The following is a 57,671-nucleotide window of genomic DNA, read 5'->3' on the forward strand; positions in this document are numbered from 1 at the left end:
TGTGTCGCGCTGAAAAGATATCTGAAAAACAGAATAAAGGACTTCACATATGAAAAGCACTTTGGCGGTGTTGTGTACCTTTACCTTAGGGGCATGAAAGAAAATAGCACTGACAATGGTGTATTTTTTGAAAAAGTGGACGAAACCATTCTTAACCGTTTAGATGAGCTGACAAGTGCCTCGGTTGTGCTTGATAAAGGTGTTCTATGAGTCTTTTTAGTGAAAGTGAAACACCGATATATACTAGCGCTAAGGGGTGTCTTGAGGCTCTAGAAGGCATTGAAGCAATAGACTATTTTTTAGCCAAGCAACTTTTCTTTCATTATGTACAAAATATAGATAAACCCAGCATTCTTTTATCTCAACATGACAAAAGTCAACTTTTTCATGTGTTTTTGGCCTTAGCGTATGCTCAACGAAAAGGAAATGTCTGTCTTTGGGTCGAAGGCTTAAATCAAACGCGACTATGGAACGAAGGACATGAGTACAATGCAAATTATAAACGTGGCTTTCAGTTTGACTCATTTAACAAACTAAATGAGTTGATATCAGTTTGTATAAATGCGTCTTGTGACCTGAAGTTTTTATGCTTTGAAAATGGCTTGTTGTACAGCAGGCGATATCACACATACGAAACAAACTTATGTTCATTTATTCAAGCTAAGATTCAGCCCAATGTATTGAGTCGCAATGCATCATTAATTAGTGCAAAACTATCAAAGTTAAAGCAGTTTGCTTTGACACTGTTTCCTACATTAAATGAGGTCAGTAAACATGACGATGACCAACTGATAGCAGCTATTAATATTTTATTTGATGATTTTAGTATTTTGACTGGCGGCGCGGGAACAGGCAAAACATATACAATTACTCGCATAATTCTTTTGTCTGCGTTTGTGTTTGATTTGACACCTAATGATATTGCGTTGTTCGCACCCACGGGAAAGGCAGCTAATAGAATGCAAACATCCTTTCAAAAAGAGTTAGTCTCAATAATGACGCACACAACAGACGGTTTTCTTCAATCTTTTTGTCAGGGCTTTACCTCCCTTGAAGCAAGGACACTGCATAGTGGATTGAATATAAACCCTAAGACTCACGAAAATATTGCTGACCGTGGCCAAAACGTGTCGGCAAGCTTGGTGATTATTGATGAGTCATCAATGATTGATATCAGTATGATGAGTAACTTAATAAAGTCTTTGATGATAAACGCAAAGTTACTGCTAGTAGGGGATGCTAATCAATTACCATCAGTAGAAAGCGGCAGTGTGCTGGCTGACTTGGTCGATTTAGAAAACAACGAAAGGTCAAAACTTAAGCGCCGACGTATATTGGAACTCATGGCGCAGGATGATGAAGAAAAGGAACAAAAAACGACTGCAGATATCAATGAACCAAAAGAGAGGGTACATTTACATTCTATAGCAAATAGCGTGTCCATTTATCGTTTATCTAAGTCAATTAGAAGCCAAGATCACATCAAGGTTCTTGCGCAAGCGGTATTGCAAGAGAGTCTTGATACGTGCGATCGAGCATTTATTAACCCTAATGTTAGCTTAATCAATCAGTTTCCAAATGCGAAAAATGAGTCGATTCATTTTTGGCAAGCAATTGAACAAAATATCGATTATTTTGGTGGTTTTGAACTTGCAAAGTCTCCTGAGGAGGCGTTTGCTCAGCTTCAATGCTTTTCAATATTAACGCCTTTGCGGCAAGGTGAATTTGGCAGCGACAGCGTTAATAACCATATCTATCATCAAATAAAGCGTAAAAGACAAGCAAATCCACAAAGTGCTTTTGCCACGCCGATTATGATTTTAGAGAATGATTACCAGCAAAAACTATTCAATGGTGACATGGGAATACTTTGGTATAAAAACCTTGGAGATAGCTCACCAGTTGCTTATTTTCATCATCAAACTGAACAAAACTTGCGCATGATCCCATTTTTTGCCTTACCAAGAATGACTTACGCCTATGCAATGACGGTGCATAAAACACAGGGAAGCGAATTTGACGAACTTTCATTTATTATCTCGCCAAGTGCATCAAAATTTGTCACCAAAGCACTACTTTATACTGGGATTACGCGAGCCAAGAAAGGCTTGAGCATATATGCGCGAAAGCAAGATTTCGTTAATGCAATTAATACAAAAACTAAACGTATTAGCGGAATAAAACACGCTTTTTGATATTAACTGTGTTTACCCTTGTTTAGGTATGGATTGGGCTAAACATTCGCTAAAGATAAATAACTCTTTAGATTGATTCATGTCATCGCAGACACTTTTGATGACAATAGGCGTGTTGACAACGATTTGATTTTGATAAGTTGAAATAAATGAACTTGCTTCTAAATAATGATTCTTAGCCGTAATACAAGCAAATTTGTGAACATCGATAAAATTTACCCATCCCAAGATATAACCAAGGTAGTAATGTATTTCCTATTTCTTCTAGCACCTCATCTTTAATAGTAACGGATGAACCAAAAATTGGCCTATCACTAAGGCCAATTGTGCTCTTATCGTCAACGACAAGTTTTAGCTCATCACTAACTTTTGGTTTTAGCCTGATGACATTGCTATGAGAAGTGGGCATATATTGAGCTCGCATTAGTAAGCATAGTGCTTAAAAGCGCTATTTTGATATTAATATGCCTAATAGTAGTAGAGTTTCAAATTATTGACCTGACTTAGATCAAGCTTTTTGGATTCATTTATGTTCGTTTATCTGTGAATCTACGAAGTGTTTTAGTATGCTTGAAACAATCACTTTTTATGGAAACAAAAATGACCAATGTAAATAAGCGCATATTTTACCAATTTGTTGTATTTTTTATGGTAGTGAGTGTCTCTAAATTTGGCTGGGCTAAGGTTGACGATGATCAAATTTTTGAAGGCTTTATTAGTTTTAAATACAGCCAAGAGGAAGATGCAATCTATTTGGAATTAGATGACTCACAGTTTGATTCCCCCTTTATTTTTCAAACGAGTTTACCTCAAGGCATTGGTTCAAATGACATCGGTTTAGATAGAGGTCAGCTTGGTGATACACGCTTGGTACAATTTGAACGTTTTGGCAATAAAGTATTACTTCGAGAGCTAAATACAAAATTCAGAGCCAATACATTAAACACTGCTGAACGAAAAAGTATTGACGAAGCATTTGCCGATTCAATTATTGCTGGATTTACAATAAGTGATGAGAAGCAGGGGAAGGTCACGTTTGACTATACGCACTTTTTACAAACAGATGTGCATGGGATAGCTCAAAGACTCGATAGAACAGGGCAAGGTTCATATACACTTGATAATACTAGAAGTGGTATTTATCTTCCAAGAAGCAAAGCATTCGAAAATAATACCGAGCTAGAGACACTAGTTACATTTTCTGGTCAACCTACCGGCGCCTATATAAATGATGTGTCGCCTGACGCGAAAAGCGTGACGGTACATTTACATCATTCATTTATTCGCTTACCAGACGATAATTATGAGCCACGTGCGTTTCATCCGTATTCTGGATTTTGGAAGCATAGTTATTTTGACTATTCGGTGCCAATCGATCAAAACATGGAGCAAAAATACATACCTAGACATCGATTGCATAAAAAAGACCCAAATGCGGCACAAAGCGAAGCACTTAAACCCATTGTGTATTACTTAGACCCAGGTATTCCTGAGCCTGTCTTAAGTGCCTTAAGAGATGGTGCCATGTGGTGGAATCAGGCATTTGAAGCAGCAGGGTATCTTAATGCTTTTCAAGTGAAAGTATTACCTGAAGATGCCGATCCAATGGATGTGAATTATAATGTAATTCAATGGGTTCATCGAGCGACAAGAGGTTGGTCATATGGTACTTCTGTTGTTGACCCTAGAACAGGCGAAATCATAAAGGGTCACGTTACTTTGGGCAGTTTGCGTGTGCGACAAGATTTCTTAATTGCTAATGCTTTTACTTCCCCGTTTGATTCACAAACAAACGATACAAGCGAAGAACTGCAACTTGCCTTAAATCGAATTAAACAGCTATCTGCACATGAAGTTGGCCATACACTTGGAATTGCACATAATTTTGCTGCCAGTGAAAATGATCGCGCTTCTGTCATGGATTACCCACACCCTTTTATCCAATTGAAAAATGGAAAGATAGATTTAAGTGAAGCTTATGATGACAAAATCGGAATATGGGACAAATACGTTGTTGAATATGGTTATCAAGACTTTCCCGATGATGTAAATGAAACTGAGGCTTTGTTGAGCCTTGTGAATCAAACGAAAACCAGTGGTTTGTTATACAAATCAGATCCTGACGCAAGAGTTGCCAGCAGAGCGTCTGCTGACGGGCATTTATGGGATAACGGAAGTGACCCGGTTGCCGAGTTTGAACGCATGAGTCAAGTACGGGCGTTCTCTTTAGCTAGGTTTGGTAGAGCGAGTCTGCCAGAAGGTGAGTATTACTCTGATTTGGAGCGTCGTCTTGTGCCGCTTTATTATTCACATCGTTACCAACTTGATGCGCTTGTAAAACAGATTTCGGGGGTGACATACCGTTATGCGGTAGAAAGTGATTTAGAATTGGCTGAAGTTGGGATGGTCTCACCATCACAACAGCAAAGAGCTTTAGAGTTAATGATTCAAAGTGCGTCGAGTGAGTATTTGCGAATCCCATCAGAAATTCTATCTTTAATTCCACCCAAGGCATATGGTAGCTCGCGCACCAGAGAAAGCATGCCAACAAGAACTGGGATAGCGTTTGACCCAATAACTGCCGCAGAATCTATTTCACATTATAGTCTACGGATTTTACTGACAAGCGAACGTTTAAATCGCCTGCATCAACAACACAGTGATAACCAAGACATACCTTCGGTTAGTCAGGTTGCACAAGACATATTTAAAAACCTAATCCAGATAAATACGACAGATGTGTTAGAACAGCGAATTAAATATGTTGCTTTGTCTGCGTACTTTGACGCTTTAAACGCACCCAATCTAGGTGTGGAGGTGAAAGCAAGTTTGCAGCAGCAGTTGTTGGATTACCAAAAATGGTTAAATAAACATAAAAACAAAGGAAATAACAGTGTCATTTTGCGACATTTATCCCATTACTGGACACACGGTAATTGGCCATTAGAAATGTCAGTTAAACCACTTCCTCCAGGTTCTCCGATATAGAAATAACATAATTGCCGAGTCTACTTGGCTCGGCAATTGTTTTTTATATGACCCTACTATATCTCATTTGGTGAAGTGGGCTTGTAAGATACTGGTCAAAGCTCATGCAGATATTTCTAATCAGTAGCCGTCCCCTAGGAAAAATCTTAATTTTAAAGGGAGTGTCAATCAATAAGTTATCTTCCACAAAAGGAGTTAGTTGCTTCAAAGAGGCACTAAAATACTTGTCAAAATCTATCTGATATTTTGCTGAAAATTGGTGTTTATCCACAAAAAAGTTACACATAAGTTGGTGTATTAATGCCCGATGAATCACATCATCTTTTGATAAACTTACGCCTTTTTCAATAGTCGTTTGATGACTATCGATGGCAGCATAATACTCATTAAGCTTTTTGTAGTTTTGAGAATAAGCGTTTCCAGTATTGCTGATAGATGAGACCCCAAAGCCAAGCAAACAATCTGCCTGATCTGTAGTGTAACCTTGAAAATTTCTGGTGAGTTTTCGGTTTCTTGCTGATTTGCTAAGTTCATCACTATGCTTGGCAAAATGGTCCATGCCAATAAAGTCGTACCCCTTTGATATTAGGTGATTGATGCTATATTGAAATAGCGCAAGTTTGTCTTGCTTACTAGGCATACTATCTAATTTTATTTTACGCTGTGCCGCAAAGAGTTGAGGCATATGTGCATAACTGAATAATGAAATACGGTCGACATCCATCTGTTCAACAGCAGATAAGGTCTCTTCCATAGTTTGTATGGATTGCCCGGGTAAGCCATAAATTAAATCAATATTAATTGACTCAAATCCGACTTGTTTAGCGTCATTGATTAGCTTAATAATAAATTGAGTATCTTGAACTCGATTAATATGAGTCTGTACCGATTGATTGACATCTTGTACTCCAACGCTGAGTCTATTAAAACCCAAGTTTTTAAGTTGCAGAGCATAATCGGGTGGAATTTCCCTAGGGTCAACTTCAATACTTTGTTCTATTTTGTTTGCTAATCTGTAGTGCTGCTTAATAAACAAAAGAATGCTATTAAGTTGTTGATTGCTTAAAAAGCTAGGAGTACCTCCACCAAAGTGAATTTGATTCACCTCAAAGGCAGAAAAATTGGGGGCTTTTTGCGCTATTTCGGTTTTTAGATAGCGAAGATATTTTTCAACTTTGTCCTTGTTACGAGTCACTATTTTATTACAGCCGCAGTAGTAACAAAGTGAGTGGCAAAAAGGAATATGAATGTATAAAGACAGGCTAGACGTTTTGTCTTTTTGCATTTGCGTGATGACATTCTCAACAGATTTTTGAAAATCTTGTTCTGTAAAATTATCGTGGAATGCTACAGCGGTTGGATAAGATGTATAGCGTGGCCCTGCCGAGTTGTATTTTTCTAAAATTCGCTTATCAAAAAATTCACTAGTATGCATGTGAGTTTGCTCATATTTATGTTGAGCGTCATAGTAGATTAAGACTAATGAACGAATATTGATCTATGTTAAGAAAGTGCAAGGTAAGTGAAGAAGCCCTTGCTATATTTAGGACTAATAAGCGTCTATCAAAAGAATCAATTACTCAAAATAACAGAAACCCTTTAACCTTATTTTAACATTAGAACAAAGCCCGATAGGAATTGTAGATGGGACAGTTATACCTAGTGCGTCATGCACAAGCATCATTTGGCGCTGATGATTATGACAAACTGAGCGCTCTTGGACACGAGCAATCAACGATTCTTGGGGATTATTTTAAGAAAAGATCAAAGCACTTTGATTATGTTGTAACAGGTAACATGTTGCGACATAAACAAACCGCTGACGGCTTAGTGTCTTGTTTTGACCCCTCAGAAATAATCAAGGATCGTGGTTGGGATGAGTTTGATTTTGAAGCAATAGTATCAGCTTATATTGCAATGCATCCTGAACAAAAGCCAGAACCCGACTCGCCAAGAAGTGCGTGGTACGTTATTTTGAAAAAAGCAATGCTGGCATGGTCAAGGTCATCGCTTGAGTCTTATAAAGGTGAGTCGTGGTTAGATTTTTGTGCCCGAGTTCAAGCAAGTGCAGATGCGATTAAACAGTCTAATAAATCGAACGTGCTTGTTGTGACCTCTGGAGGGGCTATGGCCGTATTTTTAATGCACGTGTTAAACGTAAGTGTGGAACAAGCAATAGCGTTTAATTTGCAAATACGCAATACAAGCGTCTCTCACTTTTTTCAATCAGCGTGGCTTCCAATTGAGCAGTTTTAATACGATTTCTCACCTTGACCACCCTGAACATATTCAAAAAATTACTTATAGTTAGCCCATTTTACAGGAGATAACATGAACTTTGATCATAGCCCTAAAACACAAGAACTAATGGCAAAACTTACTGCATTTATGGACGCTGAAATATATCCCATTGAGCAAAAATATCATGATCTTGTGATGAACAATGAACACCAATGGCGAACACCTCAGCTAATGGAAGAATTAAAAGCAAAGGCCAAAGCGCAAGGCTTGTGGAATCTATTTTTGCCAAAAGAATACTTACCATATGGTGCTGGTTTAAGTAATCTAGAATACGCGCCCTTATGCGAAATAATGGGGCGGGTTTTATGGAGTTCTGAGGTATTTAATTGCAGTGCACCTGACACTGGTAACATGGAAGTCATTTCAAAATACGGAAATGAACAACACAAAAAAGACTATCTTGAACCTTTGCTTGAGGGGCAAATTCGATCGGCCTTCGCGATGACAGAACCAGAGGTCGCGTCATCGGATGCGACAAACATTGCGACCAAAATTGAAAATAAAGGTGACCATTACGAAATAAACGGTCGTAAATGGTATACAAGTGGCGCAATGAATGAGAATTGTAAAATTATGATTGTCATGGGCAAAACCGACGTGGATGCTCCTAGACATCAGCAACAATCTCAGATTCTTGTACCTTTAGACACACCGGGAGTGACCGTCCTTAGGCCAATGTCTGCAATGGGATATTTAGATGAGCCTATCGGCCATGCAGAAGTGTTGTTTGAAAATGTTAAAGTACCCAAAGAAAATTTAATCTTAGGTGAAGGGCGTGGCTTTGAGATTGCCCAAGGTCGTTTAGGCCCTGGTCGCATACACCACTGCATGAGATTAATAGGGTGTGCACAGCGTGCTCTTGATATGGCGTGTGAAAGAGTTGAGCAACGTATCGCGTTTGGTCAAGCTTTAAGTAAGCAGCAGTCAGTGCGAGAGAGTATTGCTCAAATGTATTGCAAAATTGAACAAGCAAGGTTATTGACGTTAAAAGCGGCAGATAATATGGATAAATATGGTAACAAAGTATCCAAAAATATAATCGCCGCGATAAAAATAGTCGCACCTAAAATGGCTTGTGAAGTCATTGACGAGTCTATTCAGATACATGGCGCGGCTGGAACTTCGCAAGATACTATTTTATCGGCTACTTTAGCATATGCTCGTACCATTAGGCTTGCCGATGGGCCAGACCAAGTGCATATGATGCAATTAGGTAAAAATTTAGTGGTTCAGCATAACGCTACTAAAGGAGCATAATAATGAAAGCTATTGTATGTAATGAATTTGCGCCAGTTGATGCGTTAAGCTTTGAAGATATTGACGACCCTATCGCACAAAAAGGGGAAGTATTAATTGAAGTCGCTGCTGCAGGTGTGAATTTTCCAGATGGTCTTTTAGTGCAAGGCCTCTATCAAATGAAGCCCCAATGCCCGTTTGTTCCTGGAAGCGAAGTAGCAGGCAAGATAATTGAAGTTGGAGAAGGTGTGTCTCACTTAAGCGTTGGGATGACGGTAATAGGTATTTGTCAATTAGGTGCCTATGCACAAAAAGTTGCTGTGCCTGCCATGCAGGTTATGCCAATTCCATCCTCGATACCGTTAGACCAAGCTGCTGCTTTAACAACGGCTCATGCGACAGCGCATCACGCTTTAAAACAGCGAGCTCAAGTAAAAGAAGGTGAAACTTTGTTGGTGACAGGCGCAGCAGGCGGAACGGGGCTTGCCGCGGTTCAAATCGGCAAAATTATGGGTGCTAAGGTAATTGCAGTGTGCTCGACTGATGAAAAGTGTCAAGTAGCTAAAGAAAATGGCGCTGATATTGTTATTAATTACACAAAAGATGATTTAAAAGAAACCGTTAAATCGCTAACAAAAGGAAAAGGCGTTGATGTGGTTTATGAATGCGTCGGTGGTGATACCTTTCATGCTTGTTCAAGAGTGATGGCTTGGGGTGGACGTTTATTGGTGATTGGCTTTGCTGGAGGCGAAATTCCAAAATTCCCAGTCAACCTTTCGTTGGTAAAAGGTTACTCAGTAGTAGGGGTGTTTTGGGGTTCATTTACGCAACACGAACCTAAAGCATTTATTGATAATATGAAAGAATTGGTGACATGGCTTGCGACAGGCAAAGTCAAGGTTGTTATTGATGAAGCATATCCATTAGCTGAGGCTAAAAACGCGATTGAAAAAGTGATGTCAAGGCAAGTAAAGGGTAAGGTTGTTTTATTATCTTAGTGTGAATACCATAAAAAATGACCTCCTAAAAGGAGGTCATCAAATGGCGAAGTGGCCTTCGCCTACCATGTTGAAGTGTTTATCAACTGGTGATAAGTGCTAAATTCTTTCAAATACAGCTTTTGCAACTTCATTGTCGCTTAGACCTTGTTCACTGATCCAAGCTTGAAGTGTCTTGCCGTCTGTCTCCGGCTCTCCCAAACGCTTTTTTGGCATTTTTTTCACCAACAAAGTGCCTGCTTCTACAGAGTTATTTAAGATTGCGACCCGTATAAGGCTATTACCGCCACATGAAATCCCGTTGTAATAATCACGCAATTGCATTGAGAAATTATTTCTAACGTTTTTCATTTTTTTACGTAATTCACTCTTGTCATCTACCTTAACAATTTCACAAATGTTTGCTAACGCATCTTCTACGCTTGCTTGCGCTGTGTTTGCGTGCAAGGTCATTGCACTTAGAGTGGCTACGAATAGTACTTTTTTCAACATGTTACTTCTCCGAAATTTAACCGTGTTTGTTTGACAGGAAGAAGAGTAACGTGAGACCAGAAAATAAAAAATACTGGCCTCAATACATAAGTATTTCTATCAATACGATTACCAAGCGGTTACTCCGCCATCAACGGCAATGTGTTGGCCATTCATATAGGTATTGCCTTGGCGATAGCATTAACACCATGACATTCACAATTTCCTCTATTTTGCTAATACGTTTCATAGGACTGCCAGCGCCAAGCTTTTGCTTTTCTTCGTCGCTTGCATAACCGTCAATATTCATAATGTCTGTTGGGCTAAAGAATGGGCATATTGCGTTGCAACGAACATTATAGCGCCCGTATTCAACCGCAGCGGTTCTTGTTAATCCAATAACGGCGTGTTTAGCAGCGCTATATGCGCCTCCTTTTGGCGCTCCGCCAATACCAGCCAGTGAACTTACATTTAATATATGTCCATATCCTTGTTTTAGCATTGCGGCTGACTGGTATTTCATTCCAAATGCAACGCCTTTAACATTGATATCAAACTGAGTATCAAAGATGTCTTCAGTTAACTTGTGAATAGCATTTTGTTGATGTGCAATGCCAGCATTATTGATAGCAATGTCTAAACGACCAAATTTATCAAACGCCAATTGCACCAAGGTTTTTGAATTTTCTTCAATCTTGACATCACCATGCAGAATTTCTACCCTCGCTGAATTATCAAAGGTCTGATATAAACTATCTAAACTCTGTTGATTAATGTCGCTTAACACTAAATTACAACCTCTTTCATACAAGGCTTTGCTCAAAGCTTTACCAAAACCACTTGCTGCACCTGTAATTAGTGCAGTTTGTCCCGTAAAATCAAGTAATGCATCCATTATTTAATCCCCTTAAAATTATTTATTGCAATGTTAATTAATTCATCTGAACAGTCTTCTTGTAAGAAATGCCCGCCATTTTTCAATATATAATGTGTTTGACCTTGACAACCTGGTACGTATTTTTGGAAAACTTTTTCGCCACCTTTTGTGATAGGGTCACTGTCGCTAAATGCAGTAATAAACGGTTTGGTAAATTGTGATAATTCAATCCATGCAAGCTTATTGTTTGCAGATTCAGGGTCTTCAGTTGAAATAGGGACCAACATTGGAAACTTCCTAACACCTGCTTTATATTCATCACTTGGAAATGGTGCGTTATACGCTGAGATAACTTCTTCACTTAAATCAGTGACAGTTGCCCCCTGCAAAATATTTCCAACGTTAAATTCAACACTTGTTTGCGAATACTGTTGCCATTTTAAAAAAGCGTCACTGGCTTTGTGCTCACCGGTCGGTAGCATTGTGTTTGCCGCTATAACTGCGCTAAATAAATCTGGCGTTTGTGCGACTAACCTTAAGCCTAACAATCCGCCCCAGTCTTGACATATAAGGTGTATATCTTGTAGTCCTAATGTCATTAAAAAGCTGCGCAGCCACTCTAGGTGACGGGCATAAGTATAGTCATCTTGGTTAGCAGGTTTGTCAGATTTTCCAAAGCCAATTAAATCCGGTGCAATTACTCTGAAACCGTTGGCTACTGCCTTTGTTATCATGTTGCGATATAAATATGACCAGCTGGGTTCTCCATGCAACATAAGAATAATAGGGGCATCTTTGTTTCCCTCATCTACATAATGAAGTCTTAGCGCAGGCGCTCCATCTTGGTTAACCATACAAAAGTGTTCAGCAAATGGGTAATCATTGATTGACGTAAAGCAAGCGTCTGGTGTACGAAGTATTTTCATAATATTTGTTTCATTATTGTTAAGCGTACTTCCAGTATAAGGACAACACTCTAGTTTCATTATCATTTACCTGAATATCTGTATATAAACAGAGTAACTGGCATAGGTAGATAAAATCAGGCTTACATCAAAAACGCTTATTCACAAATATAACAGCAATAAATTAGTGTGTGTTGGCGACTTCGATTAACATTTTGTTATCAATCCAATCTAGGAAAAATCAATGAGTGCACAAATGATCAATGACGTTGTTAGCATCGACAAGAAAGACAATATTGCCGTTATTGCAATGGCAAACAAGCCTGTTAATGCATTATCAAAGAGCATAAGGGTAGGATTAATTGACGCAATCAACAAAGCTAAAAGTGATGACGCAATAGACGCTATGGTTATCACAAGTGATTTAGCCTTGTTTAGCGCAGGAGCAGATATTTCTGAGTTCTCAGGTGGGGATTTATCTCCAATGTTGCCTGAAGTGCTTAGCGTAATTGAATCAAGTCAAAAGCCCATTGTTGCAGCAATAAACGGTGGTGCGTTTGGTGGAGGATTAGAGCTTGCGTTAGCATGTCACTATAGAGTGACGGTTCACAAAAACAAAGTCGGTCTTCCAGAAGTGCATTTAGGTATATTACCTGGCGCAGGTGGTACCCAAAGACTGCCTAGGCTAATTGACCCTTCTGTCGCCACTCAAATGATAGTGACTGGGGCACCGACCCCTGTAGAAAAAATTCCTCAACTTTTTGAAGCTATTGTTGCAGCAGACGACTTAATTACTAACGCGGTAGAACTTGCGAAAAAAGTCGTTGGTAAGCCAGTCGTAGGCGCAAATTCTATCGAGTTAAATATGACAGCAGATATTGCTGAAGTATTTAAACAGACAAAAGCCCAAACTGCGGCTAAAACTAGAGGTTTTTTTGCCCCCGTAAAATGTGTAGAAGCCGTGCAAGCAGCATTTGAATTGCCATTTGCGGAAGGTTTAAAGCGCGAAGGTGAATTATTTATGGAATGCATGAATACTTCACAGGCTAGAGCCCAGCAACACTTTTTCTTTGCTGAGCGAGCAGCCGCTGCCTTACCTGATATTCCAAAAGAAACTCAAACCAGAGATATTAGAAAAGTCGGCATTATTGGTGCTGGAACAATGGGCGGCGGAATCGCGATGAATTTTGCTAACGCAGGCATTCCAGTGGTGATGCTAGAGCTTGAACAACAAGCTTTGGATAAAGGTTTGTCGGTCATACGGAAAAATTATGAAAACTCAGCTAAGAAAGGGAAGCTAACACAAGATCAAGTAGAGCAACGAATGGCCTTGCTGCACGGCACTACCTCTTATGATGAGTTAGCAGATGTAGATTTGGTTATTGAAGCGGTATTTGAAAAAATGTCGGTAAAACAGCAAGTCTTTGAAGCCTTGGATAAAGTATGCAAGCCCGGCGCAATATTGGCTAGTAATACCTCTACTTTAGATCTTGATGAAATTGCTAGCTACACCAAGCGACCAGCAGACGTAATTGGTTTGCATTTCTTCTCTCCTGCTAATGTCATGAAATTACTTGAAATAGTAAGAGGCAAGCATACTTCAGATGATGTCATTAAGACGGCTATGAAACTTGCAAAAAGCATCCGTAAAGTAGGGGTGCTAGTTGGTGTTTGCTTTGGGTTTGTGGGTAATCGAATGATAGAGGTATACGGACGTGAAGCTAACCGCTTAATGCTTGAAGGAGCAAGTCCTGAGCAAGTCGATAAAGTAATTTATGATTTTGGTTTGCCAATGGGGCCGTTTACGATGGGAGATATGGCTGGATTAGACATAGGATATTTTGTGCGTCAATCACGAAAAGCCTTTATTGAACATGATCCCTCTTATTGCACAGTAGCAGATGAGCTGGTTGAAGCGGGACGCGTGGGTCTAAAAGCAGGCAAGGGCGTTTATTTATACGACGCTGGCAGTCGCAAACCAATTCCAGACCCTGAGGTAATGGATATTGCAAAAGCAAAAGCGGAAAAGCTTGGTATTGAACAAAGAGAAATAAGCGAGCAAGAAATATTAGAACGTTGTATTTTTCCACTAATCAATGAAGGGGCAGAGATATTAAAAGAGGGAATTGCTCAACGTTCTAGCGACATAGATGTTATCTATGTTTACGGTTATGGGTTCCCAGTACATCGTGGTGGACCAATGCAATACGCAGATGAAATTGGACTAGATAAAATCTTAGCAAGAATGGAGCATTACCAACAAACGCTTGGCGAGTATGGAAAACACTGGTTTACACCTTCTTCACTTTTAAAAGACTTAGTTGCGCAAAATAAAACATTTGCAAGTTATAAGTCGTAGCATTAACAAGGTAAAATATTATGCAAAATTACAAAGCGCCACAACGCGACACATTATTTGTGACTCATGAGTTGTTAAACATGCAAGCGCATTATCAAAAACTAGGCTTTGACGAAGCCAGTGAAGATTTAATAACCGCGATATATGCTGAAGCAGCAAAATTTGCTGAAAATATTTTGGCACCAATAAATGCTATTGGTGATCAAGAGGGATGCACAATAGATGATGGCGTAGTTACTACACCTTCAGGCTTCAAAGAAGCATACGCGCAATATGTAGAAGGTGGGTGGACTTCAATGGCTCATCCAGAAGAATTTGGTGGGCAGGGTTTACCATACTCACTTGCAACCTCGATGGCAGAATGGTTTTCTGGCGCAAATCACTCTTGGGCAATGTATCCCGGTTTGAGTCAAGGGTGCATGGAAACGCTGAAGCATCATGGTACCCAAGAACAGCAAGACTTATTTTTGAATAAACTTATAGAAGGTACATGGACAGGCACAATGTGCTTGACCGAACCTCATTGTGGTTCAGACCTAGGTATGCTTAAGTGTAAAGCAGTTCCTAATGATGATGGCACATATAGTCTAAGCGGAACAAAAATATTTATCTCGGCAGGTGAACACGATATGTCTGAGAATATCGTTCATATTGTATTAGCAAGATTACCAGATGCGCCAGCGGGTACTAAAGGCATATCATTATTTATCGTTCCAAAATTCAATTTAGATGAAAATGGCAACCCTGGGGAACGCAATACTGTTAAATGTGGCTCTATCGAGCATAAGATGGGTATTAAAGGAAGTGCCACGTGTGTTATGAACTTTGATAGTGCGAAAGCTCATTTGATTGGTGCGCCTAACCGCGGTCTTAATTGTATGTTTACGTTTATGAATATTGCTCGCATTGGCACAGGCGTTGAGGGGCTTTCAGCATCTGAAGCTGCATATCAAGGCGCATTGGCCTACGCAAAAGACCGCACTCAATTTCGTTCATTGACCGGCGCTAAAAATCCAGACATGCCAGCAGATCCTATCATTGTGCACCCTGATGTGAGAAGAATGTTACTGACTCAAAAATCACTTGCGGAAGGTAACAGAGCGCTTGCAAACTACTGTATGCAGTTAGTGGATGTATCAACGTACTCTAAAGATGAAGAAGAGAAGAAGTTGGCCGAAGCGAAATTAGCGCTGTTGACCCCTATTGTTAAGGCATTTTTAACTGAAACGGCGCAAGAAGCGACTAGTTATGGAATGCAAGTATACGGTGGACATGGCTATGTTGCAGAGTGGGGTATGGAGCAACTAGCACGAGATACGCGTATTTGTACAATGTACGAAGGAACAACGGGTATTCAGGCAATTGATTTACTTGCGCGTAAAATCATGGGCTCAAATGGTGAATTGTTAAATGTGTTTGCTAATGAAATAAAAACATATTGTAGTGAAGTAAGAAGCACTACACAGTTTGCTGCATGGGTAAATGCCATTGATTCTCATGTTGATGAATGGCTTCAAATTACAAAAGATATTGGTCAATCAGCTGCAAAAAATCCCGATGAATTAGGTGCAGCTGCGGTCGATTACCTAATGTATGCAGGCTATGTTTCAGTTGGGTATTTCTGGCTTAAAATGGCTATTGTTGCACAACAAAAGCTGGATGAAGGAACAAGCGAAACAGCTTTCTATGAAGCAAAAGTGCATACTGCTAAATTTTACTTCGATAGAATGTTGACTCGCACGCGTTCATTAGTCTCAGCAATTCATTCTGGTTCAGATAACCTGATGAATATGGACGTGGAACTTTTTGACGCAAGCTAGGATGTTATTTATAAAAGGGCGAGCGTATGCTCGCCTTTTTTATGTCGTTTAGTAAGCAGTTTCGAGCTTAATTTGGAATAACTAAAGAGTCAATATGCATACCATACAACAACGTTCAATAAGCTTAAGCACTACTCAAATTCAGTATTTAACTAGTGACAAAGCAATTGATCCACAAAAACAATGTCTTGTGTTTTTGCATGGTTTTCCCGAAAATTCTTGGACTTGGGAGTTATATTTAGAAAAATATTCAACAAGCCACAATGTCTTTGCACCAGATTTGCCAAGGCTATAATGGAAGTATTGGTTTTGATGAGCCTACTCAATATACGCTAGAGCGACTTATTGCGACAATGCATGAGTTTATTAGCTGTATCGCAAATGATAAACCGATTATTTTAGTTGCGCATGACTGGGGTGGCGCTATTGCCTTAGCCATTGGCAGCATTCCATGAAGATGCTATCGACAAACTCATTATTATGAATGCAGCTCACCCAAGTACTTTTACACGTGAGATGTTGCACAATCCTGAACAACAAGCTCGTTCGGATTATATTACTGACCTTGTGGGGCCAGACGCTTACGATGTGTTTTCAAAAAATAGTTTTGCGCGTTTAAAACGTTTATATGGTTCACGGTTCAATAAGCTAAGTGCTAGACAACAAGTTAACTTTGAGAATCAATGGGCGAATGAAGAGTCTATGCGAAAGAGTTTTGCGTATTATACCTGTATGCCTAATTTAGTAACTAGTCGAATTGAAGCTAAAAGCCAGGCCAAGATACCAAATATTATGATTAATGTGCCAACCATGTTGCTTTGGGGTATGCGTGATACTGCCTTTGTTCCAGAGGTAATAAATGGTGTAGAGCAATATGTGAGTAACTTAACATTGACCAAGTTTGACAATGCAGACCATTGGCTACACCATCAAAAATTTGATGGTGTATGTCGTTGTATTGACCAATTCTTAGCACTATAAATAGCAACAAAAACGTTATGTTTAACTAGGATTGTAAACGCTCGCGACGTCTAAAATTTGTTCTCTCATCCATTGATGGGCGCCATCATGATCGGCACTAACATGCCAATATAAAAAGTACTCTATTGGTGCTAATTCAAACGGCATTTCATACATCGCTAAATCGTAATGCTTTGCCAAATGATAAGGCATACAACTAATCAGATCAGTCTTTGATATTGCACTTGGTATGGTTAAAAAGTGCTGACTACGCATTGCTACTTTTCGTTTGTGGCCTAATTTATCTAGCACGATGTCGATAGAGCTAGGACCACTACGTTTGTTTGAAACGTTAATTTGTCCAAGCTTTAAAAAGGCTTCTAAGCTAAGTTCGTTTTGAATAGTAGGGTGATTTTTACGTGCTACTACTACAAATCGGTCTGTCGCGATACGCTGTTTTTTTAAATGAATATCCGTGAAACTAGATGCATCAGCAAAAAAATCCAAGTTTCCACTCGCCATTGCAGACACAACTTGCTTACGATTAAGGTCATAACTAGTTGTGCTGATATTTGGTGCAACACTTTGAAGTCTTGCCATTAATCGAGGCATGATGCTGACTTCAAGTAAGTCCCTGCTAGCAAAGTGAAATGTCTTTGTTGATGTCTCGGGTTCAAAAATATGACTTTGTTGCACACTCTTTCTGAGTAAGCCTAAAGCCTCTCGTGCTGGGACAATAATATTTTGTGCTACAGGTGTAGGCGTCATTGAGTGCCCGGTTCGAACAAACAATGGGTCATTTAACATTTCCCTTAAACGAGCAAGTGAATTACTGACTGCTGGTTGGGTAATACACAATACATCTGCTGCTTTGGTTAAGCTGCCTGCGGTATAAATAGCATCAAAAACGGCAAATAAATTTAAGTCAATGCGATGCAGGTTCATTTTTGTCCGATCCCCTTACAAATTTTCAAAGTATTAATATTTAATTAACATTTTAGTAAAGTTAATGTATTAATCAAATGAATAGTATAAATTAATTTTAATCAAAAATACTAATACAGAGAAGATATGAATATAGATGAATTAAAAATAGGTGTTCGGGTACAAAGTGAAAGCTTTACTAAAGTTGAGCAGTCGCAAATACAGCAATTTGCTGATGCAACGGGTGATCATCAGTGGATTCATTTAGATCAACAAAGGTGTATAACTCAAAGCCCTTATGGTCACACTATTGCCCATGGGTTTTTAACACTTTCTTTAATGCCAAAGATGTTTGCAGAGCTTATACAAGTCGACGCTAGTAAAACAACCATGATTAACTATGGCATGGATAGTTTGCGTTTTATTGAAGCTGTGAGAGAAGGGGATGAAATCGCTTATGAATTTACATGTTCAGACATTGAAGTCAAAGAAGTGGGTGCTTTGTATAAGTTCGAAGGAAAAGTGAACATTAAAGGTAGAGACAAACCGGCTTTAGTTGGCACGTTTTTGTCGTTAGTGATACACGGATAAATCACAAGTCAGACCACTATTAATACTTATAATTACACATAAATAACAATTTATTTACAAAATAGGGATCTCAACCTACTATCAATATAGGTTTTATTTTTGACCTATGTGGAATAACTAAAACAACATAATTTACACAGCGCTTTTGATGGCGCCAAGCTTGGGGATAAATATGAAGTTTACTGCAAAAAAACAGTCGTAGCTGCTTTCGTAGCGTCTCAGTTGATGGCCTTGCCATCATATGTCAGTGCACAGGCAGAAGAAGAGAGTGAACAGCAAGTTGAATTAATAATGGTAACAGGTAGCTTTGTGAGGCGAAGTGAAAATTTCGAATCACCTTCTCCTTTAGCCGTTGTCGATAGTATTTCTATCGATGCAATAGGTGCGAAAAATATCGCCGATATTACGCAAACGCTTACCATTAATACAGGTGCTGAAAATAATCCGGACGCGTTCACTCAAAACGCGACTGCAGGGACATCTAATATTAACCTTCGTGGTCTTGGATTAGCCTCTACCTTAGTGCTGCTAAATAACAGAAGACAGGTGGTTAATGCCCAACAGTCTAATGAAGGACTAAACTTTGTAGACACAAGTTCCTTAGTTCCGATGATTGCTATTGATAGAATGGAAGTCATCAAAGATGGCGCGTCTGCATTATATGGGTCAGATGCTGTAGCTGGTGTTGTGAACTTTATTACAAAACGTAATTATGAGGGAGCGAAAGTTACTGTCGATTATCAAGATGGCGCTCATGGCAACAACAAAGAATATATTATGCAAGGCCTTTGGGGTGCAGTAGGCGATAATAGTAGTATCATCGCTGCTATCAGTTACACTAATCGTTCCCCTTTATTTATCAGTGATCGTCGATTATCAAGACCTCAAGACGATAGTAGCTCTTTGGGTAACCCTGGTTCCTTTTTTGGTGTACTCAGGTTTGCCAGCGGGTGCTCCGGTCATCGATCCTACCGGTTGTGAACAGTTTGGCGGCATACGTCAAGTAATTCAACCAGCAGGTCCAATTGACGTTGGTCTATGTCGATATGACTTTGGACCCGGTTATTCTTACGTGCCGGATGAAACCCGAGTCAACGCTTATGTTAAATCAACATTTGAGTTTAGTAATGATTTAGTCTGGAGTAATGAAATCGGCATCGCAAGAAATCGTGCTCAGCGCGGTGGAGCGCCAAGTTTTCCAATTCTAACTGGTCCTGTTGTCCCGGCCACACATCCTGATAACCCTTTTGGTGCACCAGTTGTATTTTTTGGAAGGGCGGAAGGAAATGGCTTTGAGGCTGACCCTGCCAACACAGAATCTGATACTTTCAGATTTAATTCAGTACTTACTGGCGAATTAGACAACGGTTTTTGGGAAGTCAGTTATACCAATGCAACCAACAACTTTTTATTTAGTGTTGAAGACGTTATTAGAACCGAGTTTTCTTTGGCATTAAATGGTCTTGGTGGGCAAGGTTGTGATCCTATATTAGGTACACTCTGGACAAGGGAATTGTGAATATTTTAATCCATTTGCAACTTCGTTTACTACTTCACCTAACTCACAAAATGTGATTGATTCGTTTTCAGGTTTACAAGTCATTGACTCAAAATCTGATTTAGAAGTCATTGAAGGTTTTGCTTCGTTTGATGCATTTGATATGGATGGTGGTGTTGCAGGTCTTGCGGTTGGTCTGCAATATCGTAAAGAGCAATTAGAGCAAGATTACGACGCGCTATCCAATCAAGATTCATTTACCTTTGTTATTGGTAATCCAGATTTTAAAGATGAAATTGATGTATGGGCTGCGTTCGCTGAATTAGCGTTACCTGTTAATGACTATTTAGACATTCAACTCGCGCTACGATACGAAGATTACGGCGGCACTGTAGGCGATACTGTTGACCCTAAAATAGCATTTAACTATCGTGCTACTGACAGTTTTTCTCTAAGAGGTTCTTGGTCGACTTCATTTAGAGCACCTTCGGTGTTTATGCAAAATGGTGGAGCAACGAGTCTGCAACAATTAAGTGATCCTTTGCTGGGTGGGGCTAATGCTTTTGCGGCTGTGCGTACCTCTGGTAACGAGAACCTTACACCAGAGGAGTCTACTGCATATAATGTTGGTTTCTCATTTGAACCTATTGATGATTGGTCTATTGAACTTGACTATTGGAACTTTGATTTTGAAGATTTGATTATACAAGAAAGTGCTCAAGCGATTTTAGCAGCTAACCCACAAGATACTAGTCGTATTATCCGTGCAGGTGATCCGCTTAATGGACCTTTAATACAAGTTAATAATACGTACGTAAATGCAAGTGAATTGTCCACTAGTGGATTTGATATTGTGACAAGCTACAAGTTTGAAACAGGTATTGGTGACTTCACACCAAGTCTTAATGCAACGTTCATCTCTAAGTACGATTTAATCGACCCACAAGCGGGCAATGTGGACGGTGCAGGAAGACGAAACTTCACCAATATCGGTGTCTCGTCGCCAGAATTACGAGCAAACTTAGGGCTTAACTGGTCATCTGAGGCTTACAGTGCGAATATTTTCGCCCGTTATATTAGTGCATACGACGATGATCAAAACTGTGGTGATGGTAATCCGAGCCCAGGTGATTGCGGCGCGTTAGGGCTGCAAGAAATTGATAGTCACGTCACGTTTGATGCTCAGCTTAATGTAGACGTCGGCGCATTGATGGAGACAGAAGCAAATTACATACTGACCTTTGGTGGTATCAATCTAACTGATGAAGAACCGCCGCAAGTATTTACAAATAGTGGCTTTGATTCTAAGGTCCATGACCCTAGAGGCAGGCAGTTATATGTAAGACTAGCGGTTGAATTTTAATCGTAAGATATAAAAGAAATGTTTAAATAGCTCCTATGTGGAGCTATTTTTTTGCACTATTTTTACAAATGCCTTGTATAATCAGTACGATTATCAAGATATCAAAGGAATACACAATGCCAACAAAATTATCATCCGCTCAAGTAGCAGAGTATTTAGCGGTACTCAACGAAATGTCACCTTGGTGATGAATGGCAACTGATTGATGGCAAATTAGTAAAAACATTTACGTTTAAAAGCTTTATAAGAGCATTTGGATGGATGTCGCAAATCGCGATATGGGCTGAAAAGCTTAGGCATCATCCCGAGTGGTTCAATGTTTATAACAAAGTAGAAGTAAAATTAGTTACACATGATGTAGATGGTATTAGTGAATTGGATTTTGAATTAGCTAAGAAAATGGAATTATTCAGATAAATACTCACTTTATAAGCGATATGTGAGTAAAGTTTAGGCGCTTATCCAAATATATTGATTTAGCGGTTGCATAGCCGAAGTTGATATGTATAATACGCCACATCTTGAAGTTCTTAAGTGTTTCAACACAAGTTCAGACGCGGGATGGAGCAGTCTGGTAGCTCGTCGGGCTCATAACCCGAAGGTCGTTGGTTCAAATCCAGCTCCCGCAACCACACATAAATCCGCTTACTAGTTAGTAAGCGGATTTTTTGTTTTTAGCATGTTAATGTTCATAACATAAGTAATGTTCAATTACATGAAAGTGATTTTGATGAAAACTTGCACGTCTAGTTTTGAATTTGCGTTACCATTTGCGTTACTAAAGGTAGGCTTGTATACTACTGCCATTAACGAACTCCCTGCTGTTTTTTAAGCAATCAAAGTAACGTTAGTGTCATTGAACAAGACGGTTTGGCAGTGTGTTATGTAACATGATAATACAAGGTCAATTAGTCATTCTAATTGCATTGTAGTTGATGCATATCTAGTAGCTCCGCTTGTTCGGGGCTTTTTTGTATCTTAAGGCCGTAGTATGGCCATAAATATATGGGCTTTTTGCCCTTTTTTTATATGTGAAATTGGAGTTGGGATTGTCACAACTTGAAAAAAAATTAACTGATTTATTAAACGCACCGGTTGAAGCAACAGGCTATGAGCTATTAGGCTTGGAATTTGTTCGGGCGGGAAAACATTCTACTTTGCGATTGTTTATCGACTCTGAACAAGGGGTTGATGTGGACGATTGTGCGATGGTAAGTCACCAAGTAAGTGCAGTGCTCGATGTTGAAGAGCCAATAAGTACTGAATATAACTTAGAAGTATCATCACCAAGGTATGGATAGACCTCTATTTAAACCGAATCATTATCAACAAGTACTTGGTGAAACTATTACAGTTAAAACGCAGTTGCCACATGATGGCAGAAGAAATTTTAAGGGTATACTAGAAAGCTGCAGTGAGCTTAGCTTTTTGATTAAAGTCGATAATGAGACTTTTGAGCTAGCTTATGACAGCGTGCTTAAAGCTAATCTAGTACCAAATTTTGATTAAATTATTGTGCTCACTTTTTAGAGCAATGAGGCAGAAATGAGTAAAGAGATATTGTTGGTCGCAGAAGCTGTATCAAACGAAAAACAAGTGCCAAGAGAGAAAATCTTTGAAGCATTAGAGTTTGCATTGGCCAGTGCAACGAAAAAGAAAAATGAAGGAACCATAGAAGTGCGTGTTTCAATAGACCGAGAAACAGGCGATTTCGATACGTTTAGACGTTGGTTGGTAGTTGCTGATGATGAGGTGCAAGAAAACCCTTTTGCCGAAATTACGATATCTGCTGCACAAATTGACGAACCAGAAATCCAATTAGGCGAGTTTGTTGAAGAGCAAATAGAGTCTGTCGCTTTTGACCGTATTACGACACAAACAGCTAAACAGGTGATTGTTCAAAAAGTACGCGAAGCAGAGCGCGCACAAATGATTGCCGAATATGAAGATAAAGTAGGTGAGTTAGTTACGGGAACGGTTAAAAAGGTCAATCGTGATAATGTCATCATTGATTTAGGGAACAATGCTGAAGGTGTCATCTTTAGAGAAGATATGCTGCCAAGAGAAACATTCAGACCATAGGTGACCGTGTAAGAGGCTTGTTATATGTCATCAAGCCAGAAGCACGTGGTGCCCAATTATTTATCAGCCGTACGCATCCCGATATGTTAGTTGAGTTATTTAGACTAGAAGTACCAGAAATTGCAGAAGAGACCTTAGAAATCAAGTCTGCAGCGCGTGATCCTGGCGCTCGAGCTAAAATAGCGGTGAAGACTAACGATAAACGTCTAGATCCTGTCGGGGCATGTGTCGGTATGAGAGGTTCAAGAGTTCAAGCGGTATCTAGCGAGTTAGGTGGAGAGAGAGTTGATATTGTCTTGTGGGATGAAAGCCCTGCAAGCTTTGTTGTAAACGCTATGGCTCCAGCTGAAGTGGCGTCAATTGTAGTTGACGAAGACGCTCATTCTATGGACGTTGCTGTAGAGAGTGACAATCTTGCACAAGCAATTGGCAGAAATGGTCAAAATATCCGATTAGCAAGTCAACTTACTCAATGGGAACTTAACGTTATGACCGTTGAGGACTTATCTAGTAAGCACGAAGAAGAGAACAAAAAAGTATTGTCAGTATTTACCGAAGGATTGGACATCGATGAAGATTTCGCGTTGGTGCTTGTAGATGAAGGCTTTACCAGTTTAGAAGAAATTGCCTATGTACCTGTCAATGAGTTGCTTGATATTGAAGGACTAGACGAAGATATGGTGGAAGAGTTGCGTAACAGAGCTAAAGCAACACTTACCACAAGAGCGCTTGCAGACGAAGAATCACTAGAGTCTGCACAACCTCAACAAGAATTGCTAGATCTTGAAGGAATGGAGCGACATGTTGCTTTTGTTCTTGCAAGTAGAGGAATAACAAACCTTGAGCTTTTAGCCGAGCAGGGCACTGATGAAATCAGTGACATTGAAGAACTAAGTGAAGAAAAAGCAGGTGAGCTAATTATGGCTGCTAGAAACCTTGTTTGGTTTAACGAAGAATAGGTCAATAAGGAGAATTTAACGATATGGCAGATGTTTCCATAGAAAAGTTAGCAAGTGATATAAGCACAACTGTTGACCGATTACTAAAACAATTTAAAGATGCAGGCATTGAGAAAAAAGCTGACGATACTGTTACCGAACAAGAAAAGCAGACATTGCTTGATTTTCTGAGTAAACAGCATGGTGGGGCTGGTGCACAAGCACCTAAAAAGATGACGCTGCAACGCAAAACGACCAGCACGATTTCGTTGGGTAAATCCAAGGCTGTGAAGGTTGAGGTACGTAAAAAGAGAACTTACGTAAAACGGTCTGATCTTGAAATTCAAAAGATGGCTGAAGAAGAAGCAAAGCGTAAAGCTCAAGAAGAGGAAGAACGTTTAGAAGCTGAGAAAAAAGCGGCTGAGCTAGCTAAAGCGGCTGCAGAAGAGAAAGCGAAAAAAGCGGCAGAAGCGCGTAAAAAGCAAGAGGCTGAAAGAGCAGCGCGCGCGGAAAAAGCGAAGAAAGAAGCTGAAGAGCGCAAAGCTAGCGATTCTAAACTGACAGATGAGGAGCGTAAGGCGCAAGAGGACGCGAGACTTGAAGCTGAACGTATCAAGAAACAGCAAGAAGAAGAAGCTCAGAAGAAACTCGAAAAAGACGCTAAAAAAGCAGCGGAAGAAGCGCTTAAATTAGCAGAAGAGAATGAAAGACGTTGGAAAGAAGAAGAAGAACGTCGTAAGAAAGAAGAAGCGGCAGAAGTCCATCTGCACTCGAATCGGTATGCTCAAGAAGCTGAAGACGAAGAGGATATGCAGGTTGAACGTGGTGGCAGAAGACGTAAAAAGTCTAAGAAAAATGCCGGTGAAGATTTAAAGCATAGCTTCAACAAACCTGTTAAAGCGGTCGAGAGGATCGTGAAACTAGGCGAAACGATTACGGTAGCAGATCTTGCCAGTCGAATGGCGGTTAAAGGCACTGAAGTCATCAAAACCATGATGAAAATGGGTGAAATGGCAACAATTAACCAAGTCTTAGATCAAGAAACAGCCGTTTTAGTCATTGAAGAAATGGGCCATAAATATGAAGTGGTAAACGAAAACGCACTTGAAGAAGAGTTAATTGCCTCAAGTGATGCAGGCGATAAAACAACGCGGGCTCCTGTTGTAACAATTATGGGGCATGTTGACCACGGTAAAACATCATTGCTTGATTATATTAGACGAGCAAAGGTCGCCGATGGTGAAGCTGGAGGGATTACACAGCACATTGGTGCTTACAGTGTTGAAACTGATAATGGTAGAATTGCGTTTTTAGATACCCCTGGTCACGCTGCATTTACTGCAATGAGAGCGCGTGGTGCAACAGCAACCGATATTGTTATTTTGGTTGTAGCGGCTGATGATGGTGTGATGCCACAAACTAAGGAAGCAATTCAACACTCTAAAGCGGCAGAAGTGCCTCTTATTGTCGCTGTGAATAAGATGGATAAAGAATCTGCTGACCCAGAAAGAGTTAAAACCGAGCTGTCACAGCTTGAGGTTATCTCGGAAGAGTGGGGCGGTGATTACCAGTTTGTTAATGTTTCAGCTAAGACAGGCTTAGGTGTTGATGAGCTGTTAGAAGCGATAAGTTTACAAGCTGAATTACTTGATCTTCAAGCTATTGATAGCGGGCCAGCCAGAGGTATTGTGATTGAATCACGACTAGACAAAGGAAGAGGCCCTGTAGCATCTGTGCTTGTTCAAGAAGGTCAGTTGAATCCAGGCGATATTTTATTGTGCGGCGAAGAATACGGCCGTGTAAGAGCAATGCGTGATGAGCACGGAAAAGATATTGCAAGTGCGGGACCCTCGACACCAGTTGAAGTATTAGGTTTATCTGGTGTTCCCATTGCTGGCGAAAATGCTCTAGTGGTACAAGACGAGCGCAAAGCGCGCGAAGTTGCAGGCAAGCGTCATACTAAGCAACGTGAATTGAAGCTGGCTAAGCAACAAAAAGCCAAGCTAGAAAACATGTTTGCTAATATGGAAAGTGGAGATGTTAGTGAACTGAATGTCGTGTTGAAAGCTGATGTTCAAGGCTCTATTGAAGCGATTGCTGATAGTTTGGTTAAGCTGTCCACGGATGAAGTTAAAGTTAATATCATTGGTAGTGGCGTTGGCGGAATTACCGAAACAGATGCCAGCCTTGCTGCGGCATCGAGTGCCATTGTGGTTGGTTTTAATGTCCGTGCCGATGCTAGTGCAAGACGTATTATAGAGTCTGAAGAAATTGACTTGCGTTATTATAGTATCATCTATGAGCTAATTGACGAGGTTAAACAAGCCATGAGTGGCATGTTAGCGCCAGAGTTTAAGCAACAGATTATCGGTCTTGCAGAGGTGCGCGATGTATTTAAGTCACCTAAGCTAGGTGCTATTGCAGGCTGTATGGTAACCGAAGGTGTAATCAAGCGTAGCAATCCAATTCGTGTACTACGAGATAATGTAGTGATTTATGAAGGTGAGTTAGAATCGTTACGTCGATTTAAAGATGATGTACAAGATGTCAAAAAAGGCATTGAATGTGGCATCGGGGTCAAAAACTATAATGATGTTAAAGTTGGCGACCAAATCGAAGTCTTCGAGATTGTTGAAGTCAAACGCGAGATCTAACATCGCAAAAAGTGTTGGTATACGGAGGCCTAGTGCCTCCGTTTTTGTCATTAAAAGAACATTATATAAGTAGTAATATTATGGCTAGAGAGTTTTCTCGGACTGATAGAGTTGGTCAACAAATACATAAAGAAGTTGCACAAATATTGCAGCAAGAATTTAGGCACAAAGAGCCTGATATTGGCATGATAACGGTGTCAGAGGTCGAAGTATCGCGTGATTTAGCACACGCAAAGATTTTCGTTACATTTTATGGAAACGATGAAGAAAAAATTGCAAGTGATCTTGTTAAACTGCAAGAAGCAAAAAGTTTTGTTAGAGGTCTGTTAGGTAAACGTGTGCGTATGCGCAATGTACCTGCAGTTCATTTTTTCAGAGATAGCTCGATTGTAGAAGGCGCTAGAATATCAGCTTTGGTCAACGAGGCTTTAGCGTCTGATAAAGCAAAACAAAACAAAGACGAAGACTAATGGCTAGAAAGCCCAAGGGACGAGCGATTAGTGGCGTGTTGTTGGTAGATAAACCACAAGGTATATCCTCTAATGATGTAGTACAAAGGGTCAAACGCGTATACCAAGCCCAAAAAGCTGGGCATACAGGAGCTTTAGATCCACTAGCAACTGGGCTTCTTCCTGTTTGTTTGGGGGAAGCTACAAAGTTTTCTCAATTCCTGCTAGATGCAGACAAAGCATATTTAGTTACTGCTAAGTTAGGTGAGCGTACAGATACCTCTGATGCTGATGGTCAGATCGTGTCGAGCAAGCCTGTCACTGTAAATGAGCTTGATATAAAAGAAGCGATTAAAGGGTTTGTTGGTGAAATTAAACAAATCCCTTCGATGTTCTCCGCGTTAAAACATGAAGGTAAACCCCTATATTATTATGCACGAAAAGGCATAGTGATTGACCGACCTGCTAGAGATATTACTGTATTTAGTATTGACTGGGTATCGTATAAAGATCAGGAGCTTAGCTTACATATTGCATGCTCTAAGGGCACTTATATCCGAACAATTATTGATGATTTAGGTGAGGTATTAGGGTGCGGGGCACATGTTATTGCACTTAGAAGAACAAAAGTTGGTGACTATAACTATGATGCAATGGTTACTTTACCTGCATTGACAGCTAGCGCGCCATTTATTGACAGAAAGTTGAGTAATGATGAAATTGCGCAGATTGATAATAATACATGGAGTACAATAGATTCTTATCTTCTGCCAAGCGATAGCTCGATTCAACGCCTTCCCAGCATATTTCTAAATAGTAATGATGTAGCGCGTTTCATGCATGGTCAAGGACTTGAATTAGAACTCAAAGTAGTGGATATGCACCGGGTTTATTGCCAAGAAAGTAAGCGATTTTTGGGTGTGGCAATTGTAAACTCTCAAGGCGTTTTGCAAGCAAAGCGACTTGTTGTGTTATAACACTTGCACATTCGTATTTTCTATTTATAATACGCGCTCTTTTCGGCGACTCTGAATTAGTGATTGGAGCGCTTTACTTGTTTAAAATCGGAGAAATTATGTCACTAACTACAGTAGAAATAGAAAAAATCATCAGTGAGTTTGGCTTAAAAGAAGGCGACACAGGCTCTAGTGAAGTTCAAGTTGCATTGTTAACAAACAACATCAACAAACTACAAGGTCACTTCAAAGAACATAAGAAAGACCATCACTCACGTCGTGGACTGTTGCGTATGGTAAGTCAACGTAGAAAGTTGTTAGATTATCTTAATCGTAAAGATTCAGCACGTTACCAAGACCTAATTAAGAAGCTTGGATTACGTCGATAATCATTACGTCGATAATCAAAGTTTAAAAAAAGCACCTTATAAGGTGCTTTTTTTATGCGTGTTATTTAATTAAAACTGGCCTTAGCTAAGGCTCCATTTACAGCTATATTTTAATCACTTGTTTGTGGTGTCTGTGTTTGTGATCTTACTTCAACGGTTTTATTAATTAACTCATTTAGCCTAGCTTCTAAATCATTAATTGTTTGCAATAGTCCTGTATTTCTTCGTTCAAGCAATATGATTTGTTCACTCATTTTTTTAATTTCGACATTTTGTGCTTGTAGATTTTGTCTAAAGTCTTCTTGGTTAACATTTGCCCCTAAAATATCATTAGCTTGTGCACTAACCTTATTATTAAGCGTGTCAATACGTCGCTGCGTCGTGCTAACCAATGCTTTACTGGCTTCTACCTGATTTTCAACATCAGACACAAGGCTATTCACATCACCTTTAAAATTAGTGATAGTGCCATTAAGATCTTTAATTTCTTTTTGATTTCGTCTCCAAGCAGAAGCCCATAATTTATCTACTTCACTAATGAGTAGGGTAGATTTTTCATTTAGCTCATTGACTTTGACTTGCAAGGCAACCGTTGAGTTGCCCATCTCTTCACCTGTGGCAGATAGTCTATTTTCCAGAGTCTGAATACGGTTCTGATTAGATAATAAATCATTTTGTGATTTCACTAATTCAGTGAATAAATAAGCACTTAATGCTGATGAAGCAAGCGCTATAAACAAGGCAAAGATGGTCAAACCCTTACCTTGATTTCCACTTTGAGTGGCTGATGTGCTGCTTTGGCTCGTTGCGCTGCTACCGCGATTTCCTGCCATGGGGATGCGATCGCCGGCATCAAGATTAATGGGAGCGAAGTCGTTGTCTCTGGAATTTCCAGCCATTTAGCATATCCTATTGTTAATTATTTTACTGATTAGCCGATACCCTTTTTGCATTAACATATTGTTATCAGCACGCTTATTATAAAAGAAGTCTAATATGGTATCTATAACAGCTAGTATAATACACTATGCACGTTAATTTCACATAGAGTCGAACATCATATATGATGACAGACCATAAGTTTGAGTATTGGAAATATGAAGTTAAAGGATAAATTGTCATTCACACTTGGGATACGCAGCTTAGTGCTGGTGATTATCTTGGGACTTATGATGGCATTTATGCAAACCCTATTTGACTTTAATGCAAGACAAGCTCAAGTCGAACAAACGATTAACTCAATCGTTGATTCTGCACAAATTCCCGCCAGTGAAGCCGTATTTCATGTTGCACCTGATATGGCACAACAAGTAATAGATAGTTTAAAGTACTTTGAGTTCTTTAGTTATATAGCCATTATTGATGATCATGGTGAAATGCTTGCCGAATACTCACGCGATACTGATAGCAGCATCTCTAAAGGGGCGATTAACGAAACATATAACCCAGTACTATCTATCTTTTTAGCGGAAAACACCTCAGTTTCTTCTGTGGACTTATTGACCGATTCACTCAAGACAGGCGAAGTAGATCGGTATGGCAAAATGATTTTGCACATTGATAATCATGTAGCGCTTGAAGGTGTTTATGAACGAGCCGAGCGCGCCTTTGTGATTGCATTAATTGGCTATGTTTTTATTACGTTTGCGTTGGGAATTTTATATCATTTTAGCCTTGCTTCTCCCTTAACTCGATTATCGAAGCGCTTTCAGCGAGTAAATACAAAATCTATTGCGACTCAAAAAATTTCACAACTTGTTGGGCATGATGCTAATGAATTCGCACTAATTGTTAATTCAGCGAATGATATGTTGACGCGTATTTCGTCAGGACAAGTATTATTAACTGAGCGTAGCCAGCGATTTAGACTTATCCTTGATACAGCCCCAGCAATGATTTTTTCACTAGATAATAATCTGGAGTTTGTATTTGCGAATAAATCTACGGCTTCTTTTTATGGATACTCTATTTATGAGCTAAAAGGCAGAAGTGCTCAAAAGGTGATTGCACCCATCGATCAAAACTTAATGAATCAGATTAACGAGTTTTTATCTTCTAGTAAGCGTCAAAGTAATGTTGTGTTGACCGCTAGAAATGCCAACTCTATTGATTGTTATATGGAGATGGTTTTTGTTAAGTTTCGCACGCCAGATGGTCACAGCATATTAATCACAGCATCAGATGTAACCAAAAGAATTCAAGCGGAAGAAAAAATTGAATCACTTGCATACTTTGACCCACTGACGTCTTTACCCAACAGAAATAAAGTCTATGACATCCTTAATAACAAAGGGCAACGTTCTGAAAGCTACGGTATTGCAGCAATAGCTGATCTTGACCAATTTAAACGAATTAACGACACGTTAAGTCATTCGGTCGGGGACCAATTGATAGTAAAACTAGCTCGACGTTTAAGCAAAGAGTTTGCATTTTCAGATCTGATTGCACGCTTAGGCGCAGATGAATTTTTGTGTATCGAGGAAGAAGTATCTCAAGATGTTGATGTTGCTAAAAATGGAGCGTTAGTACTTGGGGAAAGACTAAGAGCATGTATTAGCAAAGAATTAGAGATTGGTTTGCATAGTTACTCACTATCAGCAAGTGTAGGTGTGGTTGTTTTCAAGAAAGGCCAATTGAATGCTGACGAAATTTTGCAATATGCAGATACCGCAATGTATGAGTCTAAAAAACAAGGGCGTAATTGCGTCACGCTTTTTGAAGATGAAATGGCTACGCAAGCTGCGGAATTGTTGGCACTTGAACGAGATATTATGAAGGCAATGTTTCGCGATGAATTTTATTTTGTCTTGCAGCCATTTATCAGTTCGGCTGAGCAAACTCTAGTAGGCGCCGAAGCTTTAATGAGATGGAGAAAAGGTGACAGTATTGTTAGTCCTGCTGAGTTTATCCCTTTCCTTGAAGATAGTGCTTTAATCGTTGACGTGGGCGAGAGAATTTTAGATAAAGTATGTGCATACATTGAAGATATGGATAGTAAAGACCTTATTCCAGAAGGCTTTAAGATTGCGGTCAACATAAGTGCGAAACAGTTAGCAAGAAATGACTTTATTGAAACAGTCTCTCGTATTTTACGAAAATATAGTGTCCCGGGTACTAGGCTTGAGTTTGAGATTACTGAAAGTGTTGCTTTAAATAATATGAATGACACGATTAGTAAGATACAAGATCTTAAAAAAATGGGAATCGGCTTCTCGCTTGATGACTTTGGCACCGGGTATTCTTCTTTAAGCCATCTTAAAGAGCTACCGGTAGATAAACTCAAAATTGATAGAAGTTTTATCAATGATATAACTGTTGATAAACAAGATGAAAACTTAGTTAGGTCAATCATCCAATTGTCAAAAAACTTAGGACTGACTACTGTTGCTGAAGGCGTAGAAACGCAAGCTCAAGTAGAATGGTTAATGCTCACCGGTGATGTTGTATTACAAGGCTACTTTTTTAGCAGACCAATAGACCCAGATGAGTTCACAGATGCTTATTTAATAGGCGCTAAAGACACCAAGGTGGTGTAAGCTAAAGCACTGCTACTGCTCAGACATTCATTTTAGTGATCCTAATCAAAGTTCCCTTAAGTTTCCCATATACACACAATTCTATTTGATAGCATATATCTTGAAGTCATCAAACAATCTCAGCCTTAGATTGTTTTTTCAGTGTTTATATGGGGGATAGACTATTGCAAACCACACAAAGCAAGCAGAATAATACAACTAACACTACAACTGACCAGCAAACTACACAAATGCACGGTATTATCGAAAATGCTCTAGAATCATTATCAGGAAGAAGACACGACCCTATTTATATTGCTAACGCATTTAAATCAGGGAATTATCCTTACAAAACAAAAATTAGTAAAAAAGTATATGAAAGTCGCAAAAAAGAACTCCAAGTTGAACTATTAAAAGTACAAAAATGGGTAAAAGAAACAGGGCAGAAGCTTGTTATTCTATTTGAAGGCAGAGATGCGGCCGGAAAAGGTGGGACCATCAAGCGGTTCATGGAGCATTTAAATCCTCGTGGTTGTCGTGTCGTGGCTTTGGAAAAACCAACGGACTCTGAAAAAGGGCAATGGTACTTTCAGCGTTACATCAAACATTTGCCCACCGAAGGAGAAATTGTTCTGTTTGACCGCTCTTGGTATAACCGAGCAGGCGTTGAGAGAGTAATGGGATTTTGTGAGCCATCTGAATACCTTGAGTTTATGCGTCAAACGCCAGAACTAGAACGTATGTTAGTGAGAAGTGGTATTAAACTATTTAAATATTGGTTTTCAGTCACGCCAAGTGAGCAAGAAGCCAGATTTACAAAGCGAGAGACTGACCCTCTTAAACAATGGAAGTTAAGCCCTATTGATAAGGAAGCTATGCAGAAGTGGGATGACTATACAGAAGCTAAAGAAGCAATGTTTTTCTACACCGATACAGCAGATGCACCATGGGTCGTCGTGAAATCAGACGATAAAAAAAGAGCTAGACTCAATTGTATGCATCATTTCCTGTCACGATTGACGTATCCGAATAAAAACACCCACTTGGTAAGAGGAGCAGATCCTTTAATTGTTGGCAATGCATCCCATGTTATCGTTGAAGATAGACATATCTTAGGAAAAACCCTTCACCCAAATAAAAAGTGCTAAATATGACGAACTAAATAAAAAAAGACGCCCTAAAGCGTCTTTTTAAATTGGTGGAGCTGGGGGAGTTGAACCCCCGTCCAGAAAGCGTCAGCCCTCGGTACTACATGCTTAGTCAGTCTTTATTCTCGTGAAAAAGCTGTGGACAGACACACTACTTAAACACATACCTGAATTAATTTTAGGGCTTCAACTCTCAGGCGGGAGTATCCACACGATCCTTTTTGGGTTTGACTCCTTGTTAATCCCCGTCTTAAAGGAGGAAGCTAGGGCAAGGAGGCTCTGAACAGGTTATTAAGCTGCTAGTGCGTAGTTTTCGTCGTTTGCGACTATTTTTTTGCGGCTTTTTAAAGAGGCCAACCGCACCTCTGCATGCACCTAAAACATCATTGAATCCTGTCGAATCCAAAACAGCCCCGATGTGTTCTTAGTATAACATGTGCAGTTTTGCTTACCAGTATAATAAGGCCCTTAATAAGCAAGATAAGACCTAATCTGATTTAATTTAGATTATCGTCTTTCCAGAACTTAACACCTTTCACTGTCGCTTGTAGCGCTAAACCGCTATTGGTATAAGTAAACACTGTAACATCACCATAATAAGCTTCGCCCTCAATGGAGCCGCCTTTTTCACCTGCTTTTGCCGATGCATCAGCATTACCGCCAAAACTCCAGCCTTTATTGATGAAGTCGTCAAAGGCTTTTTGAGTGTGAAATACCATAACAATTCGATAGTCTTTGACCCCTAAACCTAAGCCAACACCACCTTCAGCCATATTCATATATGTATGTTGATTCGTGCTCATGTCTTTGGCTAAGCCATATCCAGTGCCTGCTGCCATTATCAACAAATTGATATTTGCATTTGAAAACACGGCGTAACCTGCAGAAGATTCAACTAAGGGTTTAGCATAGGGTTTATCTTTGAAAAGTGTGGAAAGCGACTGGTTCTTCATGTCCATTATTTGTTGTCGTTTTTGTTCAGGTGTGCCTGACCCCATCGATGCACATGAGAGCAGCGCGAAGCTAAAAAAAACAATCCAGAATTTTATTCGTGCTTGTTTGTTAAAACATGTAGTCATACTTAGGCCTTTTTGATTAGATTAAAACTGAGCAAGCAAATTATGCTTTTTTCATAATTCGTTCTTTTTGCCTAGACCAGTCCCTGTCTTTGATAGCATTTCGTTTATCATGATCTTGCTTGCCGCGTGCAAGTTGTATTTCAAGTTTAACCCAACATGCTTTCCAATACATCGCGGTAGCAACAATCGTCAGTCCTTGTCTATCAAGGCCACCCATCAACTCTTCTATTTCTCTTCGCTTTAAAAGAAGTTTTCTGGTTCGGTTAGGATCGCAGATAACATGTGAGGATGCTTGCGTTAATGCCTGAATGCGGATATTCGTTACAAAGGCCTCTGAGTCTTTGATATATACATACGCGTCGGTAATATTAGCTTTTCCGGCACGAATACTTTTTACTTCCCAGCCTTGAAGCTCTAAACCAGCCTCAAATTTATTGACAAATTGATAATCGTGGCGCGCCTTTTTATTTAAGGCAATAGTATTATTATTAGATGATTTCTTTTTCATACCATGATTATACCTATGAATTGGATGACTGTGAAATGTCATATGCTAATATGTGCTTGAAAATAAGAGAATTCGTCCATATTTCTGGATCAGTATAATGAGAATGTAGTAGATATATGCCCAGTGTGAATAAAAGCGCGCTTGTCCCTTATAGCGCAAGTCAGATGTACCAGCTTGTCAACGATGTTAATGCATATGAAGCATTTCTGCCGGGTTGTCGAAAAAGCCAGATTGTCAGTCAGACAACTGATAGTATGCTAGCGAAAATGGTGCTTCGTAAAGCAGGTATAGAACAAGTTTTGGTCACAAAAAATACGCTACGCCATAATGAGAGCATTCAAATGGAGCTTTCACAAGGTCCTTTGAAAGAGCTAAATGGCGGCTGGACGTTTACGCCTCTATCTGATGAGGCGTGTAAAATAGAGCTAAAACTTCACTTTACTTTTGCTAGTAAAATGGTGGACTTGGCCTTTGGAAGAGTATTCAAATCACTTACCGATAATATGGTAAAAGCATTTAGTGAGCGAGCTAAAGAGGTTTACCGTTAATGAAAAATGCACTATCAGTTGAAGTAACCTACGCCTTACCTGACAAACAGACCTTATTGGCGCTTCAAGTTGCAGCCAGGTAGCAACGTTGAGCAAGCGATTGAACAGTCAGGCATATTGTCGATGCACGAAGACATTAACCTTGACGTTAATCGAGTGGGTATCTGGTATAAAACCACAAAGCTCGAAACCTTGCTAAAAGACGGTGATAGGGTGGAAATTTATCGCCCGCTTATTGCTGATCCCAAAGAGGTACGTAAACGCAGAGCTGAAAAAGCAAAAGAAGAGGGCCGAGCCAATAAAAGAACAGGAGCAAAGACTTAGTATTTTCGTCTTTTTAAACCGGTTTGTGCTAATATTTTTGCTGAAATCTCTTCTACTGAATATTTAGTACTGTTTAAAAATGGAATCTTCTCCTTTTTATATAAATTTTCTACTTCTCTTAACTCCATCCTACATTGAGGCATCGATGCGTATCGGCTATTTGCACGCCTTTCTGAACGAATAGCGTGAAGTCTGTCGGCACTAATGGTTAATCCAAACAGTTTTTGTTTAAAGGTCCGAAGGACGGGGGAAGCTTTAAAATATCTCCCATGTCTTCCTCGGTAAAAGGGTAATTGGCAGCTTTTATGCCGTACTGTAATGCAAGGTACAAACTAGTGGGCGTTTTTCCTGAGCGGGAAACGCCTACTAAAATGATATCTGCCTCTTCATAGTCTTTTAAATTAGAGCCATCATCATTGGCAAGCGCATAATTGACCGCTTCTATACGAATGTCATAGGTCTTTTCATGCATAGAGTGGGTGCGATGTTTCTCAGGTTTTGATGGAACCCCAATAATTTTTTCAAGTGGAGGAACAAATTGGTCTAAAAAATTATAATTTATCCCAACTGAGCCCCCAATTATTCGACCAATGTCTACATTAACCATTGTGTAAAAAACCAGCGGTCTTTCACCTGTTTCCACAAAAGCCTTTTGAATTTGAGCAACGACCTCTTTTGCATGTTGTTCGGTTTCAACAAATGGTACGGTTATATGATCAAACTCCATTGGGAATAAGGACAATAATGCATGCCCAAATACCTCTGAAGTTATTGCTGTACCGTCTGATATGTAGAATGCAGCGCGCAAAACATCTCCTTAACAATGTTGTAATTTAATTACGAAAAAAAATAAATTTTACTTTCAATTGTAAGCCAATTTACAATTCGCGTGTGCTAAACCTAGCACGTTTTTAAGTAAATTGAATACTTATAGAAAAACACACACTTTTTAACTTAACAAGCGCTTAATATTAAACACACACGTTTTACTATACGCTTTGCTGGAGGCTCTACAGTGCAAGAATATGTTCTTTGGTATCAAGAATTAGGGATGGATGATGTAAACAGAGTGGGCGGTAAAAACGCCTCTTTGGGCGAGATGATATCGAATTTATCAAACGCAGGGGTGCAAGTTCCCGGTGGATTTGCTACTACAGCGTATGCATTTAATGAATTTTTAGATAAGAGCGGCGTAGAAGCAAAAATTTACGACTTGCTTGATTCACTTGATGTTGATGATGTTAATGCTTTAGCAGAAGCTGGAACGCAAATTAGGCAGTGGATCCTAGAGACGCCATTTCAACAAACTCTTGAGCTTGAAATAAAATCAGCATTTGAAAAATTATGTGCTGATGCGGGCGAAGAAGCTTCATTTGCAGTTCGCTCCTCTGCCACGGCTGAAGACATGCCTGACGCATCGTTTGCAGGTCAGCAAGAAACATTTTTGAATGTGAAGGGCTATGAAAGCGTGTTAGTGGCAATTAAACACGTGTTTGCATCATTGTTTAACGACAGAGCGATTTCTTATCGTGTGCATCAAGGATATGACCACAAAGGTGTAGCGCTTTCAGCGGGTATTCAACGCATGGTACGAAGTGACTTATCTGCCTCAGGGGTAATGTTTACCATAGACACTGAATCTGGGTTCGAAGATGTTGTATTTATAACAAGCTCGTATGGCTTGGGTGAAATGGTGGTGCAAGGTGCTGTAAACCCTGATGAATTTTATGTTCATAAACCGACCTTACAAGCTCAAAAACCAGCCGTTTTACGAAGAAATATTGGTAGTAAGCTAACCAAAATGATCTATTCAGATGATTTAGAGCATGGCAAGCAAGTCGACATTGTTGATATTGAACGAAGTGATAGCATGCAGTTTTCAATTAATGACGCTGAAGTCATGGAGTTGGCTAAGCAAGCAATGATTATTGAACAACACTACAAGCGCCCAATGGATATTGAATGGGCAAAAGATGGTCTTGACGGCAAATTGTATATTGTACAAGCGCGCCCTGAAACGGTAAGAAGTCGCGAAGATATGCAAGTGATAGAGCGCTTCCAGTTAAACGGTAAAGCCAGCATTGTGTGTGAAGGCAGAGCAATCGGTCATAAAATTGGAGCAGGTAAAGCAAAGGTACTTGGGTCAATTGCCGAAATGGATAAAATTGAACAAGGTGATGTACTCGTTACTGATATGACGGACCCTGATTGGGAACCGATTATGAAAAAAGCCTCTGCTATTGTAACAAATAGAGGCGGACGCACCTGTCATGCAGCTATCATTGCACGTGAAATGGGTATTCCTGCAGTTGTAGGTTGTACGAACGCAACAGATGTTATCAACGCAGGTGATGAAATAACGGTATCTTGTGCTGAGGGGGATACAGGATATATCTATAATCAGGTGCTAGATTATGAGGTTTCTACATCTCGTGTTGATTCGATGCCAGATCTTCCCCTTAAAGTCATGATGAATGTCGGTAACCCTGATAGAGCCTTTGATTTTGGAAGGTTGCCACATGAAGGCGTTGGTCTAGCGCGTTTAGAATTTATCATTAATCGAATGATTGGTGTTCATCCTAAAGCCTTGCTCAACTTTGAAGAGCAACCACATGATGTTAAAACTGAGATTGAGGAAATGATTGCTGGATATGAGTCACCAGTTGAATTTTATATTCAAAAATTGGTAGAAGGTATCTCGTCTATTGGCGCTGCATTTTCACCTAAAAAAGTCATTGTTAGAATGTCTGATTTCAAGTCCAATGAATACTTCAACTTGGTTGGCGGCCATCAATATGAGCCTGATGAAGAAAACCCAATGCTAGGGTTTAGAGGAGCATCTCGTTATATCTCAGAAAGTTTTAGAGATTGTTTTGCGCTTGAATGTGAAGCCATCAAACGAGTGCGAGATACTATGGGTCTGACTAATGTCGAGATCATGATCCCGTTTGTTAGAACCGTCGATGAAGGCAAACAAGTTATCGATCTGTTGGCAAAAGAGGGCCTAGAAAGAGGGAAAAATGGTCTGCGGATTATTATGATGTGTGAATTACCATCAAATGCGCTCCTAGCTGATCAATTCTTAGATATTTTTGATGGCTTCTCAATTGGCTCTAACGATTTAACCCAATTGACATTAGGCTTAGATAGAGACTCGGGGTTGATAGCGCATCTATTTGACGAACGCAATGATGCAGTCAAGGCACTTTTGTCAATTGCGATTAAAGCGGCTAAGGCTAGAGGTAAATATGTCGGTATCTGTGGACAAGGTCCCTCTGATCACGAAGATTTTGCTGCTTGGCTTGTTGAGCAAGGTATAGATAGTGTTTCACTTAATCCAGATACGGTTGTTGAAACATGGTTATATTTAGCAGAAAATCACGTCCAATAGTTCATATACTGCACTAAAACAAACCCGTATTTGTCAGTAAATGCGGGTTTTTTTATATTGTTTACACTATATTCAAAAAAGTATGGGCTTATGTGCAATAGTTTATAGAGCCCGTAGGCTGAACTCGCTATACTGTCTCACTTATTATTCTACTTTCTATTGACTCTGGAGTGAGTGATTGAATTCCCTACCATATATTGCGCCTGAGGATAGTATTAGCAAAGAGACAAAGGCGTTTTTAGACGAGCTTCGTACATGTGCGTTTCAAGGCGATATCGAAGTGACATACGCATCTCGTATGGCCGTTGCTACGGATAACTCAATTTATCAACGAATTCCTCAAGCAGTATTGCACCCAAGCAATCCAAAAGACTTGCAGTTAGTCGCACAAGTAGCGTGTAAGCATAAAAGTGTTAGTTTTAGCGCAAGAGGCGGAGGTACGGGGACAAACGGTCAATCCTTGACACACAGGTGTTGTGGTTGATACTTCCCGTCACATGAATCATATATTGGAATTAAATCTTGAAGAATCATGGGTCAAAGTTGAGTCAGGAGTTGTAAAAGACGCTTTAAATGATTACTTAGCGCCCCATGGTTATTTTTTTCACCTGATTTGTCGACCAGTAACAGAGCGACAATAGGAGGAATGGTAAGCACTGATGCTTCAGGGCAAGGATCATTGGTATACGGGAAAACAAGTGATCATGTTTTGGGTCTTCATATAATTCTTGCTAATGGTGAACAACACACTACGGGGCCTATACCGCTTGAACAGGCTCATAGCATTGCACAGTCGGAATCTGTTTTAAGTGAAATTTATCAAGAGGTTATTGATACGTGTGTTGGAATGAGAAAAGAAGTTGTCGCTAAATTTCCACGCCTTAATCGGTTTTTAACAGGGTATGATTTAGAGCATACGTTTGATGAAAACAATCAAACTATTGATTTGGGACGGCTGATTGCTGGGGCTGAAGGCTCTCTAGGGTTTATAGCTGAAGCTAAACTAAACATTACCAAGATTCCTCAATACACGACATTAGTTAACGTAAAATATAACGACTTTGAATCGGCGCTTCGTCACGCGCCAAAAATGATTGAGGCAAATGCGACTTCGGTTGAGACCATTGATAGTAAAGTATTAAATTTGGCGAAATCAGATATTTCGTGGCATAGCGTATCAGACCTAATCGATGAAATTCCCAATAAGACTATGAATGGTCTTAATATGGTCGAATATAATGATGAATCTAAAGAGGCGATAGATGAAAAGTTAGGGGTGCTATTAGCGCGCTTAGATAGCATGATTACTAATAACAATGAAGATGGTGTCATTGGATATCAACTTACCTCTAATGCTGATGAAATAAAGAAAATTTACGCGATGCGTAAAAAAGCAGTAGGCCTTTTAGGCAAGACTAAAGGCGCTAAAAAGCCTATTGCCTTTGCTGAAGATACGGCAGTACCACCAGAAAAGTTAGCCGATTTTATTATGGAGTTCCGGTCTTTATTAGATAGCTATAAACTAGATTATGGCATGTTTGGACACGTTGATGCAGGGGTGCTGCATGTTCGCCCTGCATTAGATTTATGTGATCCTGAGCAGGAGAAGCTCGTTAATACCATTTCTGACCAAGTCGTTGCGTTAGTGGCTAAATATGGCGGCTTAATGTGGGGTGAACACGGAAAAGGTTACAGAAGCGAATATGCCCCTGCGTTCTTCGGCGAGAACTTGTACACGCGGTTAGAACGAATTAAGCGAGCCTTTGACCCATATAATCAAATGAACCCAGGTAAAATTTGTACACCCTACAAATCAGATGCACAGTTAGTCAGTGTTGCAGATACCAAAAGGGCAAGTTATGACCGTAAAATACCCATCACACATAAGCAGGAATTTAACTCAGCAATGAGTTGTAATGGTAACGGCCTTTGTTTTAATTATGATACAAAGTCACCTATGTGCCCGTCTAGCAAGGTTACGCGTGACAGAAGACACAGCCCAAAGGGTAGAGCTGGTTTGATCAGAGAGTGGCTATTTCAGTTAACTCGCCATCAAATAGATAAACAAACGATTTCGCCTAATAGCTTCTCTAGTTCATTTTGGGAAAAAACAAAAAATAGCCTTGGTCGTTCAAAAAAAGACGATTTTAATACGCAAGTGTTTGAAGCAATGGATGGTTGCCTTGCCTGTAAATCATGCTCTAATCAATGCCCTGTAAATGTTGATGTGCCCGAGTTTAGGTCTAAATTTTTGGCCATTTATTATTCAAGGTACCACCGCCCAATAAAAGATTATTTTGTCTCCAACATCGAGACACTTGCGCCATACATGGCAAAGATTCCAAGGGTGATTAACGCTTTTACTCAATCTTCAATAGGTGCGTGGCTAATCAAAAGTACCATCTCTTATGTTGATACTCCCGCTTTATCATATCCCAATTTACCTTCACGGCTGAATCAAAAAGCAATTATATTGCGTTCACAAACCGCAATGAATGAACTAAACCGCTTGACCAAGATAGAACGTGAAAACAGTGTGTTAATAGTGCAAGACCCATTTACCTCCTATTATGAAGCTCAACTTATTGAAAGTTTGATAAGTTTTGTAATTGCAATGGGCAAAAAGCCGGTTCTACTTCCATTTTCTCCTAATGGAAAAGCCCAACATGTAAAGGGATTTCTAGCGCAGTTCGAGAAAACAGCTCAAAAGACATCAACATTTTTGGGTGCAATTTCCAAGCTCAATATACCAATGATTGGCGCTGATGCTTCACTTGTCTTGTGCTATCGTGATGAATACGCAAAAGTGCTGGGCGAAGACAAAACAGTGCCTGTGTTAACGATAGCCGAATGGTTAAAAACGCTCGATTTTACGAAAGTACGAAAACTTAGTCCTTCAGGGAATTATAAGCTTCTTGCCCATTGTACAGAAAAAACTGCAGTGGTAGATACTGAGAAAGTGTATCAGCGTGTATTTTCTGAGTTAGGCTTGAGTTTAGACATTATACCTGTAGGATGCTGCGGAATGGCCGGAACTTATGGTCATGAACTCGCGCATCTTAAAAGCTCGAAAGATATTTTTGACTTAAGTTGGTCTCACCATACACAAAAAAGTCAAAAACAGCAGGTTTTGGTGACTGGTTACTCTTGCCGAAGTCAAGTTAAGCGTTTCGAACAATATCGACCGAAACACCCTATTGAACTATTAGCAGAGCAACTAAGTGAACATTAGTAATTAAACATTAAAAAAGAACAAAATATGACTTCACAAATAAGCAATCAAGAGCAACTCTCTCAGTGGGTACGCGAACAATTTCAACGCGCTAATAAGCATTTAGCAGAAAACGGTATTTTATTTGATAGTGTTGTCGTTGAGGCAAGTCGGTACTTGGCACCAAATGCAGCGGTATGGAAAATTAAAGATAGCAAAGGGAAATATTATTGGGTAATCAGTGGAGATGTGCCAGCCGATGCTATTACAGCTGATGCTGCAAACTCAGGTAGAGAGGCGCTCAAACACTTTTCTTTGTCTTGGCAAATGAAGGCGGAAAATATCAAGCAAAACTCATCAAGTGATGAAACACAATTGAATTATGCGGATTATTTGATAGAGAAGGCCGAAATGATTTATTCGATTCAAGCTCAAGATAAGCTATGGCAGGACGTTGATGCTAATTAGGCACTAAGCGTCCAACCATATTAACGAACATTAATCTTCACCTACGACAGTTTTAACTTCTTTGGCTGTTTTTGGGGTGTTTTTGTAAGCAATACTTATGTCACTTACTGAAATGCTTGATAAGTTTAAGCCGAATAAAACTTCTTTGTTAGTTAGCTTTTGCTCGTTTGCCACAATTTCAGCGATCTCGGTCTTACTAAGTAGAGGTGCTTTTTCGGCTTCTATTTGTAAAGCCGATGTTGGGCTTGATTGTAGGGCTGCGACCAGTGTCGTCATTATTAATATATTCATTAGTTTACCTTAAATTAATTTGTGTATCTTTTGTTAATGGATTGTGCGAAATATATACATTATTTACGTTTAAATTACATTAAACTATTGAAATAAAACAATATATTCTGTTACTTGTATATTTTACGGCTCAAACTACAAAAAGTTGAACGACAAAAATTATATTTTCACATTAGTTAAACTAATGTATATTGTGGGTATTGCTCTCACAAAATACAGTGCCAACTTATGTCAAAACGTTTACCGCCGTTAAATGCCTTAAAAGCGTTTGAGTCTGCTGCTAGGCATCTGAGCTTCACAAAGGCAGCCGATGAGCTTTTTGTTACTCAAGCTGCTGTAAGCCATCAGATAAAGAGTCTTGAAAGCTATTTATCAATAAAATTATTTCATCGTAAAAATCGCTCCCTTCTATTGACCGAGGAAGGTCAAGGATACTTTCATGACCTTCAAGATATTTTTGTCCATATTCATGAAGCTACTCAGCGCCTTGTGGCAATGGGCGCTAAAGGAGCCATTACAGTTGCGACTCCACCTAGTTTTGCAAGCCAGTGGTTAGTGCCTCGTTTACATAAGTTCTCAGCGGCTAATAATGATATAGATGTAAGAATAAAGGCGATTGATTTAGATGAAGGTTTTTTAGATGATTCGGTCGATATTGCGGTGTATTATGGCAGGGGTAAATGGCAAGGATTGCATAGTACTAAGCTTTTAGCGGAATATTTAACGCCTATGTGCTCACCTGTTCTTTTGCAAAAATCGAAACCTCTTAAGTCACTTCAAGATTTGGCGCATCACCGATTGTTACATGATAATACTAGGGCTGCTTGGAAGTCTTGGCTTAGCGCTTTTGGCATTAAAGATATCAATGTTAATCAAGGACCTATATTCAGTCATACTAACTTAGTGCTGCAAGCCGCGTGTATTGGACAAGGAATTGCCTTGTCAGACACGGTATTGGCCAAACCAGATATTGACAGTGGTCGTCTGCTTTGTCCTTTTGAAGAAAAAATTGAATCAAAATATAGCTATTATTTGGTATGTAAAGACAGTCAAGCTGAACAGAGTAAGATCAAAGTATTTAGCGAATGGATGTTAGAACAAGTGAGCAACAGTAAATGAATAGGCAATATCGTACTGAATCACTTATTGCGATAGGGGCATTATTTTGTCTTTTGAGCGTCATGATTGGTGCGTTCGCCGCTCATGGATTAAAAGATGTAGTAGGTGATTATCAAATATCGATTATTAAAACGGCTGCGCAATACCAAATGTATCATGGGCTAGCAATCATGCTTGTAGGCGTAAATTCGATATTCACTCATATCAAATATGTAAAAATTATAGTCGGGATGTTCAGTCTTGGAATAATTCTATTTTCAGGAAGTTTGTATATTTTGGCGCTGTCTACCATCAAAGCCTTTGGTATTGTTACTCCGATAGGTGGTGTCTTTATGATAGTGGCTTGGATAATGTATATTTGGGCAATGCTAGGCCATCAAAAGCTAGGCCGTCAAAAGCCAAGTAAGCAAAAGCCAAGCAAGCAAAAGCCAAGCAAGCAAAAGAAAATTAGCGAGTAATACTTCATGATGACAACACTACTATTTTATTGTCGAGCTGGGTATGAATCAGATTTACTTGCAGAAATTGAATACAAGTTCGCGCTAAAAAACAAATTTGGATACGGAGCGTTTAAAAAACAACAAGCATTTTTGCGTTTTGTTTTACCAAGTGAGCGCCTTAAGAATTTACTTAACAACAAGCATCAAAAATTGTGTGAATTTCGTGACCTTATATTTGCCAGACAAAAACTTATTGTCATAGATGAGTTAAGCTTAGATACCCAAGACAGAATCAGTTCAATTAAACAGGCTTTATCAAGTTCTTCTTGCTTATCCAGTCATATATTACCTTTTGGTGATATTGTTGTAGAGCATCCTGACACAGAGCAGGGTAAAGACATTGCAAAATTCTGTAAAAAATTTACTGTGCCATGTCGAAATATGCTCAGAGCAAACAAATTTTTAACTCAAAAAGTAGACCAAACACTACCGTATTTACATGTGTTTTTTGAAAAAAGTAATGCATGCATTCTGGCTGTCAGTATGCCACAAGATAGAAGTTTATATCCGATGGGCATTAAACGCTTAAAGATGCCTAAAGACGCGCCAAGTCGCTCTACCTTAAAGCTTGAGGAGGGCATTGATTATTTTTATTCGTCCATACAAAACCAATTGTTTAGTAATGGTATGAGAGCAACAGACTTAGGGGCGTGTCCTGGTGGTTGGACTTATCAATTAGTGCGAAGAGGGGTAAAAGTCGAAGCAGTAGATCACGGCTTGATTGATGAGCAGTTATTGGCAACTGGTTTGGTCGAGTATTACAGTCAAGATGGATTTTTATATCAGCCTCAACAAGGACATGTTGAATGGCTTGTGTGTGACATGATTGAGCAGCCTACTAGGGTCAGTCATTTAATGATTAAATGGCTCACAAGCAGAAAGGCTAGTGCCGCCATATTTAACGTGAAACTTCCTATGAATAAACGTTGGAAAGTGGTGCAAACTATCATGCAAATGCTTGCACAAGAGCTAAGTAGTTCGTTTGAAGATTATTTCATTGAAGCAAAGCATCTGTATCATAATCGCGATGAGGTTACGGTAACAATTATTGTCGATAGCCAATTTACAAATTTAGTCAAACAAGATAGAAATAAATTGACGTAGTATTTAATTTACATCAATTAGAACAGTGACTTAAACAGAATTTCGACGGCTAAAGTACATTGATTTAATTGTGTTTTTACAGGTGACAAAAATTCTTTGTCAAAAATAAGCATGAAAGTGGTGTAAATTGTGCGCAATGATCTATATAATTCGCCCGAAAATTTTAACGAACCAATAAAGTGGAAAGCATGTCAGATTTAGCTCATTACAGAAATATTGGTATTTTTGCTCACGTAGACGCGGGTAAAACGACCACCACAGAAAGAATTTTGAAACTTACCGGTAAGATACACAAGACGGGTGAGGTACATGACGGTGAATCAACGACCGATTTCATGGAACAGGAAGCTGAGCGCGGAATTACTATCCAATCAGCGGCGACGACTTGTTTCTGGAATGACCATCGCATGAACATTATCGATACCCCTGGACACGTAGATTTCACTGTTGAAGTTTACCGTTCATTAAAGGTACTTGATGGTGGTGTAGGTGTATTCTGTGGTTCTGGTGGTGTTGAACCACAATCAGAGACTAACTGGCGTTATGCTAACGAATCAGAAGTTGCAAGATTAATCTTTGTCAACAAACTAGACCGTATGGGCGCAGATTTTTATCGCGTAACAAAGCAAGTGAAAGACGTGCTAGGCGCAAACCCGCTTGTGATGACACTTCCTATCGGGATTGAAGATGACTTTGTTGGTGTTGTAAACATCATTGAAAAGAAAGCATATATTTGGGATGACTCGGGTCTTCCTGAAAACTACACAGTTGAAGATGTGCCTGCCGATATGGTTGACAAGGTAGACGAATATTACGAGCAATTAGTCGAAACTGCACTTGAGCAAGATGATGATTTGTTGATGGCATACATGGAAGGTGAAATGCCTTCTGATGCAGATATCAAGCGTTGTATTCGTGAAGGAACTCGCAAGCTAGATTTCTTCCCTACTTACTGTGGTTCAGCATTTAAAAACAAAGGCGTTCAATTGATACTTGATGCTGTTGTTGATTACTTGCCTAGCCCAACAGAAGTTGACCCGCAAGAGTTAACTGACCCTGACACTGGTGAAGCGACTGGTGAAGTGGCGACTGTTTCGACAGACGAACCATTTAGAGCGCTTGCATTTAAAATAATGGATGACCGTTTTGGTGCGCTAACCTTTATTCGTATATATTCTGGTGTATTGAACAAGGGCGACACGATTCTTAATTCAGCGACAGGTAAAACTGAGCGTATTGGTCGTATGGTTGAGATGCACGCGAACGATAGAACCGAACTGAGCAAAGCACAAGCGGGTGATATTATTGCTATCGTGGGGATGAAAAATGTACAAACAGGTCATACTCTGTGTGATCCTAAACATGAGTGTACACTTGAACCGATGATTTTCCCTGATCCGGTAATTTCTATCGCGGTTGCGCCTAAAGATAAAGGCTCAACAGAGAAAATGGGTATCGCAATTGGTAAAATGGTAGCTGAAGATCCTTCATTCCAGGTAGAGACTGATGAAGACTCAGGTGAAACAATCCTTAAAGGAATGGGTGAGCTTCACTTGGATATCAAAGTCGATATTCTTAAGCGTACCTACGGCGTTGAGCTAGATGTTGGTCAGCCTCAAGTAGCGTACCGTGAAACGATTACTACTCCTGTTGATGATTCTTATACGCATAAGAAACAATCAGGTGGTTCTGGTCAATTTGGTAAAATCGATTATAAAATTAGACCTTATGAGCCAAACAGTGGTTTTGTATTTAATTCAACGGTTGTTGGCGGTAACGTCCCTAAAGAATTCTTCCCAGCAATTGAAAAAGGTTTCAAGGGCATGATGGGCGAAGGTGTTTTAGCTGGATTCCCTGTGTTAGATGTTGAAGTTGAGTTATATGACGGTGGTTTCCACGCAGTCGACTCATCGGCGGTAGCATTTGAAATCGCAGCCAAAGGCGCGTTTAGACAGTCTATACCTAAGGCTGGTCCTCAGTTAATAGAACCAATAATGAAGGTTGATGTGTTTACACCGGAAGATCATGTTGGTGATGTTATTGGAGATTTAAACAGACGTCGTGGTATGATAAAAGACCAAGAAGCTGGTGTAACTGGTGTACGCATCAAAGCTGACGTTCCACTGTCAGAAATGTTTGGTTATATTGGCCACTTACGTACAATGACTTCAGGACGTGGACAGTTCTCTATGGAATTTGCTCACTATAATCCATGCCCAAACAATGTGGCTGAAAAGGTAATTGAAGAAGTAAAAGCGCGTAAAGCTGCTAAGTAAATTACTGATCAGAACCCAAAAACCGGCTATCAGCCGGTTTTTTTTTGCTTAAGAAATAATGATTAGTTTGTTTTTAAGCCTTCTATCACCATTCTACTAAAGCTAATCAATTTTTTGTTTGAAGCATCAAGACTTACGTTTGTTTGAGCAGAGTTTTTACCTGATGCGTAAATATCTTTGTAGTAATGAGCGACAAACTGAGCTAAATAATCCCTGCTCGTTTGGCTTAATTCTGGAGATATTCGGTTTGTAAAGTCTTGTAGAGTTTCAGAGGTTTCTTTTTGATATCCATGCTTGGCAAGTTTTTGTAATAAATGGTCTGCAGGTGTGATTCTGTTCCTTGTAAACCATGTTTTATAGGGCATAAAAACGGCAATAAGGAATAAGCCTATACCTAAAAACGTCAATAAAATAAAAATCATAAAGTTTTTACCAGACGATGCGCCAAATAGCTCTTCAATTAAACTAGTCTGGCGTTCTTTATTAAAGCCCAAGACAAAATGATTCCAGTTATGATCAACTAGCGACATAAATTCATTAAAATCATCAAATAGCTGAAATTCGATAAAATTTCCGATTCCACGTTCAAATATTTCACTATCGTTGTCATTTAAAGATGATAATAGGCCCGCAAATGTGCGGTTAGGTGCAACTAGAGACGTGGGATCTAGTCTTATCCAACCTCTTTGAGGATGATATGCTTCCACCCATGCATGAGCATCAAATTGACGAATAGTTAGAATATTATCCCCTTGCTCTTCACCGCCTTGATAGCCTGCCACCATGCGAGAAGGAATACCTGCAAGCCTCAACATGTAGGTCATTGCAGAAGCGTAATGCGAACAAAATCCCTGTCTATATTCAAACAAAAACTGGTCAACTGGATTTGCTCTCATTAAAGGCGGCTTTAATGTGTATTCGAAGTTATTGTTTATAAAAACATTGTTAAGTGTTTCTATAGTTTCATCAAAACTCATATCATCGTTGATATTTTCAGACACCCAAGCCCTTGTTTCTGGATTGAGTTCTTTAGGCTGCTGTAAATATTTATCAAAGTCTTGTTCTTTTGGATATAGGCGTAGCGGAGCATCGATAAAAGAGCGAACAATATAAAGAGAAGAGTTCGTATTTACATTACGTGCGAATAATTGGTACTGACTATTCATGGTCACAGGTGTGTTAGATGTAGACATTTCTATGACGGGAACATCAAGTGAATATAGCCATCTTGTATTATTTGGCTCAGCAATGATTAGATATCTTAGATTTTCTGACCCGGCATCAATACCTCGTAAACTACCGCTTTTATAGTCTCTCCTAGAAATAGACCAAGACTTCCCATCAAATTTATCTAACACGATTGATCGCCAATAACGGTCTTGTGGTTTTGGTACAGTTCTATCAAATTCCGCTCTAAATACTAGTTCAGAAGACTGCGCCAAGTTTGCAATATCACCAGGGGAGACTATTTCAGATAAACCAGTCGTACTTCCTGAGCCCACACTTGCTTTCCAAAAGGGTTGAAATCTAGGAACAACAATAAATAAGGCGATTGCGATAGGCAAAGCTTGCAGCAAAAGTTTACCGCTATCTTTATAACTTTCTTTAACGCTAAGACTTCCTTTATTGAGCAAATACGCGGTGACAAAGGCAATCAGTATGCATACCGAATAATACATAACAATATAGAGGGTTTGATTAAAGATAAATCCACAGGCAATTAAAAACGTGATCACAATAAGAATTAAGTGAAAATCTGCTTTGTTGTTTAAATTAACGAGTTTCAAGCAACCGGCAACGATCAGTAAATTAACCATTGTGGAAAGCAATCCGTACTGGTTTGAGAAAAACAATAATAAAAGCATGCAAAAAACGGCGAGTAAGTTTAATGTACTTCCTTTTATTGCAGAACCTTGTTTTTTTACTCTCATACAGGTGATTGATACTGCACAAAACCATAGGACATACACCCACATCATGATGGATTCGTTAAGTGTTATAACCGTTAGACAAAACGATAGAATTAATGAACCACAGATAGGGATTGTTAATAAAGGATTCGAGTGATTAAACTGCGTCATTAGCTTCTGCGCTTTCAAATCGTGGAGCTTGATATAAAGCAAGTTGCTCTAGGCATACTTGAAGGTGCTTCTTGCCTTTATCCGGAAGGATTTTAGTCTCTCCTAAGTCCAGACCAAATACAGCTTGGTCTTTGTCGAGCTGTTGTACTTGAAAGCATAGCGCTTTTAGTGCTTTTTCTATGTCGAATCTTTCAAAGTCTTTTATGCTCAACCATCCAATTAAACCTTTTTGTTCGCCAAAGTTTTTAGTTAGTAATCCTTGACCTTTTGCAACGTGTTTCCAACTGATATGGTAGAGAGGATCAGTTGGTTGAAACTCTCGAATACCCTCAAGGTTATCTGAGACTTGTGATTGCTGCGCGCTCAAGCGTTTTGACTGGCCTACATTCTCTTTTTGTTGCAAATTTATGCCGTGTTTTTCCATGCTCGGGTAGACATAATAATCAAAATGCGGATAAAGGTGTGTCCAACATCTAAATAAGCCAAATGCGAAATTGTTTGAAATAGTAATTTGAGGGCATTGATAATACCCACGTTTATGCGCCGCAATTGGAATGAACGTCATATTATTGCTTTCATCTACATTATGGTAAACCGTTGTTTTATCTGCCACAAATGATAGAACGCCCCCATTATAGCGTTTTGTTGAATACACTTTGACGGGAAGTACAATTTCTCGGTTTTCAAAATTTGAATGAATATCTGAAAACTCTAGACGAAATTGAACAAAATAGAAAAATGAATGAAACATGCTCAGTAACATCAAACCAATAATGAAGTAGCAAAGCGCTAAAATGACATTATTTTGAAAGTTAGTACCTAACAGAAACATACAAAGAGCAATGCCTATACAAGACCAACCAAAAGTGGATGGTAATATAAACGTGTTCTTTGTATTTAATTGAAATACCTTATCTTTGGGTATTCGATTAATAAGCCAAGCCTTCTTCTTGGATTTGGCCCATTTTTTGATTCGAGTCATCACCAATAACATCTAAAGCTTAAGCCGCAATAGGGTCAACTTGTTGCAATAGGTGCTTGCTATAGCTTGTAGAACTCTGGGTCAAAAGTTGTCCTTTTAAACGATGCTCAAAAACGGCTTCAAGCACACGTTGGACGTCTTCTGGAATAACGTAGTCTCTTTGATTGACAAAAGCTGCAGCTTGAGCAGTTCGATATAATGCTTTTGTACCTCGTGGTGATATTGCATTAGGGAAGTCGCTCGATTCGCGCGTCATGTTGACTAACTTGAGTATATAATTGACTACAGCATCACCCACTTCAATATTGCATACTTTACTTTGCATAAGCGACAGTTGGTCTAAATCGATTACGGTCTTAAGGGTTGGCATATTGATGTCTTGTTCAAGCATTAAACGTTCAGATTCAAAATCAGGATATCCCAAAGATAGTTGCATATTGAACCTGTCTAACTGTGACTCAGGAAGAGGGTGAGTGCCTGCCTGATGCAAAGGGTTTTGACTAGCAATGACAAAAAATGGTGAGGGGAGTTCTCGAGTAACGCCATCTGTGGTGACTTGTTGCTCTTCCATTGCTTCTAAAAGGGCGCTTTGTGTTTTAGGGCTCGCTCGGTTTATTTCATCTGCTAAAACTAGCTGATTAAAAATAGGACCAGGGTGAAATCTAAATGATTGAGACGCGTTTTCGAAAATATTAACCCCTAACATGTCTGCTGGGAGTAAGTCAGAAGTAAATTGTATTCTAGAGTAATCTAAGCCTAAAACGCTTGCTAAGGACTGAGATAAAGTGGTTTTACCCATACCAGGAAGATCTTCAAGTAGCAGATGTCCGTCAGCAAGTAAGCATGTTAACGATAGCTCAATTTCGGTTTCTTTTCCCTTAAGAATTCGACTTATTTGGGTGATGCACTCTGCTATGTCTTTACGCATATTTGGCTAATCTCTTCTTATGAGGCTAAATAGTGATGCAATACGAAGATTACACGCATGATGTGATGATATAGTTTTTGAATACGTTTAGCTTATCAAAAAAGATACATAAGTATTGTAAATTCTCTTATTTTACACTTAACAAAAATAAACTATCGAAAAGCTCATATAAACTCACTTGTAGCACAAATGACTATTGCACAATGAAGGATGAATTGATATTTTCAAGTCCATCAAACGCTTGCATTAAGTTACTCAAATACATACGTTTTAAAATTATCTAAGGAAATGAAGATGTCACTTCACGTCAATGCTGGGAAAAAAGCACCTCAATCTGATTTAATCAATGTGGCTAAACTCATTGCTGATTATTATAGTTTGTCACCGGATGTAAGTATCCCTGAGCAAGCTGTCAGTTTTGGTACATCAGGGCACAGAGGTTGCGCATCGAGCGCAAGTTTTAATGATCTTCATATTGCTGCAATTTGTCAGGCACTAGCAGAACACAGGCAAAGCAACAAGATTAATGGTCCTTTATTTATGGGCAAGGACACCCATGCTTTATCGGAGCCCGCTATGATAACAGCGATAGAAGTGCTTGTTGCCAATGGCGTACACCTTGTTATTCAATCGCAAAATGGCTTTACGCCTACGCCTGTTATTTCCCATGCGATCGTAAAATACAATAAAGAAAACACTCATCGATTATCGGATGGCGTTGTAATTACACCTTCCCACAATCCACCATCAGATGGCGGGTTTAAATACAATGAATATCATGGTGGGCCTGCACAAAGTAATGTGACAAGTGCAATTCAAAATAGAGCAAATGAAATCATTCTTAAGGATGAAAAGATAAAGCGCATCAGTATAAGCAAAGCAATGGTGAGTGATTTTCTATCTGAGAAAGACTTTGCACTAGATTATATAAACGAGCTTGATCAAGTGATTGATATGAAAGCAATTTCTGATTCAAAGCTGCGCTTAGGTACTGACCCTCTAGGAGGCTCTGGCCTAGCCTATTGGGATAAAATTGCTGAGCGTTACAACATCAATGTCAACGTAGTAAATAAGCAACTTGATCAACGTTTTGCATTTATGCCATGTGACAAAGATGGAAAAATAAGAATGGATTGTTCCTCAGCGTTTGCGATGAGTAATTTAATTGATTTAAAAGATGACTATGACCTTGCATTTGGAAATGATCCAGATTTCGATAGACATGGCATCGTTGCTCCGTCATCAGGTTTGATGAATCCCAATCATTATTTGGCGGTGGCAATTAACTATTTGTGTTCTCACCGTAGTCAGTGGAGTAACTCTTGTTTAGTCGGTAAAACGCTTGTTTCTAGCAGTATGATTGACAAAGTAGTTAATAAACTAAATCGTAAACTAGTTGAGATGCCTGTTGGCTTTAAATGGTTTGTCGATGGTTTATCCAAACGAAACATTGGTTTTGCCGGTGAAGAGTCAGCTGGTGGCATTTTTCTTAAACGAGATGGTACTACATGGGCGACTGACAAGGACGGTTTTATTATGTGCTTGTTAGCCGCTGAGATGACGGCAAAAACAGGGCAAGACCCTTAGTGAGCAGTATAACAACTTAACAAAAGAATTCGGCAGTCCTTGCTATACACGCATTGATGTGGCGGCGAACTTGCAACAAAAACAAAAATTGTCATCCATGTCGGTAAACGATCTTAATGCAAAGGAAATGGCGGGTGAAGCCATCGTTAGTAAACAAACCCATGCGCCAGGTAATAATGCTGCGATAGGGGGGCTGAAAGTGAGTACGCAAAATGGGTGGTTTGCTGCTCGGCCATCTGGAACGGAAAACGTTTACAAAATTTATGCAGAAAGTTTTACAGGCGAAGAACATTTGAATGCAATAATAAAAGAAGCTAAAACGCTTGTGAATAAAGTGATAGAAGGCTAAATATTAAAATACATAAGCATTAATGTTAAAAGTTTGTTATAAAATTTAAATATTTAGGCTTATATTCTATTTCGTTCTTAAAAATTAACATAAATTTTACATACATACGTATGTTATCCATGTAATTTGATAGAGAAATAGATTTTGCTGTAATAGACTTATCCCATGATCACCAAAGGGATATTATTGTGGCTAAAACTGATAACAAAGCAATTCAGACAAAAAGTCGACGTGTAAACGCTAATCGCAAAACATCTAACTTATTAACACCTGCACTGGATAAAAAGGCGTTTAAAGAAGCTGTTATTAAGCAGCTGCACTGTACCTTAGGTACAGATGAAAACAAAGCTGATAACCATGCTTGGTTTAAAGCAACCAGCGCTGCAATTCAAGAATTAGTCTTAGAACGTCTGCGAACGACTCAAAAAACACATTATATGAATGATACAAGGGCGGTCCACTATTTCTCAGCTGAGTTTCTTATGGGGCGCTTGTTATCTAACAACATGCATAACTTTGGTCTTTTTGACGTTGCTAAAGATGCACTCAAAGAACTAGGTTTAGAGCTTAGCGACGTGTTAGAGGAAGAGCCTGATATGGCACTGGGTAATGGTGGGCTTGGCCGTTTAGCGGCATGTTTCATTGATTCGCTTGCGACAAAAGAACTACCAGCCATTGGCTATGGTATTCATTATGAGCATGGTCTTTTTCGTCAAGAGATCAAAAATGCTGAGCAGATAGAGCGCCCGGACAGTTGGCGTGATTACGGCAATCCATGGGAGATATGTCGTCCTGAATCTATACAAGAAGTCCCCTTATATGGTTATGTGGAAACCAAATATGGGGATGGTGGAAAAATAACCAAAGAGTGGCATCCTGGTTCGATCGTCAAAGGTGTTCCTTGGGATATCCCTGTTGTAGGTTATGGTGGCAACACAGTGAATGTCTTGCGCCTTTGGCAAAGCCAATCATCAGATTACTTTAATTGGGATGTTTTTAATGCTGGAGGATATGTTGATGCGCAGCGCGAAAATGTTCAAGCTGAAACAATTTCTAAAGTGCTTTATCCAAATGATGAGACTCAAGCTGGCAAAGAACTTCGCTTAATTCAGCAATACTTCTTTAGCGCATGTTCCTTAAAAGACATCATAAGACGCTACAAACGCGCCCATGGTGATGATTGGAGTCGTTTTGCCGAACAAGTTGTTATTCAATTGAACGACACACATCCAGCTATCGCAATCCCTGAGTTGATGCGTATTCTTGTTGACCGTGCGCACTTAGATTGGGACAAAGCATGGGAAATTTCTAGCAAGACCTTTGCTTATACTAACCACACCTTATTGCCTGAAGCTTTAGAAAAATGGCCTGTTAGGATGATTGAAAAAATCCTACCAAGGCACATTGAAATCATTTATGAAATCAATCACCGATTCATGCAAGAAGTAGAGAAAAAGTGGCCCGGTGATAATGCTATGAAAGCAAAACTATCAATCATTGAAGAAGCCGGTGAAAAAATGGTAAGAATGGGAAATCTTTCTGTTATCGGTTCGTTTAGAGTCAATGGCGTAGCACAAATCCATTCAGCTTTGGTCAAACAGAATTTGTTCCCAGAATTTGATGCATTGTATCCTGATAAGTTAACTAATGTTACCAATGGTGTAACGCCGCGGCGCTGGTTAAAAGCGTGTAATCCATTGCTGTCAGAGTTAATCAATAAAAAAATTGGCACAGATTGGCCAGTGGATTTAGATAAATTAGATGGGCTTTGTGCTTTTGCAAGCAATAAGACCTTTCAAAATCAATTTATGAAAGTAAAGCAAAAGAATAAAAACGCGCTAGCATTAGATATTAAGCGTTTAACTGGAATAGATGTTAATCCCAACGCCATTTTTGATATTCAAATAAAGCGATTGCATGAATATAAAAGGCAGCATTTAAACCTGCTACATATTATGGCTTTGTACCGTCGACTATTAGAAAATCCAACATATGACATACATCCACGTGTGTTTATATTTGGAGCAAAAGCGGCACCAGGTTATGCGCTAGCGAAAACGATTATTTTTGCCATTAACAAAGTTGCAGAAAAAATCAATGCGGACAATCGTGTTAACCATAAGATTAAAGTCGTCTTTTTACCTAACTATCGGGTGTCACTTGCAGAGAAAATGATTCCTGCGGCAGATGTTTCGCAACAAATATCAACTGCAGGAAAAGAAGCATCAGGCACTGGTAATATGAAGCTAGCCTTAAATGGCGCAGTGACTATTGGGACATTAGATGGCGCTAATATCGAGATAGCCGAAGAAGTAGGGGATGACAATATCTTTATTTTTGGTAAGACAGTTGAGCAAGTAAGTGAATTACATCAACAAGGCTATAACCCGTATGACTATTATTATCAAAATAGCGAGATTAAAGCAGTTTTAGATTGGTTAGACAGCGATTACTTCACAACAGGTGAACCAGAGTGCTTTATCATCTCTCAAAGAAAGCATGCTCAGTGGGGGAGACCCTTACCTTGTTTTAGCTGATTATGAGTCATACAGCGATGCAAATATAGCCTTGGATCTTGCTTACAAGGATAAAGCAAGATGGGCTGAGATGGCGATTAGAAATACCGCTAAAATGGGTAAATTCACATCAGATAGGTCTGTTTCTGATTATGTTGAACGAGTATGGAGTCTAACGCCTTGTAAGGTGACTTAAATATTGACGATAAATCGACACTAACTTATTAAAAAAGCCAGATTTTCTGGTTTTTTTAATAAAGAAAAGTAAAGGATTAACGATAACTATGTATAAGAACTGATAACTTCATCGTTAATTTTTTAAGAGTAAGTGTTTATATGTCCGTAAATCAGGTCACGCACCTTTCTGAGATACCTAATCGATATCACTTTATTGAGATCATCGATGCGATCGCCCAACGTGAAGAGCGTTTTAGTTTAATGCTGCTTGACGTTATGCGTTTTTCAGACGTATCTGCTACTTACGGACACGAATCTGGCGATGGCGTTTTGTTACAAATAGTTAATCGTATCAATCTTATTTTTAGTAATGCGATTGCTGTTGGACGAATCAGTGGCGATATATTTGGAGTGGTATTTTCGCATGCCATAACCGACACCGCGATAAGAGATGAATACACAAAACTATTTAATCACTTTAAAACGCCGCTTATGGTCAACGAAACAGCTTTTATTGCTGATTTCAATGTCGGTGCTTCTGTAAGAAAAAACCCTGCTTCAAACGTCAATAATATAATTTCCTTAGCCGAAACCGCATTAAAAAAATCAAAAGCG

At 39.4% G+C, this 57,671-nt stretch carries 38 protein-coding genes, 1 tRNA gene, 1 other RNA gene and 10 pseudogenes (2 of these 50 only partly in view); 35 read left to right on the forward strand and 15 right to left on the reverse strand.

The window, feature by feature from the left end:
• Positions 1–210 carry the 3' end of an exodeoxyribonuclease V subunit beta gene (gene recB / locus ACZ1G6_RS06310; RefSeq protein WP_472618533.1) on the forward strand. Its footprint begins 3,528 nt before the window's first position, so 210 of the gene's 3,738 nt are visible here — the last part of the coding sequence; its start codon lies off the left edge, out of view; the stop codon is at positions 208–210.
• Positions 207–2,195: an exodeoxyribonuclease V subunit alpha gene (gene recD / locus ACZ1G6_RS06315; RefSeq protein ID WP_472618534.1), complete on the forward strand. Its 1,989-nt coding sequence runs from the start codon at positions 207–209 to the stop codon at positions 2,193–2,195. The genes recB and recD overlap by 4 nt, the downstream gene beginning before the upstream one ends.
• Positions 2,196–2,370: 175 nt before the next feature.
• On the opposite strand, the gene ACZ1G6_RS06320 is transcribed toward recD, so the two are convergent.
• Entirely contained in the window at positions 2,371–2,604 is a 234-nt protein-coding gene (locus ACZ1G6_RS06320) for a hypothetical protein (RefSeq protein WP_472618535.1), read from the reverse strand.
• Between the two features lie 239 nt (positions 2,605–2,843).
• On the opposite strand from ACZ1G6_RS06320, the gene ACZ1G6_RS06325 reads away from it, so the two are divergent.
• Positions 2,844–5,183 carry a zinc-dependent metalloprotease gene (locus ACZ1G6_RS06325; protein ID WP_472618939.1) on the forward strand — a complete coding sequence of 780 codons (2,340 nt, stop codon included), beginning with the start codon at positions 2,844–2,846 and terminating at the stop codon, positions 5,181–5,183.
• Positions 5,184–5,226: 43 nt separating this feature from the next.
• Here the strand turns inward: ACZ1G6_RS06325 and hemN are convergent, their stop codons facing one another.
• Complete coding sequence (hemN, locus tag ACZ1G6_RS06330; RefSeq protein WP_472618536.1) at positions 5,227–6,618, reverse strand: oxygen-independent coproporphyrinogen III oxidase; 1,392 nt, start codon at positions 6,616–6,618, stop codon at positions 5,227–5,229.
• A 209-nt stretch (positions 6,619–6,827) separates the two neighbouring features.
• On the opposite strand from hemN, the gene ACZ1G6_RS06335 reads away from it, so the two are divergent.
• The 3 genes from ACZ1G6_RS06335 (at position 6,828) to ACZ1G6_RS06345 (ending at position 9,718) form a co-directional block, all read left to right on the forward strand.
• Positions 6,828–7,439 (forward strand): histidine phosphatase family protein, encoded by a 612-nt coding sequence (locus ACZ1G6_RS06335; RefSeq protein WP_472618537.1) that lies wholly within the window; start codon positions 6,828–6,830, stop codon positions 7,437–7,439.
• A 75-nt stretch (positions 7,440–7,514) separates the two neighbouring features.
• Entirely contained in the window at positions 7,515–8,741 is a 1,227-nt protein-coding gene (locus ACZ1G6_RS06340) for an acyl-CoA dehydrogenase family protein (protein WP_472618538.1), read from the forward strand.
• Between the two features lie 2 nt (positions 8,742–8,743).
• The gene (locus ACZ1G6_RS06345; protein WP_472618539.1) at positions 8,744–9,718 is read left to right on the forward strand and encodes an NADPH:quinone oxidoreductase family protein; all 975 of its coding nucleotides are present in this window, start codon (positions 8,744–8,746) and stop codon (positions 9,716–9,718) included.
• Between the two features lie 99 nt (positions 9,719–9,817).
• Here ACZ1G6_RS06345 and ACZ1G6_RS06350 read toward each other — a convergent pair whose 3' ends face one another.
• The 3 genes and pseudogenes from ACZ1G6_RS06350 to ACZ1G6_RS06360 form a co-directional block, all read right to left on the reverse strand.
• Positions 9,818–10,210, reverse strand: coding sequence for a DUF3718 domain-containing protein (locus tag ACZ1G6_RS06350; RefSeq protein ID WP_472618540.1), 393 nt, complete (start codon positions 10,208–10,210; stop codon positions 9,818–9,820).
• A gap of 108 nt (positions 10,211–10,318) precedes the next feature.
• A pseudogene (locus ACZ1G6_RS06355) lies at positions 10,319–11,084 on the reverse strand (SDR family NAD(P)-dependent oxidoreductase).
• The gene (locus ACZ1G6_RS06360) at positions 11,084–11,992 is read right to left on the reverse strand and encodes a haloalkane dehalogenase (RefSeq protein WP_472618541.1); all 909 of its coding nucleotides are present in this window, start codon (positions 11,990–11,992) and stop codon (positions 11,084–11,086) included. The pseudogene ACZ1G6_RS06355 and the gene ACZ1G6_RS06360 overlap by 1 nt, the downstream one beginning before the upstream one ends.
• 223 nt (positions 11,993–12,215) lie before the next feature.
• Between ACZ1G6_RS06360 and ACZ1G6_RS06365 the strand changes: the two genes are divergently transcribed.
• The 5 genes from ACZ1G6_RS06365 to ACZ1G6_RS06385 all read left to right on the forward strand — a co-directional run bounded on the left by ACZ1G6_RS06365 (position 12,216) and on the right by ACZ1G6_RS06385 (position 17,131).
• Entirely contained in the window at positions 12,216–14,330 is a 2,115-nt protein-coding gene (locus ACZ1G6_RS06365; RefSeq protein ID WP_472618542.1) for a 3-hydroxyacyl-CoA dehydrogenase NAD-binding domain-containing protein, read from the forward strand.
• 20 nt (positions 14,331–14,350) lie between these two features.
• On the forward strand, positions 14,351–16,150 hold the full coding sequence (locus ACZ1G6_RS06370; RefSeq protein WP_472618543.1) for an acyl-CoA dehydrogenase C-terminal domain-containing protein: 1,800 nt from the start codon (positions 14,351–14,353) through the stop codon (positions 16,148–16,150).
• Positions 16,151–16,244: 94 nt separating this feature from the next.
• On the forward strand, positions 16,245–16,445 hold the full coding sequence (locus tag ACZ1G6_RS06375) for an alpha/beta fold hydrolase (protein WP_472618544.1): 201 nt from the start codon (positions 16,245–16,247) through the stop codon (positions 16,443–16,445).
• Positions 16,414–16,605, forward strand: a complete 192-nt coding sequence (locus tag ACZ1G6_RS06380; RefSeq protein ID WP_472618545.1) for an alpha/beta hydrolase — start codon at positions 16,414–16,416, stop codon at positions 16,603–16,605. The genes ACZ1G6_RS06375 and ACZ1G6_RS06380 overlap by 32 nt, the downstream gene beginning before the upstream one ends.
• Entirely contained in the window at positions 16,589–17,131 is a 543-nt protein-coding gene (locus ACZ1G6_RS06385) for an alpha/beta hydrolase (RefSeq protein ID WP_472618546.1), read from the forward strand. The genes ACZ1G6_RS06380 and ACZ1G6_RS06385 overlap by 17 nt, the downstream gene beginning before the upstream one ends.
• Before the next feature lie 21 nt (positions 17,132–17,152).
• Here the strand turns inward: ACZ1G6_RS06385 and ACZ1G6_RS06390 are convergent, their stop codons facing one another.
• Positions 17,153–18,055 carry a LysR family transcriptional regulator gene (locus ACZ1G6_RS06390; RefSeq protein ID WP_472618547.1) on the reverse strand — a complete coding sequence of 301 codons (903 nt, stop codon included), beginning with the start codon at positions 18,053–18,055 and terminating at the stop codon, positions 17,153–17,155.
• 126 nt (positions 18,056–18,181) lie between these two features.
• Between ACZ1G6_RS06390 and ACZ1G6_RS06395 the strand changes: the two genes are divergently transcribed.
• The 10 genes and pseudogenes from ACZ1G6_RS06395 (at position 18,182) to rpsO (ending at position 28,954) form a co-directional block, all read left to right on the forward strand.
• Positions 18,182–18,625, forward strand: a complete 444-nt coding sequence (locus ACZ1G6_RS06395) for a MaoC/PaaZ C-terminal domain-containing protein (protein ID WP_472618548.1) — start codon at positions 18,182–18,184, stop codon at positions 18,623–18,625.
• Positions 18,626–18,850: 225 nt separating this feature from the next.
• Positions 18,851–21,486, forward strand: a pseudogene (locus ACZ1G6_RS06400) (TonB-dependent receptor plug domain-containing protein).
• 173 nt (positions 21,487–21,659) lie between these two features.
• Positions 21,660–21,903 (forward strand): annotated as a pseudogene (locus ACZ1G6_RS06405) (4a-hydroxytetrahydrobiopterin dehydratase); the annotation flags it as partial.
• 138 nt (positions 21,904–22,041) lie between these two features.
• Positions 22,042–22,118, forward strand: a tRNA-Met gene (locus ACZ1G6_RS06410).
• Positions 22,119–22,535: 417 nt separating this feature from the next.
• A pseudogene (rimP, locus tag ACZ1G6_RS06415) lies at positions 22,536–22,995 on the forward strand (ribosome maturation factor RimP).
• A 36-nt stretch (positions 22,996–23,031) separates the two neighbouring features.
• A pseudogene (gene nusA, locus ACZ1G6_RS06420) lies at positions 23,032–24,527 on the forward strand (transcription termination factor NusA).
• Positions 24,528–24,550: 23 nt separating this feature from the next.
• On the forward strand, positions 24,551–27,160 hold the full coding sequence (infB, locus tag ACZ1G6_RS06425; RefSeq protein ID WP_472618549.1) for a translation initiation factor IF-2: 2,610 nt from the start codon (positions 24,551–24,553) through the stop codon (positions 27,158–27,160).
• Positions 27,161–27,240: 80 nt separating this feature from the next.
• The gene (gene rbfA / locus ACZ1G6_RS06430) at positions 27,241–27,630 is read left to right on the forward strand and encodes a 30S ribosome-binding factor RbfA (RefSeq protein WP_472618940.1); all 390 of its coding nucleotides are present in this window, start codon (positions 27,241–27,243) and stop codon (positions 27,628–27,630) included.
• Positions 27,630–28,586: a tRNA pseudouridine(55) synthase TruB gene (truB, locus tag ACZ1G6_RS06435; protein ID WP_472618550.1), complete on the forward strand. Its 957-nt coding sequence runs from the start codon at positions 27,630–27,632 to the stop codon at positions 28,584–28,586. The genes rbfA and truB overlap by 1 nt, the downstream gene beginning before the upstream one ends.
• 98 nt (positions 28,587–28,684) lie before the next feature.
• Complete coding sequence (gene rpsO / locus ACZ1G6_RS06440) at positions 28,685–28,954, forward strand: 30S ribosomal protein S15 (RefSeq protein ID WP_472618551.1); 270 nt, start codon at positions 28,685–28,687, stop codon at positions 28,952–28,954.
• 110 nt (positions 28,955–29,064) lie between these two features.
• Here the strand turns inward: rpsO and ACZ1G6_RS06445 are convergent, their stop codons facing one another.
• Complete coding sequence (locus ACZ1G6_RS06445) at positions 29,065–29,853, reverse strand: hypothetical protein (RefSeq protein WP_472618552.1); 789 nt, start codon at positions 29,851–29,853, stop codon at positions 29,065–29,067.
• 198 nt (positions 29,854–30,051) lie between these two features.
• Between ACZ1G6_RS06445 and ACZ1G6_RS06450 the strand changes: the two genes are divergently transcribed.
• The gene (locus tag ACZ1G6_RS06450; protein ID WP_472618553.1) at positions 30,052–32,490 is read left to right on the forward strand and encodes a sensor domain-containing protein; all 2,439 of its coding nucleotides are present in this window, start codon (positions 30,052–30,054) and stop codon (positions 32,488–32,490) included.
• Positions 32,491–32,654: 164 nt separating this feature from the next.
• Positions 32,655–33,617 carry a polyphosphate kinase 2 gene (gene ppk2 / locus ACZ1G6_RS06455; RefSeq protein WP_472618554.1) on the forward strand — a complete coding sequence of 321 codons (963 nt, stop codon included), beginning with the start codon at positions 32,655–32,657 and terminating at the stop codon, positions 33,615–33,617.
• A 48-nt stretch (positions 33,618–33,665) separates the two neighbouring features.
• Here the strand turns inward: ppk2 and ssrA are convergent.
• From ssrA to smpB, 3 genes are all read right to left on the reverse strand, one after another.
• Positions 33,666–34,032, reverse strand: a transfer-messenger RNA (tmRNA) gene (ssrA, locus tag ACZ1G6_RS06460).
• Positions 34,033–34,114: 82 nt separating this feature from the next.
• Positions 34,115–34,696 carry a lipid-binding SYLF domain-containing protein gene (locus ACZ1G6_RS06465; RefSeq protein ID WP_472618555.1) on the reverse strand — a complete coding sequence of 194 codons (582 nt, stop codon included), beginning with the start codon at positions 34,694–34,696 and terminating at the stop codon, positions 34,115–34,117.
• A gap of 40 nt (positions 34,697–34,736) precedes the next feature.
• On the reverse strand, positions 34,737–35,204 hold the full coding sequence (gene smpB / locus ACZ1G6_RS06470; RefSeq protein ID WP_472618556.1) for an SsrA-binding protein SmpB: 468 nt from the start codon (positions 35,202–35,204) through the stop codon (positions 34,737–34,739).
• A gap of 116 nt (positions 35,205–35,320) precedes the next feature.
• Between smpB and ACZ1G6_RS06475 the strand changes: the two genes are divergently transcribed.
• Both ACZ1G6_RS06475 and ACZ1G6_RS06480 read left to right on the forward strand, forming a co-directional pair.
• Positions 35,321–35,752, forward strand: coding sequence for an SRPBCC family protein (locus tag ACZ1G6_RS06475; RefSeq protein ID WP_472618557.1), 432 nt, complete (start codon positions 35,321–35,323; stop codon positions 35,750–35,752).
• A pseudogene (locus ACZ1G6_RS06480) lies at positions 35,752–36,076 on the forward strand (RnfH family protein). Before ACZ1G6_RS06475 ends, ACZ1G6_RS06480 begins: the two are co-directional and overlap by 1 nt.
• On the opposite strand, the pseudogene ppsR reads toward ACZ1G6_RS06480, so the two are convergent.
• Positions 36,073–36,884 (reverse strand): annotated as a pseudogene (gene ppsR / locus ACZ1G6_RS06485) (posphoenolpyruvate synthetase regulatory kinase/phosphorylase PpsR). The pseudogenes ACZ1G6_RS06480 and ppsR sit on opposite strands and share 4 nt — an antisense overlap.
• 207 nt (positions 36,885–37,091) lie before the next feature.
• Here ppsR and ppsA point away from each other — a divergent pair.
• From ppsA to ACZ1G6_RS06500, 3 genes and pseudogenes are all read left to right on the forward strand, one after another.
• Positions 37,092–39,467, forward strand: a complete 2,376-nt coding sequence (ppsA, locus tag ACZ1G6_RS06490; RefSeq protein ID WP_472618558.1) for a phosphoenolpyruvate synthase — start codon at positions 37,092–37,094, stop codon at positions 39,465–39,467.
• A gap of 178 nt (positions 39,468–39,645) precedes the next feature.
• A pseudogene (gene ydiJ, locus ACZ1G6_RS06495) lies at positions 39,646–42,699 on the forward strand (D-2-hydroxyglutarate dehydrogenase YdiJ).
• A gap of 27 nt (positions 42,700–42,726) precedes the next feature.
• A complete protein-coding gene (locus ACZ1G6_RS06500) occupies positions 42,727–43,146 on the forward strand; it encodes a DUF4826 family protein (protein WP_472618559.1) in 420 nt (139 codons plus the stop codon).
• Between the two features lie 30 nt (positions 43,147–43,176).
• On the opposite strand, the gene ACZ1G6_RS06505 is transcribed toward ACZ1G6_RS06500, so the two are convergent.
• On the reverse strand, positions 43,177–43,437 hold the full coding sequence (locus ACZ1G6_RS06505; protein ID WP_472618560.1) for a hypothetical protein: 261 nt from the start codon (positions 43,435–43,437) through the stop codon (positions 43,177–43,179).
• Positions 43,438–43,665: 228 nt separating this feature from the next.
• Between ACZ1G6_RS06505 and ACZ1G6_RS06510 the strand changes: the two genes are divergently transcribed.
• The 4 genes from ACZ1G6_RS06510 (at position 43,666) to fusA (ending at position 48,436) form a co-directional block, all read left to right on the forward strand.
• Complete coding sequence (locus ACZ1G6_RS06510; RefSeq protein ID WP_472618561.1) at positions 43,666–44,556, forward strand: transcriptional regulator GcvA; 891 nt, start codon at positions 43,666–43,668, stop codon at positions 44,554–44,556.
• Positions 44,553–45,014 (forward strand): DUF423 domain-containing protein, encoded by a 462-nt coding sequence (locus ACZ1G6_RS06515; protein ID WP_472618562.1) that lies wholly within the window; start codon positions 44,553–44,555, stop codon positions 45,012–45,014. Before ACZ1G6_RS06510 ends, ACZ1G6_RS06515 begins: the two co-directional genes overlap by 4 nt.
• 6 nt (positions 45,015–45,020) lie before the next feature.
• Entirely contained in the window at positions 45,021–46,160 is a 1,140-nt protein-coding gene (gene rlmM / locus ACZ1G6_RS06520; RefSeq protein ID WP_472618563.1) for a 23S rRNA (cytidine(2498)-2'-O)-methyltransferase RlmM, read from the forward strand.
• A gap of 188 nt (positions 46,161–46,348) precedes the next feature.
• A complete protein-coding gene (fusA, locus tag ACZ1G6_RS06525) occupies positions 46,349–48,436 on the forward strand; it encodes an elongation factor G (RefSeq protein ID WP_472618564.1) in 2,088 nt (695 codons plus the stop codon).
• 62 nt (positions 48,437–48,498) lie between these two features.
• On the opposite strand, the gene ACZ1G6_RS06530 is transcribed toward fusA, so the two are convergent.
• The 3 genes from ACZ1G6_RS06530 to ACZ1G6_RS06540 all read right to left on the reverse strand — a co-directional run bounded on the left by ACZ1G6_RS06530 (position 48,499) and on the right by ACZ1G6_RS06540 (position 52,427).
• Complete coding sequence (locus ACZ1G6_RS06530; protein ID WP_472618565.1) at positions 48,499–50,517, reverse strand: transglutaminase TgpA family protein; 2,019 nt, start codon at positions 50,515–50,517, stop codon at positions 48,499–48,501.
• Complete coding sequence (locus ACZ1G6_RS06535; RefSeq protein ID WP_472618566.1) at positions 50,504–51,349, reverse strand: DUF58 domain-containing protein; 846 nt, start codon at positions 51,347–51,349, stop codon at positions 50,504–50,506. The genes ACZ1G6_RS06530 and ACZ1G6_RS06535 overlap by 14 nt, the downstream gene beginning before the upstream one ends.
• Before the next feature lie 169 nt (positions 51,350–51,518).
• A complete protein-coding gene (locus tag ACZ1G6_RS06540; protein WP_472618567.1) occupies positions 51,519–52,427 on the reverse strand; it encodes an AAA family ATPase in 909 nt (302 codons plus the stop codon).
• 294 nt (positions 52,428–52,721) lie between these two features.
• Between ACZ1G6_RS06540 and pgm the strand changes: the two are divergent.
• From pgm to ACZ1G6_RS06555, 3 genes and pseudogenes are all read left to right on the forward strand, one after another.
• Positions 52,722–54,363: pseudogene (gene pgm, locus ACZ1G6_RS06545) on the forward strand (phosphoglucomutase (alpha-D-glucose-1,6-bisphosphate-dependent)).
• Between the two features lie 275 nt (positions 54,364–54,638).
• Positions 54,639–57,075: pseudogene (locus tag ACZ1G6_RS06550) on the forward strand (glycogen/starch/alpha-glucan phosphorylase).
• Positions 57,076–57,215: 140 nt separating this feature from the next.
• Positions 57,216–57,671, forward strand: the beginning of a protein-coding gene (locus ACZ1G6_RS06555) for a putative bifunctional diguanylate cyclase/phosphodiesterase (RefSeq protein ID WP_472618568.1). It continues 840 nt past the right edge of the window; 456 of the gene's 1,296 nt are visible here — the first part of the coding sequence; it begins with the start codon at positions 57,216–57,218; the stop codon falls past the right edge of the window.

It is taken from the genome of Glaciecola sp. HA4-3, assembly GCF_055693685.1.

Excerpts from the sequence above, each read along its gene's own strand:
- ACZ1G6_RS06510 (WP_472618561.1), top strand. The coding sequence starts at position 43,666 with ATGTCAAAACGTTTACCGCCGTTAAATGCCTTAAAAGCGTTTGAGTCT.
- hemN (WP_472618536.1), bottom strand. The coding sequence starts at position 6,618 with ATGCATACTAGTGAATTTTTTGATAAGCGAATTTTAGAAAAATACAAC.
- infB (WP_472618549.1), top strand. The coding sequence starts at position 24,551 with ATGGCAGATGTTTCCATAGAAAAGTTAGCAAGTGATATAAGCACAACT.
- smpB (WP_472618556.1), bottom strand. The coding sequence starts at position 35,204 with ATGAAAAAGAAATCATCTAATAATAATACTATTGCCTTAAATAAAAAG.
- ACZ1G6_RS06345 (WP_472618539.1), top strand. The coding sequence starts at position 8,744 with ATGAAAGCTATTGTATGTAATGAATTTGCGCCAGTTGATGCGTTAAGC.
- ACZ1G6_RS06365 (WP_472618542.1), top strand. The coding sequence starts at position 12,216 with ATGAGTGCACAAATGATCAATGACGTTGTTAGCATCGACAAGAAAGAC.
- rpsO (WP_472618551.1), top strand. The coding sequence starts at position 28,685 with ATGTCACTAACTACAGTAGAAATAGAAAAAATCATCAGTGAGTTTGGC.
- ACZ1G6_RS06325 (WP_472618939.1), top strand. The coding sequence starts at position 2,844 with ATGGTAGTGAGTGTCTCTAAATTTGGCTGGGCTAAGGTTGACGATGAT.
- ACZ1G6_RS06370 (WP_472618543.1), top strand. The coding sequence starts at position 14,351 with ATGCAAAATTACAAAGCGCCACAACGCGACACATTATTTGTGACTCAT.
- ACZ1G6_RS06380 (WP_472618545.1), top strand. The coding sequence starts at position 16,414 with ATGTCTTTGCACCAGATTTGCCAAGGCTATAATGGAAGTATTGGTTTT.
- ACZ1G6_RS06375 (WP_472618544.1), top strand. The coding sequence starts at position 16,245 with ATGCATACCATACAACAACGTTCAATAAGCTTAAGCACTACTCAAATT.
- ACZ1G6_RS06540 (WP_472618567.1), bottom strand. The coding sequence starts at position 52,427 with ATGCGTAAAGACATAGCAGAGTGCATCACCCAAATAAGTCGAATTCTT.
- ACZ1G6_RS06350 (WP_472618540.1), bottom strand. The coding sequence starts at position 10,210 with ATGTTGAAAAAAGTACTATTCGTAGCCACTCTAAGTGCAATGACCTTG.
- ACZ1G6_RS06475 (WP_472618557.1), top strand. The coding sequence starts at position 35,321 with ATGCCCAGTGTGAATAAAAGCGCGCTTGTCCCTTATAGCGCAAGTCAG.
- recD (WP_472618534.1), top strand. The coding sequence starts at position 207 with ATGAGTCTTTTTAGTGAAAGTGAAACACCGATATATACTAGCGCTAAG.
- ACZ1G6_RS06450 (WP_472618553.1), top strand. The coding sequence starts at position 30,052 with ATGAAGTTAAAGGATAAATTGTCATTCACACTTGGGATACGCAGCTTA.
- ACZ1G6_RS06395 (WP_472618548.1), top strand. The coding sequence starts at position 18,182 with ATGAATATAGATGAATTAAAAATAGGTGTTCGGGTACAAAGTGAAAGC.
- ACZ1G6_RS06500 (WP_472618559.1), top strand. The coding sequence starts at position 42,727 with ATGACTTCACAAATAAGCAATCAAGAGCAACTCTCTCAGTGGGTACGC.
- ACZ1G6_RS06390 (WP_472618547.1), bottom strand. The coding sequence starts at position 18,055 with ATGAACCTGCATCGCATTGACTTAAATTTATTTGCCGTTTTTGATGCT.
- ACZ1G6_RS06530 (WP_472618565.1), bottom strand. The coding sequence starts at position 50,517 with ATGACGCAGTTTAATCACTCGAATCCTTTATTAACAATCCCTATCTGT.
- ACZ1G6_RS06335 (WP_472618537.1), top strand. The coding sequence starts at position 6,828 with ATGGGACAGTTATACCTAGTGCGTCATGCACAAGCATCATTTGGCGCT.
- ACZ1G6_RS06445 (WP_472618552.1), bottom strand. The coding sequence starts at position 29,853 with ATGGCTGGAAATTCCAGAGACAACGACTTCGCTCCCATTAATCTTGAT.
- ACZ1G6_RS06515 (WP_472618562.1), top strand. The coding sequence starts at position 44,553 with ATGAATAGGCAATATCGTACTGAATCACTTATTGCGATAGGGGCATTA.
- rlmM (WP_472618563.1), top strand. The coding sequence starts at position 45,021 with ATGATGACAACACTACTATTTTATTGTCGAGCTGGGTATGAATCAGAT.
- ACZ1G6_RS06340 (WP_472618538.1), top strand. The coding sequence starts at position 7,515 with ATGAACTTTGATCATAGCCCTAAAACACAAGAACTAATGGCAAAACTT.
- ACZ1G6_RS06535 (WP_472618566.1), bottom strand. The coding sequence starts at position 51,349 with ATGTTTCTGTTAGGTACTAACTTTCAAAATAATGTCATTTTAGCGCTT.
- rbfA (WP_472618940.1), top strand. The coding sequence starts at position 27,241 with ATGGCTAGAGAGTTTTCTCGGACTGATAGAGTTGGTCAACAAATACAT.
- ACZ1G6_RS06465 (WP_472618555.1), bottom strand. The coding sequence starts at position 34,696 with ATGACTACATGTTTTAACAAACAAGCACGAATAAAATTCTGGATTGTT.
- ACZ1G6_RS06505 (WP_472618560.1), bottom strand. The coding sequence starts at position 43,437 with ATGAATATATTAATAATGACGACACTGGTCGCAGCCCTACAATCAAGC.
- ACZ1G6_RS06320 (WP_472618535.1), bottom strand. The coding sequence starts at position 2,604 with ATGCCCACTTCTCATAGCAATGTCATCAGGCTAAAACCAAAAGTTAGT.
- truB (WP_472618550.1), top strand. The coding sequence starts at position 27,630 with ATGGCTAGAAAGCCCAAGGGACGAGCGATTAGTGGCGTGTTGTTGGTA.
- fusA (WP_472618564.1), top strand. The coding sequence starts at position 46,349 with ATGTCAGATTTAGCTCATTACAGAAATATTGGTATTTTTGCTCACGTA.
- ACZ1G6_RS06360 (WP_472618541.1), bottom strand. The coding sequence starts at position 11,992 with ATGAAAATACTTCGTACACCAGACGCTTGCTTTACGTCAATCAATGAT.